This window comes from Bythopirellula goksoeyrii (assembly GCF_008065115.1).
Taxonomy (GTDB): domain Bacteria; phylum Planctomycetota; class Planctomycetia; order Pirellulales; family Lacipirellulaceae; genus Bythopirellula; species Bythopirellula goksoeyrii.
This window is the reverse complement of sequence record NZ_CP042913.1, coordinates 355,240-412,910: the sequence shown is the minus strand read 5'-3', so window position 1 is coordinate 412,910 and position 57,671 is coordinate 355,240. Positions and strand designations below refer to the sequence as shown.

Here is a 57,671-nt window from a genome sequence, read left to right as displayed (position 1 = left end):
GGCAAAAAATGGAAGAACAATATGAATCGCTCACCGCCAAAACCGACTTGACCGAAGAAGAGAAAAAACAACTAGCGAATTTCAAGAATCATCAAATGAAAGGAAATCAACGCCCTGGCAATCTCTACAATGGAATTCTCAAGTCCCATCTGGGCTACGGAATTCAGGGCGTCATTTGGTATCAAGGTGAATCGAATGCGGGCCGCGCGTACCAGTATCGCGATTTGTTTCCCTTGATGATCACTAATTGGCGCAACGAATGGAAAGAGGGTGATTTCCCATTTTATTGGGTCCAATTGGCGGATTTCGGAGCGGAAAAACCAGAGCCAAGTGAGAGCGGCTGGGCAGAGCTGCGTGAGGCCCAGACGATGACGATGGATAAACTGCCGAACACGGGCGAAGCCGTCATCATCGACGTGGGCGAAGGCAAAGACATTCATCCTCGTAACAAGGTTACCGTCGGACAACGGTTGGCCCGCTGGGCGTTGGCCAATCAGTACGGCAAGAAGATCGCCACGCACAGCCCAAGGTTCAGTTCCATGGAAAAGCAAGATGGCAAGATAATCTTGAGTTTCGACCATGTCGACGGCGGCTGGCGACCTTTTGACGTGAACGAGCCCATCGGCTTTACGATTGCCGGAGCGGACAAGCAGTTCGTCAAGGCCGACGCGAAAATCCTGGACGATGGGCGCATCGAAGTCTCCAGCAGCAAAGTCACTGACCCTGTAGCAGTACGCTATGCATGGGCAGATAACCCAGTTTGCAACATGTACGATATGGTCGGTCTGCCACTGACTCCATTTCGTACGGACGATTGGCCGGGAGTGACGGTTGATAATCACTGAGATCAAGTGAGACAAATAGATTTCTTCCGATGGATTAGGAATAATCCAATCGTCAAAGCTCCTAGTAGCAGCGAACTCGGTTCGGGAACTGCCGAACTGCTGGCCAAGAGTGGGGTGATGAAGCCGTAGTTGCTTTGCCAATCATTCAAGTTGCCAACGCTAGGATTTCGTTGCCAAATTAGAAAGTCGCGGCCATCGACGTCGCCATCGAAATCAAAATCACCGTCCAGGATGGCCGCCAGCGATACCGAGTTGCTTTGGTAGTTGAGGCTCCATGCCAGCGGACTGGCGAGTTGTGGTAGCACGACATTTGCGAATGTACCCTGGATGGAGGTGGCCGTGATGATCTCAAACGTATCACCTAGGGATGGTGTAAACCCTTTGAAGAGCGATACGTCGAGCGTACCGCCTAGATTGGCAATTCCAGCGCCGATAATGTGTTGCAGTCGATCAAAGCTGCCGAGTGACGTTCCTCCGATTTCAATCTCCAACACACCATCGTAAGCCACGCTACCACGGTTGACCGTTGCAGGAGAGAAACCGGGAGCGTCGGTGCCGGTGATCACGACGTTGTCGAGAGTGCCGACACCTTTGACATAACCGGTTAGATAGATGGGTTCTGATGGTTGCAAACCGACAACATGGCCATTATTGATGAAAGGCTTGGCTGGATCGTTGGGCGTATCCACATTTCCAACACCGGTGATGTTTCCGCCATAATTGAGCGTTAAGCCATTGGCGGCTGCAAGGGTTGTGTTGGTGGGAGATGGCCCTCCCCCGATCCCTGAATCCAAAAACACCCACGCTCCCGAGTCTAGGACAGCGTCGTTGAGGTCTTCCAACAAGAGCGTAGTGGAGTCCTCGAGTTGTATATTGCCGTTGGTGTAGAAACCGTTGGGAGCAGTGCCATTGCCAACGACCAGCGTCAGCAGCTCTCCTTCTGAGTGGATCGTAGATCCAATATCGCCAAGAAAAATAATTCCGGATAGGTCGCCGTGGCCTTTAATTTTGCCATTGTTGCCGACAAGTATACTGTTCGTCGGCGTGACGAGTGTACCCCCCTCGAAATGAAGAGTGCCATTAATTATCGGACGCCCTTGCGAATAAATATTAGCCGTATTGCTACCGACATCGAGCGTGCCACGAAAGTCGACCGTGCCGAGAGGTATCGAGGCGATTTGATTGTTGCCGGGGCCGGTGACATCACCCACGACAATGCCGTAGCCGCTGAGTGTGTCGCCGACGCCGAGAGTCATGCCGTTGCGACCAACCAATGCACCGCCGTTGAGCACAGTCAGGGTTCCCATCTCGGCTGAGTCGGCATCGAGGATTTCGAGCGTGCCGGAGGTGGTGATGATCGTATTGCCGGAATAGTTAAATCCACTTGTGCTCGACTCGTTGCCAACAGAGAGCACGCCGCCAGCGGCGGTGATGGTGGAGCCGCCGGAGATGTTGGCGTTGACGGTTCCGAATCCACTGAGCGTTCCGCCGGCGAGTTCGAAGTCGATGGCGTTAATCGTGCCGGTGGACAGGTTAACTTGTCCCGTTTCCCACACGGTCAGCGAATTCGTAACATCAACTAGTCCACCATTGTGAACGGAAAGGTTTCCGAAGGCACCGGCAGTACTTGAGTATCCGCCGACGTAGACATCGCCTGCATTCGTCCAGGTGGAACCGATGCCGCTGACAGTAACAATGCCCCGAGCGGCGCTGCCCGCATGGCCGACATAGGAGCTGGCGCTACTCGATACGCTGCCGCCGTTTCGGATCGTTAATGTGCCGTGGCCACCCGATACACCGATAAATATCGGCTGTTCTAACGACCAGTTGGAATTCACGCCCTCGACGACTACTCCGCCGGTTGCACCGGTCTGATAGCCAACGTACCCGTAGCGGCTGGAGACGCTGCCGCCATCTAGGATCTCGAGCGTTCCATCGCCGGCAAAGCCGATAATCGGATAGTACCCGTCCATATTCCAGGTCGACTCGAGGCCGCTGACGGTTACGGTCCCGGTTGAACCAGCATTGCGGCCAATGTAGGCATGTAGGCTTATCACCATTGCACCGTCGGAAATTTCAATTGTTGCGTTTCCGTTATACCCGACGTTTAATTCACTGACATTGTTCCAAACGGAACCTGCCCCGTCGACGACAACGGAACCCGTTGATTCGGAGAGGTAACCGACATAACCGATCTGATTCGATACAACGCCGCCATCTTGAATACGTAGTCCTCCGACCCCAGCATAGCTAACGTGAAGGTCTTCCGCAGTGTTCCAATTCGACCCGCTCCCGGACACAAGTACGGAGCCGGATTGACTTCCCGCAGCAATATATGAGGTTGATCCGACCGAGAGGCTTCCGCCATTTGTGATTTCGAGAGCTCCGTTGCCGGAACTCCCCACTTGGATAAGTTGCGTAGGTATTGTCCATTGCGATCCGGGGCCGTCCACAATAGCCGTTCCCATCGAATCGGGAAAATAGCCTATCAAACTTTGACCGCTAGTGATCGAACTTCCGTCCAAGATGTTGAGCGAGCCTCGATGGGATTCGCCTACCCACAGCGATGTCGACTGGAGGTTGACTGAGGACGCACCGTTTTGGAGCGTCAGCGTGGGATGGTCATCCAGGTTGTTTCCGTCGACGGATAGCAGCGAGGACTGTATTTCCAGGGCGCCGCCATCAACAAAGATTTCACCATCGTGGAAGTTGAAGGTGCTGCCATTGCCGCGAGTGAGGCTGCCGGTGTGCAGCGTGCCGCCGTCGACGGTAAGTGAGTCGCCGCCGCCCCAGAGTTTCGTGGTATTAGCCACGGTGACGAGTCCGCCATCGGTGATACTCAGTGTGCCCGTGCCCCCCGCTGTCGTGGCATTGCCGCCCAGGTAAAGCGAGTCGGTGTTGGTCCACGTCGAAGCGGTACCGTCAACCGTGACAGTGCCAGTGGAAATGCTGCTACTTCCAAGGCGAGCGCTCGCATTAGTGACTTCACCGCCTGCGGAGATGTTGAGAATGCCAGCCCCGCTACCAGTGTTTCCCACTGTGAGCAAGCCGGAGATATTCCAGGCAGAGCCACTTCCATCGACTATCACAGTGCCGCTTGAGCCGGTCACCTCTCCGAGTTCTCCGGTGGAACTGGAGACTGTACCGCCGTTTTGGACAGCCACGGTACCGGTACCATTATTGCCAACAATGAGTTTGCTCGTGTTTGTCCACATCGATCCTGTGCCATTGACGGTGACAGATCCTGTGGCACTGCCTCCATTGCTGATACGTGCTTCCACATTTGAAACACTGCCGCCATTCTGGATTATCAATTCGCCATCACCACTGTTTCCGACTATCAGGTTTCCCGTACTTACCCACATCGAACCCATGCCGCTGACAGTGACATCGCCAACGGCACCAAGCGAATGACCAATCGATCCCGCTGTGTTTGACACAGTGGCGCCAGATTGAATCGACAATGTTCCTTCGCCGGAATTACCGACTCTCAGGTCTGTAGTATTAATCCATGAAGTGCCAAGACCGGTTACGGTGGTTGAACCGGTCGAGCCAGCGAGATTGCCAATTCGCCCGGTGGTATTGGACACGCTGCCGCCGTCCGTGACATCAAGTGTGCCGTCGCCTCCATTACCGACGATAATCCCGCCCGAATTCGTCCAGCTCGAAGCCGTACCATCGACTGTGACCGTTCCGGTAGAACCAGCCAAATTTCCAATATAGGTGTTTCCTGTCCCCAGGACCGATACACTACCGCTGTTTTGAATGGTAAGGGTCCCATTGCCGCCGTGACCGACGCTGAAATCACTTGTACTAGTCCAAGTCGAGCCAACTCCGTCGACAGTAGCACTACTTGTGGAAGCACTGCCGGCCGCGATGTAGCCCCAACCGTTGGAAACATTACCGCCGTCAGTGATACTAAGTGTTCCATTGCTACCAGCGCCAATAAACAACTCATGGTTGGTCCAGTTGGAACCAGTGCCATCAACATTAACTGTCCCCCCGTCGCCTCCGGTATCCCAACCGACGTAACCGAACCCATTGTATACGCTGCCTCCATCTAAAATATTGAGTGTCCCTTCGCCTAGGCCACCGACAACAATATTGTTGGATTGAGTAGTCCAAGAAGAGCCAGCACCGGTAATCGTGGCGGTGCCAGTGGATCCACTGAGAGAGCCTATATAGGCATGTCCGGAACCGGAGACAGAACCTCCATTCTGAATGTTGAGGGTACCATCGCTATTGTTACCGATCAAGAGATTGCCGGTATTGGTCAGGGTTGAGCCCGTTCCATCGACAGTGACAAGGCCTGAGGACCCTGTCTTGTCTCCAATGTGAATGAAACTATTGGATACTGCTCCACCATTGGAGATCGTCAGTGTGCCGTCGCCACTGTTGCCTACGTACAGTCCCTGATTTCCGGCTGGCGTGTTGAGTGTCCATGTTGAACCCGTGCCGTCAATGGTCACTGCGCCTGTGGTTCCTACTTGGCGGCCAATCGACGAGACACTGCTGGTGAGTGTGCTACCCGACAGGACATTCAGAGTGCCGCTGTCGGTTTCACCTAGATAGACGGACCCCACGTTGGCAGTCGAGGCACCATTGATGAGCGTGAGTGTGGGGTTGTCAGTTAGCATAGCGCCATCGAGTGTAAGGTTGGCTGTGCCTTGATTGAAAGTACCCCCATCGACGATCAATTCGCCGTCATCGAAATCCAGTGTGCCGCCACTTGTATTTGTGAATGAACCTGTGGTGAGAGTACCACCATTCATCGTGAGTGTCCCGCCGGACCATAGTCTGGTCGTCCCGACCACAGTGGCCATCCCCGAATTGTTGAGATTGAGTGTGCCTATGCCACCGGAAGCTACTTCAGAACCGCCTATCGACAACGAGAAATTGGTGGACAAGATCGATCCAGCGCCGTCGACTGTGGCGCTGCCTGTGGAACCGGGAAGATCTGCCACTCTGATGTAGGATCCTGCGGCCGATCCGCCGTTCTCAATGCTGAGAGTGCCATTTCCACCTTGCCCGACGATGAGACCCCCCGAACTTGTCCACGATGAATCCACGCCTATAACGTTGATGAAACCCACCCCTCCTGATCCGATTCGCCCAGTAAATGCATTCGTGACGGTTCCACCGTTCTCAATGTTGAGTGTGCCCGTGCCACTGGCACCTACGAACAGATTTCCCGCCACCGTCCAAGTCGAGTTCAAACCCTGCACGTTCACGATCCCGTCAGAAGCTCCTTGAATGGCAACAGCACCGGTGGTGCCCGTGGTCACTTCTGCCCCATCCAAGATATTCAGTGTAGCGCTCCCGAAATATCCAATACTCAAGCTGCCTGTATTGGTCCAGACTGAGTTCGCGCCCTCTACAGTCACGGTTCCGACGGACGTACTCTGATAGCCAACGTAACCTATTGAATTTGATATGCTGCTGCCGGCATCAATCGATAATTCCCCGTTGCCCGTATTGCCGATCGCAAGGTTGTCAGCGCCCAGTGACAACGGGTCTAGCAATGGATTAGAGAGCGTGACCGGCGTGCCGTCCGGATCCTGCACCACGTCGGTTGACCCAAGACTGTCTGGGTCGACCGTGTTGGCGGCATGAGCGAGATGGCATGTAAACAGTAAGACGGCCGAGTAACGAAGGCATTTGAAGAGTTTCATGTAGTAGCTTTCTGCTGATTAGTGGTTCCAACCTGTGGTCACCCGGACGAATATGCCATGAGTCCCGTTCCTTGCTATTCCAATCCAGTAAGCAATGGCAAGCGTCAGGGGTAGCAGCGAGCTTGGCTCGGGAACTGCCGCATTAGCGGCTTTTAACGGCGTGCCTCCGGCACCGTATTGATATTCCCAGATCGCAAGATCAACTTCGTCGTTGAAGCTGTCTTCGTTGGCGTCGCCGGTTATTTGCGATGAACCACTTTCGAAGTGGCGCTGCCAGACGAGAAAGTCATGTCCGTCGACATCGCCATCGATATCGAAGTCGGCCGTGAAGATTGGCAATAGGCCCTGAGAAGTGAACAGTGCTGGATCGCCACCCGTGCCGGCATTGCCGAACACGTCCAGATCGACGACACCCTTTACGGTGCCGTCGGAGAGTTCGAACAAGGTGTCGAAGATAGTTGTGTCGACGCCGAGCGAGTCGTCGAGTTCATATTCGGCGTAGCCGGTAGACTGCAGGTCGAGGACAAAGAAACCTGGTGAACTGGGAATGGGCTTGGGGGGGCCCGCAATGATGGTTTCGATGACCACCCTCGTGACTCGCCCTTGGGCGACTGTTGTGCCGGCGTTTTTGACGAAGAGCGTGTTGTCGAAGTTTGGCATGGCTCCAGGCAGATAGATTTGCACAGCGGTCCCCGTGGCGTCACCATCTTCGTAACTGCCTTCGTCAAGCGGCATGGCTGTTGTATTAGGGCCTGGCAAAGGGAGCGTGAAATTACCGAATTCGAAAGTCAGATTGCTGGGATTTCCTCTCACCGAAGCCAATACGGTTGGCAGGCCGAAAATATTGTTGGACGTACCAAGGGCTCCCTGGAGGAATTCAAATGGCCCGAAGCCAAATACATTGGCTGAGGTCGCCGAAGGAAAGTATTTTAACGTAGGGTGCACGTCACTTGCGACAAGATCCCAATCGAACCCGACTGATGCTGCCTGGCTCGAAGTAGACGCAGCCTCGAAATACCCACCCCACCATACGACAAAGAGTATTGCCGAGGGCAGCAGGCGATAAGTTGTAGTTCTCATTTAGTGGTCCTGGGGATAAGTTGTGAGTCAATGATTCGCTCTGCGGCGCAGGAAACACATTGAACAGGCGAGTGTGGCTAACAGAAGTGAGTTTGGTTCAGGAATCGCACTAGTACTTGCCCAGAGAGGTGCGACGTCCCCGAAATTCGCATGCCAATCATCAAGACCCCCAAGAGTTGGATTTCGTTGCCAAATTAGAAAGTCGCGGCCATCGACGTCGCCGTCGGCGTCGAAGTCTGCCGCAAGTCCCGCAGCGACGGCGACGGCCGTTAGTGAGTTCGCGGTGTAGTGCAGATCGAAGTCGATGCCGAGAGCCTGAAAATAAGGATCGACCATGACTTCGTCGAACGTACCGAGCAGGTTCTGATCGGAAAGTAAGAGTTTGAAGCTGTCGCCCACTTGCGGCTGAAAGCCGTGCCAGGGCTTGAGTTCCAGGTCCACACCGGAGAGCAGTTCCATCGTTGCCGCGTCGATGATCTGATCGTGATTGTTGGAGCCCGAACCGGGAGTGGTTCCACCTAGTTCCATTTCGACCATGCCGGCAAAGCTGAAGTTTTCTCCTGCGACAATGGCCGGACTCAAGCCGGGGGCGAAGGTGCCCAGCACCAACGTGTTCTCAAAGGTGCCGATGCCGCTCACGGTCCAGTCGGAACCAAAGGCAATCCGCTCACCCGTGGCGGTGCCATCGCCGATTACGTGGCCGTTGTTCTTGAAGTTGCCTTCAATGGTGCCGCGGCCGGTGACGTTTTTGCCTTGTTCGACCAGGAAGTGCGGGGCGGTATCACCGACCGTCGCCGCACCGGCTACAAGTGTGCCGCCGCTCGCGCCATCGCCCAGCGTAGTGAGCGAGCCGAGGACTGCCTCATTGGCGTCGTTGATCGTGACGGTATGTTGTCTGGTCCGCAGTTCACCATCGCTATAGAACCCGGCGACTGCGGTGCTGTCTCCCAAGGTCAAGTTGCCCGTAGTGGCGGCGATCACCGAGCCAATCTGTGCGGCCACGGGTCCGGAGACCGTGCCGTTGCCGACGATGTTTTCACTGGCTCCCAACGAAACACCATTGACCGTTGCCAACGTGCCACCGGCCAGCGGTGTGAGTGCTCCCAAGTCGACGTATCCCGCAGAACGCAGGGTCAGGGTCGCGCCGCTGTCGATGAGCAGCGTGCCGAGCGATTGGAACCCGAGGAAGCTGTTAGGATTGCCCAAGACGAAATTGCCTGCCGAGGCATGAATCACAGACCCCAGTGGGGCAGAAATTGCCGCATCGATAGTTGTGGTGGCCGAGTTGGTAGATATCAACTGATGGTCGAACTGGAGGGAAATAGGCGTCGTATCGATAAACGTCAGGTCTTCGCTGCCACCAAACGTATGTGGCGAGCCACCGAAAGAGATGTCCAATGGGCTAGCCAGTGTTCGAGTCGCTCCCTCCGCGCGAATCGTCGCACCAGGATACATGACCAGCGTCGATCCTCCATCGATGGCTGAGTTGCTGCCGATAGCCAGTCCCCCTTGTGTTAGATAAGTGACTCCTGAAAAAGTGTTGTTGCCCGAGAGGGTCACTTCGCCGGTGCCTTGCAAGTAGACCACACCCGTGCCTGTGATGGCATTGGCAAAGGCGCCCGCGCCGCTGTCGTTAAAATATAGCGTACCGTTGCTCATTGCCACGTCGCCCGGTACGTAGCTTGAATCCGTATACAGGTAGCCCGAAGTGATTGTTGTGCCTCCGGTATAGGTGTTCACTGCCGAGTAGGCAACACCTGTATTGATTTCCACATTGCCGGTACCTGAGATGACGCCGTTGAAAGTACCAGAGCTGCTTTCGAAACGCACCGTGGCATTGTTAACGATCGTCCCCTGGAGAGCGGAAGTGTAACCGGCCAAAATCCCTGCGTTGACGGTCGTTCCACCCGAATAGTTGTTGCTAAATCCGCGTAAGGTTACCGTATCGGACGTTGACTTGGTCAGTGCCGCCGTGCCGGTAAGCCTGCTGGTGATGATGCCTTTGCGAACATCGAGACTGGTGGCATTTAACGTGCCGCTGCTGACGTTCCCGTCGATGAGTGTGAGTGCCCCAATCGATTCGCTACCAGACACAATCAAATTGCCGCCATTGATTTCCACGGCCCCGGCGTCGGGAAGGCGTTCAGATCCGGAAAGTTGCAAAGTGCCTGCGTTGACGAACGTACCGCCGGAATAGGTCGCTGAATTAGAGACAATAAAGCTCCCTGTGCCGGTTTTGGTCAAAGCCCCTGAGCCACTCAGCTCAACTTGAGCCGAGCCTGATTGGACCGCAAAAGAGGACGCGATCAACTTTCCATTGCCATTGATCGTGCCGCTATTGAAGGTCACAGCTCCGACAGTCTCTGTGCCTGTTACTTGCAGGGTGCCGCTGCTAACCTCTACCGAACCCGTGTCGGCGAGCCGCTCGTCACCACTTAAAACGAGCGTCCCTTGATTGACGAAGGTCCCACCTTGGTAGGTGTTGTTGCCCGAGAGCGTCGACGTCGCGTTCGTGGTCTTGGTAAGAGTACCGGTGCCAGCCAGGGCTACAGAGACCGTCCCACCCTGGGCGTCGTAGGAGCTGCCGTTCAGTACGCCGCTGCCGATTATGCTCCCACTCGAGATGGTTACCGTTCCCACAGTTTCGTTGAACGTTGCTACATCAAACGTGCCACTGTTCGACACGATCAAGTCGGAGGAGTCGGCAATGAATTCATTACCACCGATGGCGAGGCTTCCTTGCGATACCGTGGTGGAACCGGTGTAAGTCTGCGCGGCCCCGAGGGTGAGCGTGCCGCCGTTTGTCTTTTCGAAGGAGCCCGTTCCCGATATTACGCCCGAATAGGTATCTGAAGAGCTCTGCGCAAATTCTATAACACCGCTGTTGGGAATATTTCCGATCAATGCATTCGTGTTTCCCCGCAGTCTCCCTGCCGTGACAGTCGTTCCACCTGTGTAAGTGTTCGTATTTGAGAGGCTAAGCGTGCCGGACCCCTGCTTGTCGATGCCACCATTCTGCACGATGGCAGCAATCGTAAGCGTTCCCCCGTCGATATCGAAGACTTTCGTACCGCCGTTGAGATCTAGCTTGCCGTTGAGATTGCCGGTGGATGAGCCCAAATAACCAAAGCCGGGACCTGTTTGAGTAATCGAGCCAGTAACTACCAGTGGTTCAAACGCATTGTATAAGTAGATCGCAGACGACGCCACGCTCGTGTCGATGACAATCGAGTTGAGAGTTTGCGCTTGATTCTGCTGGAAAGTGCCACCCAGCAGCATAAGGTTTGCCGTGGCAGCGATTAGGTTGTCACCAGCCAGACGGAGAGATCCCCCATGGCTGATTTCTATATCTCCCGGGACGGCGATCACGTTGTTCGACTTGTTGAGATACAGATCCATTCCTTGAACCTGGGTAATTCCTGCATACGTATTTGCTGAGGAACCAGAGAGATTCAACCAATCTAAGGTACTATTCCCAACGGCAAGGATTCCGCCACTACCACTGATTGCCCCAGATAGGTAGATGTCTTGCTCTATGGCAACAGTCAAATTGGCGTCAAGAACTAGATCGTTAGCAACAGCTCTCGAGCTCGGGCCGTCCTCTACATTGATCGTGGGCGCGGTGCCCGTGAACCGTAGCGGACTGCCAGTTATCTGATGCGAAGCATCGGTAGGCATCTGGAAGGAAAGCACGTTGAGATCCAGTGGCGTACCAATACCCTGATTTGAGCTACCCACAAACGCCACGTTGTCGAGAATGTGAATCTCAGTGGTTGCTCCCCCGGTCGGTGCCACGTTGCCCACCCAATTGGTGGCTGTGGACCACAGGTTGTCTGTTGTGCTATGGCCGTCGTATTGAAAGACCTGAGCATCGCTCTGCAGGTTCAGGGCCAGGACCAATATGCCGATCGTTGTTAGTCTCAGAGACAAAGTTTTCATAAGGTATTACCTCGTGTAGGTTGGTTTCGAAGTCATAAGTTCAAATAAGAAACTAGGTTTACTGATTTTTGCTATCGTTCAGGCCACTTCGCAATAACGCCCCCAAAGTGAGCAGAGACCAAACCAGCACCGCGCTGGCCTCCGGCACGGCGGTGACGTTCAACGTTGGGGTGAATCTAGGAGTGGCCGAGTAGAAGAACCCGAGTGAGCCTGTGTCGACTCGGCTGGTGATTCCTATGTGCGAGGCACCCATTGTGTATGCCTGCTGCACGAAGCTCGTGAGGTCGATCGAGTTGAGGGCGGCATTGTTGGCTACGCTGTCGAGAGAAGTTTGCACTTGGGCTACTAGCGGTTTGCTGCCGACTTCGAAGTTTGACAAACTCAGCGTTCCGTCACCCTGATAGCCGTAGAAGCTGACCAATGGCAGTCCTCCTCGTCCATTCTCGAAAAGAGTCAAAATGGCTGAAGAAATGGTTCCTGAGATCGAACTCAAGGAGAATTGCAGTGTCGTGCGATCTTCGAACGAGGGCATGTTCGATGGCCTGTATTCATTGTTGAGTACCGTGCCGGCTGGACCTGAGAACGAATCAAAGACGCCGTCGCTAGGTGAATCGTGACCGACTGCCACCACCGTGGGATCGATGACGAACAGGTCAGCTTGCACAAAACTGTTGTTGAGAAGCAACGAACAAGCAAGTGAGAAACACAAAGTCGAAATAGAACGAAGACGACGTGGCACGAGAAAAGAGTAGAACTTGGTAATCAGAACCACACCCGCCAGCGCAGACCAGATAAGAACGGCGTTCGCCTCTGGGACAGCGGTCAATACGAGGCTGCCAGAGCTGCTGGGATTGATCACGTCAATTTGAAAAGTCAACCCATTGGTGGCGAAGAAGGGGTCGATCACGACCGAGCCAAACGAACCGATGAGCTCTGTTTGCCAAGTGAAGAGGGTGAACATGTCCCCCGCCGTTGGTACGAATCCGTTGTAGGGCAGGATGCTCAAGGTTGAAGAGGACAGCAAATCAAGGGTAGCTGTGTCATTAATTTGATCGTGATTGTTTGGCCCAAAACCGGGTAGCGCACCTCCCAGTTCGATCTGGACCGTGCCGCCGAATTGCTGATTGGTGCCGGTGACGACGGCTGGGCTGTTCCCTGGCGAGTAGGTTCCCAGTGAAAGCGTGTATTCCAACGAGCCGGCACCTGTGAGGGTGTAGCCCTCGCCGAAAACCAACCGTTGGTCAGGACCTAACCCCATCACCGCGCCATGGTTAATGACATCTTCCTGGATTACCGAGCTGCCACTCAATTGCTCGCCTTCATTGACAACGAGCACTGCGCTTGCCGGAGTTGAGCCAACAACCAGTGCCAGCCAGCAGCCCCATCCCAAGAGGGCAAGGTGTTGAATGGCAACCGATGGGATCAGCTTTCTTTTTTCAAATTGCAAGTGAGAGTGCCTTAGGCAAGCCACGCAAGCCAGGGTCAGACAGACCATCGTGCCCAGCGAGGAAGGTTCGGGAACTGCCACGCTGAGTGCCGATTGAGTAGCACTGCGACCGTAGTTGGCCTGCCAGTTAGCGAGGTATCCAATAGCAGGGTTTCGTTGCCAGGTGAGGAAGTCGCGGCCATCCACGTCGCCATCTTGGTCGAAGTCGCCAGTGCTGAGATTCGGCAGACCATTGGCAGAAAAAACCACGTTTAGGGCGTGGCCGGAATCACCGAGCGATAGAAAGAGTGCGCCGCTGCCCAGGTCGTTTAGAAAGGCACTCTCGTCAAACACATAAGTGCCAGCGGAAAATCCGCTGATTGTGCCGATGGCTGTGGCAATGGTCCAGGAATAGTCTTGGGAGTTATCGAAGTTGGTCGCCTGACCTGGTTCATCGAGCAGATCGAGCGTATTGAGAGAAATGATCATCGGTTCAATCGTGGTGCCGATGTTGATAATATCGCTTTCGACAGCCAGAAGATCGTAGTCGGTGCCGGAGATTCCTTGGGCGTCGCGGATTTCGAGTTCGAAGATCGATCCCCCTTCAAATGTCATGTTGCCGCCGACCGTCAACATGCCGGGACTGCTTCCGGGGGCGATAACAGCGTTTGACTTAGACTTGACATTCCCAGCAAACTTGCCCAGGCCTTTGGCTTTGGCAAACTCGGCCAATGTCACATCGGAAACGTCGGTCTCTCCGCCGTCACTCACTATTATTGTGCCAGTAACCGTAACGGGATTGGGCGATTTTAATCTGCCTTTAACATTTACTAGGCTGTTCCCAACAAAATTCCAATTTGTGGCCTGGGCCGTGGCGCCAGCTTCGACGGCCAACGATCCGGTGATGGTCGCATTGCCGGTAGATGCCAGATTGCCAAAGACAACCGCAGACGCCAACGCTTTGACATCGATCGCCCCTGGCCCGAAAATACTCGCTCCAGCACCCAGTGTCAGTGTGCCATCGTTAACAAGCAACTGCCCATCGATATTCACGACGCCCGATTCGATAGTGTTCTCGCCAAAGCAATTTACCAGTCCGAATCCACCTCCACTCGGAGGGGTCGTGACAACGGCACTGTCCAGAGTGGCGTCGGAGATTGTCCCCCCTACTACTACGGGACCGACTATTCGCACTTGCTTGTCGAGCGTTCCATCGATGGTGACCAAGCCATCTTGCAATTCTAAGATGCCCGTTCCTCCTAGAGTTGCCCCGTCGGCGATAACAAAGTGGCCTCCGTTGTTAACATACATGGGAACGTTGACCGCCAACGTGCCGGCAGTCAAGTTGCTCACCGAGGTCGATATCGATAGGGATCCCTGATTAATCGATAGTGACCCGTTGCTCGAGAACGTCGTTCCGTGTGCTGAAACGCTTCCCTCGATCACGCCTTCACCTTCCACGCGAGATCCACTTCCGTTTGAGATGCCTTCCTGGCCAAGTGACAGCGTGCTTCCTACTCCTAGGTGAATAATGCCCGAGTTCACAAAGGGCGATGCGAAAGATCCAGGAGATGCGTCTGGTGGCCGACCCGTCAAAAGTAGATCGCGCCCGCCGCGCAGTTCCAGTGTCCCTGCATTCGTCCATAGTCCGTCAATCGCAGGCATAGCGGAGCTAGGACCATCCAGAATTACCATGGCATCGGTATGCCGAAGCTCAAAGGGCGTTCCACCGGAGATTTGGGGAAGCACAATCGAACTGTTTCCCCTGGCGATCCAGGTACCCTCCGTAAGTGTTGCCTCAGCGATTAACTGGAGTGGCGCCAGTGGATGGACCGCAATACTGTTCGACTTAGGAATCGCGACAGTACCTTCGTGAACCTCCAGCGTCCCTGGATTGTCAAACGGCTGATTCGAGTCGAGATTTAATTGCCCTCCAGAGTCCACGAGTATTGCGCCATCGTTTGCAAACGCACCATCAATCGCCAATGAAGAATCCGTCAGAATACTTATCGCTCCGCTGTTGCTTCCGCCCGCTTCGAATCGAGCTGTCGAAGTATTGTTGATATTTAGCGTTCCACCAATCGCGGCGTTTCCTTCGACGGTGAACTGGGAATCATCGATTTCGATGTTGCCTGTGCCTGAATAGGCTCCACCTACATTCAGGTTCGACAGGGCTGCAACATCGATGGTTCCGGCGTTGATTAAATTTGCAGCTAGAGTAGCAGCAGAGACATTCTCAATGATTAATGCACCGTCATTCGTGGCCAGTGAAGCCATGGTAAGGTGGCCGTTGTCAACAGTGACAATTCCTGCTCCGTGATTGATGAACCCTGCGTCTAGAGTTAGAGTCTTACTAGGTTGAATATTCATCGATCCCGCGTTAGAGACAAATCCTCCGAGCTTTAGCGTCCCGCTGTTGACGTTAACGTTACCGGTGTTGCTGAAGGCGAGACCGAAATAAGTCGTTCCTGCCCCGCCGCTTTTGGTGAAGGTACCGGCGTTGTTGATTTGCGATGGAGCACCACCGAAGCCGTTTAAGATTTCTCCGTCGAAGTTAGTATCGAATGTCGCCCCGAGCTGGTTGTTGAACACCGCTCCATTTCCGGTCAAAACTTGTCCGGCCGTCCAGGTCGCAGCGCCAGCGTTATTGAGGACGCGACCATTGAGGGTCTTGGAGTTGCTGCCACTCAGGTCCAGGCCGCCGTTGGCATTGGTTATGCCTGCGCCAGTCATCGTGCCCCTCGTCCAAGTCAGCATGCCCGAAGCGATGATTGTCGATGTACCATCGATAGTGGCTGAGGAGTTCGTGAGAGCTAGATTCGTAAGTTCGAGATCACTTAATGCAGTCAAAGTACCATTGCTGATGTCCAGCGTTCCAGCGCCAGTCACACTTGCACCAGCTACGAAGCTTACGCCGCTCGATATCTGCAATGTGCTGCCGGCTGACACGTCGAAGCTACCGCTGCTTGTTCCGCCTCCCGATAGACTGAGCGTACCTGACTGAACGTTAACAGCACCGGTATTGTTGAATGCGATATGGATTCTGGTCGCGCCCGCTCCGCTACTTTTGGTGAAAGTACCGGAGTTGTTAATTTGCGATGGAGCACCACCGAAGCCGTTTAAGATTTCTCCGTCGAAGTTAGTATCGAATGTCGCCCCGAGCTGGTTGTTGAACACCGCTCCATTTCCGGTCAAAACTTGTCCGGCCGTCCAGGTCGCAGCGCCAGCGTTATTGAGGACGCGACCATTGAGGGTCTTGGAGTTGCTGCCACTCAGGTCCAGGCCGCCGTTGGCATTGGTTATGCCTGCGCCAGTCATCGTGCCCCTCGTCCAAGTCAGCATGCCCGAAGCGATGATTGTCGATGTACCATCGATAGTGGCTGAGGAGTTCGTGAGAGCTAGATTCGTAAGTTCGAGATCACTTAATGCAGTCAAAGTACCATTGCTGATGTCCAGCGTTCCAGCGCCAGTCACACTTGCACCAGCTACGAAGCTTACGCCGCTCGATATCTGCAATGTGCTGCCGGCTGACACGTCGAAGCTACCGCTGCTTGTTCCGCCTCCCGATAGACTGAGCGTACCTGACTGAACGTTAACAGCACCGGTATTGTTGAATGCGATATGGAATCTGGTCGCGCCTGCCCCGCCGCTTTTGGTGAAGGTACCGGCGTTGTTGATTTGCGATGGAGCACCGATGAAGCCGTCGAAGATTTCGCCGTCGAAGTTGGTATCGAATATCGCTCCGAGCTGGTTGTTGAGCACCGCTCCATTGCCGGTAATGAATTGGCCGGCCGCCCAGGTGGCAGCGCCGGCATTGTTGAGGACGCGGCCATCAAGGTTCTTGGGTAGGCTGCCACTCAGGTCCAGGCCGCCGTTGGCGCGCGTGGTCCCCGTACCGCTCATCGTGCCCCTCGTCCATGTCGTGAAACCTGAGATGGTCAGATCAGAACTTCCTGTAATAGTTCCATTCGTCTGTTGCAGATTTTCAATGCTAATATCCTGATCCAATGTGACCGTTCCGCCTGAAATCAGTGCCTCGTAAGTCAGTCCTCCATTTCCATTATTGGGAAACAGCAGACTGTCCCAGTGAGAATCATCCGACCAGGTGTTGGTCGAACCATCCCAGGTGCTGGTGACATCGGCAGCCGTTGCGACTGAACAAGCAAAGCCTAAGCAAAGCAGCGAGGCAGTGACGAGATACGATTTCATCTTGAGTGGTCCAATCAAGGAATAAGTAAATGGCGCCCAGAAAATGGGCTCAAAATAGTACGTATATTTAAGAAAACGCGTCCCCTGTACCCTTGAGGCCCAGCTGGATTTGGGCGCAATTCCCCTATCCATAGTCCTGCAGTCGAAGGGGGGAATCTGTCGAATATTCCTAAGAATTGGGCATAACGGCTGAGAATTTGCCCTAATTCGCTACGGGGCGAGAGCGGCGGTGACTTCGTCACGTAAACCGCCGAGATTCACGCGGTCACGCCAATTCCATTGGAGATCGCCAGCCTGGGAGGCATGTTCGTTTGCCTCGGCAAGCAGTCGCCGAGCTTGCGAGGTGTGCCCTAGGTGATGTCGGGCCAGAGCGAGAAAATAGAGTGTATATGCCTGATCGATGTAATTCCTTGCATTTCCACCGGGGAGATACGATTGCGACTTTTTCGTCAGAATGAGCGCCCCCTTCTCATCCTGTCCAGCTCGCATTAGGCATGCACCAATTAAGATACTATTATGTTTATCAATTTCAGGTTTTGGAATCTCGTAACTTGCCATCATTAAAAGTCTAGCAGGGTCCACCGAGGAATAAGGAGTGGCCGTACAGAGCATTGCAACAGTCTCTCTGCTATTTGGCTCGGGGTCTGCTGCATACTTGGACGCTAGAACTCGACACTCCCTCTGAAACGCTGGAATATTTCCGGCTGCACGGAGACACAATGCTCGACTAACGGCTGCTAGAATCGATTGACTATTCTTAGCCGTGTTAAGTTTTGCAAACTCGTCTGCAGCCTGCTCGAACTCATCTAGCATCGCATTGGCGTTCCCTCGCATAGCCCAAAACGCCATAGTGTCTGGTGCATGGCGCAACACCTCCCTTAAGGCTGCCCGTGACCCATCACCTGTTGTTGAGCGGGCTAATTCGTAGTAGTCCCAGGCTAATTCTCCTTGTCTGTTCCCCGAGGCAATGTCGTATCCTCGTGAGGCGTCGAACATACTTACGTTGCCTCTGTTGGTTGCCGCAGCTAATAGCTGACCGTTTGGATTCCACGCTAGGCAAGAGGTAGTTTTGTCGCGAAGTGAAAAGGTCAAGAGTGATTGACCTGAAGTTGCCGAGATTATCTTCATGATGCCAACTGAGGACGAACATGCCAATCGGTTCTCAATGGGATGCCACGCTAGAGAGTGAACAGAGTTCCTGTGAATCTTCTTGGTAAACACTGGTTGCTGTGTGCCTATCTTCACAATTTCAACACATCCCTCGTCAGTTCCGATTCCCACGAGTTTTGATGAGGGGCTCCAAACCGTCGAACTGATTGAGAGCTTATTGCCGCCTATTGGAAGCCGTTTTAACACCCTCTTGCCACTTGCTACCTCGATGATGTGTAAGTGGTCGTCCCAGTATAAGCGTCCGTTGTCGCCAAAGTCGCCTTGTCCAACCACACTTACGTAATCCCCCTCCGGTGACCAAGTCATTTGCTCGACTTTACCTCCCTCTGGGTGGCACTCCCATAACCATGTCGATATGCAACGTTCTTGGTCGATCTCCCAGAAACTAAGTGAGATTTGGTCGCCGAAATTGGTTGCGATGACAAGTCGTGAACCGTCCAAGGAGAACTGACACGGCTGTCTACCTAGATTCCAGAGCTGGTGGTCTTGCGTTAACCGCAACAATGCCTGTACCTGATTGGTCGAGGTATCAACTATGGAAACCGCATGATGATTCTCTGAGTACACAGCCGCAAGACTTCGGTCGGAGCTGTAGCACAACGCTTCGTTAATAGTCGGAAGTTCACTTCGAGTCGGACTTTTTTTTAGCTCTTGCCAGGAGAATAGAACATTCTCCCTCTCACTGACAGCAACTAGGGTTTGATCCGACTTCCAGTAGATCAAGTTGATGGGCGAATTGACTGAAGCAGCTTCCGAATCTGCAGTTGCATTTACGTCCCACACTTTGATTTCACAATCATCCGAGGAACTGATTAGGTTGCAGCTATCAGCACTCCAAGACAAGGAAATCACATCCCGCAAGTGACCGTTCAGCTCGATGATGGACCGACCGACCTCTAGATCCCAGACAGATATCGTTTCGCCATGTGATACGGCGACACGCTTGCCGTCGGGACTGCACGCAATGACACCCCCACGTAAAAGTTGGTGCTCTTCAGAGATATTCCAGTTCGTAGAATTAAGTAAGAACCAGCGGTGACTTTCTATAACAGCCAAATGTTCGCCTACGGGATGCCAAGAGACTCCCGTGTGTTGAGCCTCTGAGGGTAATTGAAACAGAAGTGTACCAGTTGACGTGTTCCACGCGAAAACACCCCCACCATCTACCCCAGCTACCAGCAGCTTGCCATTGGCACTCCAGGCCACTGTTGAAACGTTATCAGTAACCTCCAGGGAGTGAACTACCGAACGTGTGGCGACATCCCAGATTTTTACCGAGTGGTCGATTGAGCCAGTAGCTAGCTGCTTTCCATCGGGGCGCCAAGCAAGACACCATACACTTGCCTCATGAATAGATGGCAGATCAACTTCATTTGTTTCTCGGTCCCAGATATGAACATTACTAAGCTTACTAGCTTCACCCCAAGCCAGCTTTCGGCTGTCGGGGCTCCACGCAGCACAACGCCGCAAGATAAATGTGGTATCACAAGTGCCGATGAGACCGTAGGTGCCGCTATCCCAAATTTTCCCTGGCGTGCCAATAAGGGCTCCGTCTGGACTCCAGGCAGCATGCTGAAATTGATAGAAATCCCGCAAGCTTACTTGTTCGGGATGACAAAGTGTCTTCAAATAATACCACTCCCACCCACGACGATCCGGCGCTCCATCGAGTGGTAAGTGTCCTGCAAGAGTGGTACGCAAGCCGCCGATGTTCTTCTGTTGTGCATCCACCTGACCCGCAACAATTTCGGCACAATATTGATGGAGTAGGGCTTTGTTTCGCTCATCCATGGCACGATTACGTTCCGCTATTGCAACGTTCTTTTCGCCGATAGCGAGCCGGCGTTGTTGGTTGGCCTCATTACGAGATTGGGCGACGAAAACTGTGCCGAGACTCAGCACAACGAGCACCAGTAGAAGTATTCCGAGTGCCGTCCATGCGAGTCCCGAGTGCCGCCGAGACCATTTGAAGATCTTGTCACTCAACGAAGGAGCTCGGGCATGGATTGGCTTGCTCTCTGAAAATCGTCGTAAATCATCGGCAAGGTGCTTTGCGCTTCGATATCGATCAACGGGGTCTCGTTCCGTTGCCTTGCAGACGATAGTTTCGAGATCGACAGGGATGTGGCTATTGAGTTGCCGAAGAGGACGCGGGTCGATTGTCGCGATCTCTTGGAGAAGCTGTCTGCGGTCGTTTCCTCCGTATGCGGGTTGAAGCGTTAACAGTTCATAAAGGGTAACTCCGAGTGAATAGATATCGGAACGAGAATCTACAACAGCTTGCCCAAGAGCCTGTTCTGGGCTCATGTAACGCAGTGTCCCGAGTGCGTCGCCCGATATCGTAAGGCCTGCGTCGGCTTCTATCCGAGCAAGGCCAAAATCGGTGATCCAGATTTTGCCTGCTCGATCAATAATCAAGTTGCCAGGCTTAATGTCGCGGTGAATGATGCCTAAGTCATGAGCATGCTGGAGTGCGTCGGCTGCCTCTGCTCCAAGTAATGCGAGGGTGCGAAAGCGTCCTGGCGAATTGGCATCATCTTTTGTAGAGAGCGCGGCAGCAACAGTTTCAGCCGAGGCACTACTACTATCTTCGATTTGCCCGCCACTCTGTACTCTTTGGCAATTGTGAATCACCCGATCAAGACTCTCACCATCGACCAATTCCATAGCATAGTAGTGGACACCTCGATCACAGCCTACAGAATAGACACTGACGATGTGAGGATGCTTGAGCGTGGCGGCTGCACGGGCTTCGTTCTTGAAACGTTTTAACTGCTGCTCATCCAGCATTGCGGCGAACGGCAGGACCTTGAGCGCTACCCGCCGAGCGAGTGATAACTGCTCGGCCTCGTAGACGATTCCCATTCCCCCCCGGCCTAGCTCTCGCAGAATCCGGAAGTCTCCCAATACTCCCCGCGGCATTCCGTCACCGTCTGAAGAGGATAATCTGTCTGAGCCGCGAGAATTGACTGCCGATTCATTGCCCATCATCTCGGTGGCGGGACGTAGATGTGCCACCGCCTCCAAGGCAGGCAGGAGCTGTTGAAGCCGTGGAGCTAATTGAGGCCAAGTTGCACAAAGCTCGGTTACATTGATCGAGTCGCCGTTTTCTAGCTGGGTTACGGCTTGGCACACAAGAACATCAAAAGCCGCTTCCAGATCAGGCGGAGTCTGAATCTCGGATAGTTCTGTGTGTGCCATGGATAGGAAACTGGAAAAGGAATCTCTGGGGCAGATAGGGTCGCTTCAGGAACCACAAAACACAAAAGTTGCTAGTCGTCATGTTTAGCCAAGCTGCGACTTAATTTCTCAATTGCACGTCGATAGCGTGAATAGATCGCATCTTCGCTCATTTTCAGAACGTCGGTAATCTCATTAAACGACATCTCTTCCAAGTGACGTAGTATGATTATTTCACGAGAGATTTCAGGTAATTGCTGAATAGCTGCATGAACTCGAGCTTGTATTTCCTTGCGAATAGCATGACCACTAGCATGCGTCGCGGGCATTGGCAATCTCTCGGCGAGCAACTCTGCCGATTTATCGGCGAGCTGGTGAGAGTGCTCTTCCCGACTGACTGAGCGACGTTTTGCATATAAGTGCTGACGTTGGAGCTGGATAAGCCGCTGCCAGGCAATTCCGCGTAGCCAAGGATAGAAAGGAATAGGTTGTGATCGTGCATAGTTAGTCAACTTACCGTGAGCCTCAGTGAGTGAGTCTTGAACCACATCAGAAGGATCGAATCTCGCAGTCAGCCGGCCATCCATGCGCAATTTAATCATTGCAACCAGACGGCCACGGTGGCGATCCAATAGTTGATCGGTCGCCAGGGAATCACCTTTAGCCACACGAGCCAAGAGCTGAGAAGTATCGTCTGGGCAACGGGCTGCCATATAGTATCCTTGCAGAAGAAGGCGAGAATCCGTCGCTATTTCTTGGCCAAATATGGAATGAGTTCATCTTAGCTTGTAAGGAAAAGGACGTCAAAGAATCCTAATTTCGTAGCGAATGCGAGATTTTCAGCTAAATCAATAGGATAAGTTGTCAGATACTTGGGCAAGACTTGGGGGGCAAGACGCTGCCGATCGTGAAAACCTGCTACACTTTGTCAGGGATTTGCAACTCGCGGAGAAAAGGAGGTTATTCATAACCTTGTTTCCAGAAAGCGGCCGGGTAAGTGCTTGAAGCGTCGAAAGACCACTACTGGTACGCAGACTTCCAGCCGAATTAAACCACGCACTGTTCAAGCGTAGTTTGATCGAGGAGTACCTTATCCTAACAGAAAAACCGCGAGGCAACTTCCCAGCGAGATTTCTCGCCCGGCTGTCGCCTCGCGGCTTAAGGTTGGTTGGAGTGGGACCGGAAGCTTGCGCATCCGGCTCGCCACAGGTTTGGCTTGCCGTTAGGTGCCGAATTCCGGTCGGCGTCTTCCTAACTGGTTTTGCAACCGCTGCACGATCGCGCTGTGCATTTGGCTCACCCGACTTTCACTCAGGTCGAGAGTTGAGCCGATTTCCTTCATCGTCATTTCTTCGTAGTAGTAGAGAATGATGATGAGGCGCTCGTTGCGATTAAGTCCCTTGGTGACTAGCCGCATGAGGTCGGATTTCTGAATTCGACGTGTGGGATCTTCGCCCTTTTTGTCTTCCAGGATGTCGATTTCGCGGACATCCTTGTAGCTGTCGGTCTCGTACCATTTTTTGTTGAGACTGATGAGGCCGACGGCGTTGGCCTCGGACATCATCTTTTCGAGCTCCTGAACGGAGATTTCCATCTTCTCGGCGAGTTCGATCTCTGTCGGCTGCCGGCCGTGCTGCGCTTCGAGTGCTTTGACGGCCGCGCTGAGTTTGCTCGCCTTAGAACGGACCAAGCGAGGAACCCAGTCCATGCTTCGCAGTTCGTCGAGCATGGCACCACGGATGCGAGGAACACAGTAGGTTTCGAACTTAACACCGCGACTCATGTCAAAGGCCTTGATGGCGTCCATCAAACCGAAGACACCGGCCGAGATGAGATCATCGAGTTCCACCCCATCCGGGAGCCGCGACCAGATGCGTTCTCCATTGTATTTCACCAACGGCAGATAACGCTCAACGAGTCGATTGCGTAAGTCACGACTGCTGGGATCATTCTTATACTGATGCCAAACTTCGGCGATTTCATCTACAGGTGCGACAGTCGCTGTTGTCATGCAATCCTCCATGCTGCTTTGAACTGATTGCCCCCAGCGAGGCAATCAGATGGAAGCGAGATTCCGTTCTCGTTTGTTTATTCGCGGTGCCACAACAGGCACCGATGTCTTAGTTGGTTGGCTTGGCTTGGGCGTTCTCGAATGCATCCAACTCTGCCTGCACGCGAGTTCTCGTTGACTCATCGACTGTCGTCTGAGCGATTGCTCCTACGACTGTCCCCACCACTGCCAGAAGCGCCATCATAGCAACTGACTGGAGGAGCGTGCCGTCGACGCCAGCTCCATCCTTGATGGCGCGTAGGAGCACCACGATTAATCCCAGTAGTGCTAAGATGCCGGCATAAGTGCGAGCCACGCGACGAGTCTCCTTGGGCCTCAAACTTTTCGCATTCGCGCCAGTTTAACGGGCGAGTGCAGCCGATCCGACTTCCATTAGTTATCGTCATAATGCGTGGTTGTATTGAGTGAAGTTGAAAATAAAACAAGCGGTCTGCTAGCGACTCGCGGCAATGGAGACTCTTTGTTCGGTTTCTGTGAAAAGCGAAGCTGCTTGCGACTCGCTCGGAAGGGACTTACTTCGTGGTTGCGTGTTGCGCCCTTGGATCAAATAAGCTTGTGAGAGCAGGTCGGCGGCGAGCAAGCGCACGGATCGACGCAACGGAGAGCGATGACTGAGTGTTTCTGCCCCAGCGTGGAGTTGTTTGTCAGAAGCTAGCACTGCCGCGTCGCCAAGCAAACGCATTCCCAAGAATCGCCGGCAAGTTGACGCAAAGCTATCGCTTGCGCGCATGCCCAAATCTACATCGTTACATTGGTTGACCACCAGGCGAAGTTTGCCGTCCACGTCTCCCCAAGGGGCAAGTTTTACGGCAGCGTAACTGTCCATTACCGAAGAGGACTGCACCGTGGTTACCAGCAATATCTGCAAGGCAGCGGTCCAGAATTTTTCAATCCAGGGAGTCATCCCCTCACCAGTGTCAATCAAGATGATATCGGCATCATTTCTTAGTGATCGCAGGTCCGTCAAAAGGCGCTTCAGTGCGCGAAGATTCATTTCGGGGACTTCTCCATCAACATCGATGCCAGACAAGAGCTGGATCCCTTCACCAATTTGTTCGAGTACTTCAGCCACTGAGCGGTGGCCGTTTAGGACTTCGGAAAGAGAACCACTGCGAGATGGCTTCATGCTGGCGGTCAATCTCGGAGCAAGCAGATTGGCATCGACCAAGACGACACGTTTGCCGAGTTGAGCAAGTTCCTGCGCAAGATATTGGGCGACAGTGGTCGCACCAACTCCGCGTTGTGCGCCGCTCACAGCTACCAGAGGAATCCCCGGTTGAAGGATAGCATGCTCCTTGACGGTTTCACGAACGAGCATTCTCAGTTTGTCGGCTTGATCAAGCATGGGGAATTGTCAGTTGTCAGTGGACATTTGTCAGTTAATGGTGAGCCCGGTCGTCTCGAATCCGATTGAGTCTCAATTCTGATTAATTCTTGATTCCTAAGATCAACTCCGCCAACTTGCGTGAATTGGCGACCTGGATGTCGTCGGGGACGTTCTGGCCGTCGGTCACGTAGCTTATGGGGAGGCGACTAACCTGGCCTATGGAGAGTAGATTTCCCAAGGCCATGGCCTCGTCGAGTTTTGTAACAACGATACCTGTGGTACCAACAGAAGCAAATTTCTCAGCCGTTGTCGTCAGACTTTTGGCTCCACTGACAGCGCTGAGAACCACAAAAACTTCGTCGGGGTTGGCCTCCGAGAGGATGGATTTCAGTTCTTGAATCCTGACTTGATCACGAGGGCTACGTCCCGCAGTATCCATCAGAATCAAATCCATGGATTTCATTCTCGCGACCGCCTCGCGCATTTCCCGTGGTGTGCTCACCACTTCCATAGGCAAGTCGATGATGTCGGCGTAGGTACGAAGCTGTTCGACTGCGGCGATCCTATAAGTATCGACGGTGATCAAGCCGACCGACTTGTTCTCACGTAGGCGAAAATTGGCCGCCAACTTCGCGATTGTCGTGGTCTTGCCCACTCCCGTGGGGCCAACTAATGCGATTACTTTGCCTGCACCGGATGTTACTTGCAGAGGTCCCGTTACTTCGATCTCGCTTTCGATCTTGCGCATGAGCTCAGCCCGCAACGCAAACGCATCGTGCAAGTCGACAGTCTCATTGGCGCGCAAATGGTGGAGCAGCTGCTGGGCAACACGTTCTTCCACGTCGGATTCGATCAGGTCGGTGTAAACCTCGAACAATGCCTCAGGAAGTTTATGAATGGCCGAGTCAGCAGACTGCTGCCTGAGATGTTGCGACATGAACTGCAGCTCATCTATTTCCGTGCCGGAATCCGCAAGAAAGTCGTTGCGGTAGCGATTTCGGTAATCGAAGTCATCTCCCGCTAAAATATTTGAAGCAGGTTTCGACGTAGAAGCTGCCGCGGCTTCTTCGGTGACCACCATCCTAGCCGGGACATTAGCATCCTTAGACGCCGCGACCTCAAAATGTCTGCCAAGAAAGATTCGACCCAACAGGCTGGCATGACACTCTCTCGTGTGCAGGACCGTAGCGTCTGGCCCCAACTCACGACGGATCATGTCTAGGGCTTGTTGCATCGATTTCGCGCGAAATGTGGAGATGTTCATAGAGGTTAGATGCTAGTGGTTAGAGATTTGGCGAGCCGGGTCGTCCCGACCCCGGTCATCCATAGTAGTCAGTAGTCAGTAGTCAGTAGTCATTTGGTTTTTCAATCCGCAATCCGAATTCCCCACTCCGCATTTAATTGTCGCTTGCTAATCCCAGTGTCACTATCTGTGTGTCTCTGGTAATTTCGTTAAAGCTGAGAACCACGAGTTGGCTCAGGTGGTTTTCGGTGATTTGCTTGAGTGCAGCCCGGATTTGTGGGCTGACTAGCACAATAGGAGTATGATTGGCTGTGATTAGTTTGGTGATCTGCTCGGCAATCGAGTTGCATGTCGCTTCGATTGCTTGCGGCGACATGCGGATGAACAATCCCCGCTCATTATGTTCGAACCCAGCACGAATACGGTCTTCCATGGCCGGATCGAGGGCGATCACATAGAGTTCTCCTTGCTCGTTGCGATAGCGCGTACATATCTGGCGCGCCAAGCGATGGCGGACATACTCAGTGAGCAACACGGGATCCTTGGTCCTCGGAGCGTAGTCCCCCAAGGTTTCCAAAATGAGTGCGAGTTGTCGAATGGGGACTTGCTCACGCAGCAGCAGTTGCAACACACTTTGCACTTCGGCCAGCGACATCGTATTGGGAATCAATTCTTCGACGACAGCCGGTTGGGTTTGCTTGAGTTCGTCAACTAGGTGCTTGGCCGAATCGCGAGTGAGAATCTCGTCGGCATGACGCCGGCAGACTTCAGTCAGATGGGTGGCTAAGACGGCCCCCGGTTCCACGACGGTGTAGCCCAGTAACTCGGCATTTTCTTGCATGGATGTTTGAATCCACTTGGCTTCGGTGCCGAAGGCGGGGTCCTTGGTGTCGATGCCGTCGATCTTCCCGGTGGTCATTCCTGAGTCGATGGCCAATAGGTAGCCCGGTTCCAGCCGATCGTGCGCGACGGGCATATCGGCAATCTTGATGCGATACTCGTTTGGCTCGAGCCGCATATTATCGCGAATCCGTATCTTGGGCATGATGACGCCAATCTCCGCGGCGATACTTTGCCGCACGCGTTGGATGCGTTCGAGCAAATCACCACCTCGTTTGGGATCGGCTAGACGGATCAATCCCACGCCCACCTCGACTTCCATTGGGTCGACGGCGAGATAGTCTTCAATCCGATCTTCGACAGGCGGCTTCTGTTGTCTTGCTTCCGTGGCCTCGTCGGTTTTCTTACGTGTTTCTGCCTGGGTCAATACGCGGGCCATCCCCAGACAAGCTGCACACATCACCATCAGCGGCGTACGGGGAAGATCAGTCATAACCAACACAGCAAGAAACCCGGCCGCCACGGCCAAGGCTTGCGGACGCGAAAATATCTGCTGGATAAACTCTTGAGGCAGATTGCTGCTGCGAGTGCTGCGAGTGATGAGCAATGCAGCAGCCAAAGAGATGAGAAATGCAGGGACCTGGCTTACGAGACCATCGCCAATGGTAAGACGAGTAAAGAGGGAACCTGCCTCCATCAACGGCATCCCATGCTCGGCCACACCGATAATCAACCCGCCCAGAACGTTGATCACGGTGATGATGATGCCAGCGATCGCATCGCCACGGACGAATTTACTGGCACCATCCATGGCTCCATAAAAGTCGGCCTGCTGGGTGATTTCTGTGCGTCGGCGCTGAGCTTCGTGTTCGTCGATAATTCCCGCATTCAAGTCGGCATCAATTGCCATCTGTTTGCCTGGCATGCCATCCAATGAGAATCGAGCGGCGACTTCGCTGATTCGGGTAGCACCTTTGGTGATTACGACAAACTGGATCACCACAATAATGATGAAAATGATCAACCCGACGACTATGTTTCCCTCACCGGCCACAAAATTCGCAAATGCGGTAATCACCCCTCCCGCCGCGTTCTCCCCATCGACGGCCGCTCGAGTGAGAATCAGCCTAGTCGTGGCTACATTCAAGACGAGTCGCGCCAGCGTGGTGGCCAACAGCAGGGAAGGAAAGATGCTGAATTCCAGTGGCGACTTCACATAGACTGTCGTAAGCAGCACAATCACCGAGACGGTGATATTGCCAGCTAGAAGCACATCCAACAGCGCGGGAGGCAACGGCACCAGGATCACCAGCACGCTGGTAATCATGGCAATCGGCAAAACGAGATCTTGGCAACGACGGGCAATACCCGCAGCGCCAGACGCGCCATCAGCCATCGACGAGCTCCGCAATGAGAATCGAAATGTGAAAAGATTTGGTAGAAAAGAGGGCCGGATGGTAGGAAGTGAGGTGCTCAGTGTCCAGATCGCTGTTTCTCGGGGTTTACGGGGCTAGCACGTTGACGCACTGGAGTTCAGTTTTCTCATGTCTTACCACTCAACCGGACCGCCACGCGGTCCGGGAGTTGGGAACCTAACGTCGCCAATCTTTCCCGGTCCACGTGGCGGGTCCGGCTACGGAAGCTGGAAATACCGGCGCAGGCAGTACTTTGTGCAAGTTATTGGCCCCTCGATTTGTTTGAATCACTTTCACACGTTTTTTTAGAAGCGAAGTACTCCGTCATCCCGAAGTACTCCGAGGGATCTGGCAAGATTTGTCATGCAAAACTGTTCGACGATCATCCCAAAACCGCTTAAAAACTGGATTCTACTGATGGTTTTTGTGTTGTGAGAGGGAATTTTTACCTAACGGCCACTTCCATACTCCCCCTACAATCGCAGCATCAAACAAAGCGTGTTAGGGCACTTGCAACAACTTGTCTGTCGCGCGATACTCACTCTCTTGCAGTCAATTTTTCAAACAAGATAAGCAAGGGAGCGTTGTGATGCGGCGTGCGAAGATCAGCATAATCGGGGCGGGGAATGTTGGGGCCACCACGGCCCATTGGTGTGCGGCGGCAGAGCTGGGGGACATCGTCCTGGTGGACATCCCGCAAACCGAGGACATGCCCAAAGGAAAGGCCCTCGATTTAATGCAGGCATCGCCAGTCATGGGGTTCGACTCCAATATCGTTGGCACGACGAGCTATGAAGATACTGCTGGCAGCGACGTGGTGGTGATCACTGCTGGCATTCCTCGCAAGCCGGGGATGAGCCGCGACGACCTGCTAGCGACCAACGCCAAAATCATGGCTAGCGTCTGCGAGCAGATTAAGAAGTCTAGCCCAGACTGCATTGTGATCGTGGTGAGCAACCCGCTCGATGCAATGGTCCAGCGAGCCTTGCAGGTTACCGGCTTTGAGCCTTGTCGTGTACTTGGACAAGCAGGAGTCTTGGACACGGCCCGCTATCGCACATTCCTGGCTATGGAGTTGGGAGTGAGTGTCGAAGACGTTTCGGCACTCTTGATGGGGGGCCATGGTGACACGATGGTACCGATTCCAAGTTGTACTTCCGTGGGTGGGATCCCCGTATTGCAGTTGATCGATCCAGCACGACTCGAAGAGATAGTTGATCGCACTCGAAAAGGTGGAGCAGAAATCGTGAGTCTCTTGAAGACGGGCAGTGCCTATTACGCCCCTGCTGCTGCTACTACGCAAATGGTCGAAGCCGTGGTGCGCGACAAGAAGCGATTGATTCCATGTGCGGCCTACTGTGAAGAAGAATACGGCGTGGGAGGATTCTACGTCGGAGTGCCTGTGATTCTCGGATCCAACGGTGTTGAGAAGATTGTTGAACTGACGCTAACTGTCGAGGAAAAAGCAGCCTTCCAGAAAAGTGTGGACGCTGTGAAAGAGCTAGTGGAGACGATGGCCAAACTCGGCTGAGTGAGCAAAGCGGAAACGGAAGTCACACTTAGGAATTGTGCCGCTGACATAAGCGAGTTTGTGGGTTCTCGCGGGCTGTAGAAAACATATTTACGCAGAGACGGTAGAGAAGAATTGAAACTTTTTTCTGCGCCTGCGAGTCTCTGTGAGAGATAAATTGCGTTGCGGCCAGTGGCCGAGTTTGGAATCTTTGTACCGTATCTTGTGCCGAATTCCGACTTTCGTCCGGGTTTTTGTATTAGGTATATAGAGTGCTAGCACTTGACGTTAGTGGGTTTTTAAGGCGTGACGTTGACATTTTCCAACGACTGGATTACAACCCCCATCGTTACGTCGTTCGACTGATTTTGTCGCGTCGGAACGTCTTGATGGGGCTAGCTAGCAAAGCTGAATGAGCTGCATGTGCCGTGAATTTGAATGCAAGATAGCAGAATTGGCATTGAGACAGATCTGGCGTGTTTGAGATAGTGTGTTTGCTGATCCACTGCGACCGGCGCAAAGTTGTGCTTGTGGAATCGGAAAGCACCGGTGTTGGTCAAGGAGCGATATCGAGGGCGTAGCACATGTCTCTGACCACTTCCGCACAACACCTCTAATGCGAACCAACTATGATCCGAACGCTGTTACCTCCCCAGCCTTCTCTTCTCCCTGCTACCCACACTAGCTTCACTGCATGGCCTAAAAAAAGAAAACGTTCTACTCCCCTCAGGCGACGAGCCACTTCAATTCCGCATTGCCTCTATGCACCTATCAACTATGAGGCTGGCTACGCGTATCCTCTGATTGTGTGGTTGCATGGCCCCAACAGCAGTGAAGGCGAACTTCGCCAGGTCATGCCCCTACTGAATTCAAGAAATTACGTCGGGGTATCGCCGCGAGGCACGCTTCGAACCTGCAAGGAAGAACGGCGATTTGGGTGGGAACAGTCAGCTTCTGCTATAGCTGAATCTTGCCATCGTACGCGGCAGTGCATTGAGATCGCGCAAAATCAGTTTAATGTTCATGACAATCGCATCTTTGTTGCCGGCTATGGTGTCGGAGGCTCGATGGCCCTGCGAGTTGGTTTGGAGCATCCAGAACTATTCGCCGGAGCAATTTCTTTGGGAGGTCGTGTACCTCGAGGTGGTCATGCGTTTCGCCGTCTCAATGCAGCACGGAGCTTACCTCTGATGATGTCGGTTTCGCCGAAGGAAGGCGAATTCACCAGAGAGCAAGTAATGGACGACCTCCGCTTGCTGCACAGTGGGGGCTTCTCCGTCTCGCTAAACCTCTATCCAGATGGGGATAGCTTGACAGATGTAATGCTCGCAGATGTCAACAATTGGGTGATGGGGCTCGCCTGTCCTAGCACGGTTGTTGCTTGAGGTAGAGTGAAGTGCTGACATTTCGCGGTACTCCGAGAAACCTGGGTAAATCCCTCGCAGTTCTATTTTCTGAATGTCCGAAGGCATCCACCTACTAGCTCCTGATTCGCTAGCACCTTTTCCAACTCGCCATGCGAACTCGAGCGTTCTACTCACTGCTATCACGCTCGCGAGTCAATTTGGATTGACACCTGCGCAGGCATTTCGGTACAAGCCTCCCCGTCTAGATCTCACAGGACTGTCGTTTGGTCCTGCGCCCAATGACGATTCGGAGAGCGAAGTAACTTGTCCGACACGACACCTACAACCAAGGAAAAGTCATCGCCAGATGAAGCTGCTGCGCCCACTCTCCGCGCCAAGATATCTAGTCTCGTGAATTGGTCAGGCGCTGGCAGACTCCATAAGTTGCTGCTTGGCACGGCTGCAGCAATCGGGCTCGTAGGACTATTTGCTTTTTGGAGCTATCTGGGACATGTAACAGTTGTCGATGTGCCGGTCATCACCCTCGACATGGCTTGGGAAGCACTTGACCAGCAAAAATACGAAGAGGCACGCAATATCATCGTTGAGATCCAGAGGAACCCAAAGGATCTCGAAGACTTTGGAAGCTATCTGTACATACTGGGGGCAGTAAAATCCTACCAGGCAGACAAGGAATGGTCAGATGATCGTAAGCGGGCAACGCACCTCATTGCGGCTCGCTATCTACAAAAGGCGCGTGACCTAGGAGTGCCGGAGGACCGCGAGGGGCAACTGATCTATCTACTTGGACAAAGTCTTGTCTATGGAAACCAATCTCGGGAGGGAATCGCGATCCTCCAAGAAGCCCTCAAGGAACTCTCGGATCCACCTATTCAATTGCGCCGCCTGCTGGTTGAGGCGTACTTGAACCTGCCTAATCCAAAATTACACGAAGCACTGGAACACAATCGATTTTTGATTTCTGAACCCTCGCTGGCAACCTCTGAGCGAGCAGAAGCTCTACTTACTCAATCGCATATTCTCATAAATCTTGGCAATCTTGAAAAAGCCAAACTGCTGCTGGAGACTCTTAATAGTGATGAAGGACTGCAGGCAGCCAAAAGGACGCTATCGGGTCGCCTTGCACTGGCACAAGCGAGGATATCTGAACCAAACTCAGCCGAGCGTAGTTCTCTTTTAGAAAACGCTCTTCAGGATTTCCGTGAAGCACTAAGGCAAGATAAGGTCCACGGCAAAGTCAGACGGCAGGCTATGGTATTCGTTGGAGAATGTTACGAATTGAAAAACGATCTTGCTGCTGCAATCGTCGAGTACGAAAACATTGGGAACAGTTACGGGGATACGGCAGAGAGCATTGTAGCGACTTTGGAAAAAGCACGTTTGCTGCAGCAAACAGAACGCCCCGATAAGGCACTCGTCGCCTACCGTGCTGTACTTGAGTCTGTCGGAGAACCGGTTACCTATGTGAATTCGCTTTTGCCTTTGGCACAGCTTCGAAGAAACCTCCTCCAAGCCCACTCTCGTTTTGTGGAGGATCGGAATTTCGAGCAGGCGCTTGCACTAGTGGATCACTTAACATCACTTTTTGAACCAACTACGGTGACCGAGTTACGTGGGATAACCCACGTTGTCTGGGGGGAAGCCAGTCTAGACGAGGCTTCCAAAGCACAACGTCGTCGCTCCACTGAATCGCTGGAAACTGAAGGTCGCTACCACTTTCGAGCTGCAGGCAGAGCTTTCCAGTCACTTGCTGAAATGCGTTTCGCAACCAGTCACTATACCAACGATCTTTGGAAGGCGGCAGAGAACTACTATCGAGGACATAGCTATACTCAGACAGCCCTTGTGCTTGATGAGTATCTGCATCACGAGGCTCGTACACGTCGTGCACTGGCGTTGCTGCGTTATGGCCAATCACAACTAGCGGCAGGTGAAACTGCAAAAGCCATCACAGCCCTTGAAGAATGTATCGAGATGCACCCTCGAGACGCCAGTGTTTATGCTGCCCGTGTGGCATGTGCTCAGGCATTTCTCTCGGTGGATCAACCCGACAAGGCAGAGGCCCTCTTAGTAACCAATATCACTGGGGATACTCTACGTCCGGAAAGTCCTGAATGGCGAGAGTCTTTATTTCTTTTGGGAACCCATTTGCATGATTCTGGGAAATACGACGAATCGATCAAAGTCTTGGAGGAGGCAGTGGCCCGCTATCCGATGGCTCCGCAAGCCTTAGTAGCTCGGTATACGATCGCTCGTTCGTTTCACAGTGCGTCAGAAGAACCGGCAAAAAAAGCTCGTGAAGCCAAAACGGAGAACGAGCGACAAAAGAACCGCAAGTCACGAGATCAGAATCTTGAATCGGCGTTGGAGAACTATCTCGACGTGCAACGAAAGATCACCCTGGGAGGGCATGCAGATGATTCCCCCATGAACAAGGCGCTGCTGCGTAATTGCTACATGATGCAAGGCTCGGTCCTTTTCGAATTGCGTCGTTATGAAGAGGCTCGGAAAGCGTATGCGAATGTCTCGACTCTCTATCAGCATGAGCCCTTTGTGCTGGAGAGCTTCGTTCACATTGCCAATTGCTGGCATCGATTGAACCAACCACTCAATGCCCGCCAGACGATTGCTCAAGCCAAATTAGTTCTGGAGCGTTTGCAGACAGGGATTGATTTCAAGCAAACAACCAACTTCAGTAGACAGCAATGGGAACTCTTGTTGAACGAGATGGCTCAATGGTAACTAGCAGCAACAGCCAATTGTAAGAAAGCACAATTGTGACGGATTTATCAACGGTCAAATTGGCAGAACTTGTCAGCAAGCGACACGCTTGTCTGATGCAACTGTGCAAGTTAGGCGTTAAGCAGTCCGAGTTTATTGTCTCGGGTGAAATAAGTTCCATGTTGCGACTGTTGTCAGTGAAGAACCAGTTGATCGTTGCGTTGCAAAGTATTGAACAACAGTTGTCTCCATTTCACGAACAAGATCCCGAACAACGGTCGTGGGGGTCTGCCGAGGCACATCAGAAGTGCGCCGAGCAAGCCGCTGACTGCAAGCAATTGCTAGATAGAGTAATGCATTTGGAGAGTGAAAATGAGTTGAAAATGACTCACCGCCGTGACCAGATTGCTCAGCAACTACAGGCAGCTCAGTCATCTGCGTCGGCTCGGCGGGCTTATCAGGTACATCACGCTAGGCCACAGAGGCTAGGAGTATCCTTCGATGATGCTCTAAGTTGTCCAACAGAACAGCCTCATTTAGATCTGCAAACAGGACCCTAATCAACTATGCAAACAAAGAGCGATCAGCCTGACGGCGCCCCCTATTTGCGTCTCTTCAATGGGGTGGACGAATTGCAGGGAGAACTTGCCGTTCCCGAATTGGAATCTCCTTGCAGCCTTGAATCGGTGCTAACCGCTTGGCATGAAGCGACCGTGAGGTTGGAACAAACGCATGAAATATTGCAATCCGAAGTACGACGACTCAACGATGAGTTGGAACTGAAGAACAAAGAGTTGGCATTGAATGCACGCCTGGCTGATCTAGGCCGAATGGCGTCTCATGTCGCTCACGAAGTGCGAAATAGTCTGGTCCCTGTGACTTTGTATGTCGAACTGCTCAAACGTCGGTTGCTAGAAGACTCTGGCAGCCTGGATATCTTAACCAAGATCGAGGCAGGGTTCACCGCCCTGGACATTACCGTGAACGATCTACTCAATTTTACATCGCATCGGGAGCCTCGATGGGAGAGTTTTCCTGCCTCAGTTTTGATCCAAGAGGTTTGCGAGGCATTGAAGCCGCAGCTAGACGCTCAGTCTATCCATGTAGAGACAGAAGTAGAGCATTCTTCGCTGATCTGCGCAGATCGAGAGATGCTTCGTCGAGCGCTCCTGAACTTGGCCCTCAATGCGCTGGATGCAATGGCATCTGGCGGTGAGTTGGTAATTACTGCTTTTGAGGGCCCGAAGGGGTTTCTGCTAGAAGTCGCCGACAGTGGCAAGGGATTAAGTCAGAACCAATTGAACAGGGTATTTGAGCCATTCTTCACGACCAAAAGCAACGGCACTGGATTAGGTTTGGCGATTGTGCATCGAATTGCTGAAGCCCATGGTGGTCGAATTACCGCTGCGAATTGTCCCGAAGGGGGAGCCGCCTTCACAATCGAACTTCCAGCTGTGCAAATGCAATCGAAAAGGATGGCCGCATGAGAGAGCAGGGAAAGCCGTTGAAGTTCGGTCGTGTATTAGTAGTCGATGATCACGCCGCAGCGCGTGAATCGGTTGCCGACGTGCTGCGCCACGCCGGTTACCTGGTAACCGGCGCGTCAAGTGCGCGCGAAGGTCTGGGACTCCTAGCCAAGAGCGAATATCAGGTAATCATCACTGATCTTCAGATGCCTGGCATGGATGGACTTGAGTTTATTCGCCAAATTCAACAGCAGCGTTTACTTGCTCAGATAATCATGGTCACGGCCCATGCCACGATTGGGTCAGCTGTCGAGGCGATGCGCCATGGAGCTTTTGACTACCTGGAGAAACCATTCAATGCAACTCGTTTGGAAGAGTTGGTGGGGAGGGCACTTGAGCGGGGCCGATTGCTCGCCCCAGAAGAGAACAATCGACACTCGGGTAGCCTTCACGAAGATGAAGTCTTTGGCTTGGTTGGTAATAGCCAGGCAATGCAGGAGTTGCGCGCTAGTATTCGTCAAGTGGCCCCCACGGATGAGACAGTACTCATCGTCGGTGAAAGCGGTACAGGTAAGGAGTTAGTTGCTCGTGCTTTGCATCGTCTGAGCAAACGCAGTTCCGGCCCTCTGGTGAGTCTCAATTGCCCTGCCCTTTCTCCCCAATTGACCGAAAGCGAATTATTCGGACATCGTCGTGGTGCTTTCACTGGGGCGGAAGATGATCGCCAGGGACGTTTTGAAATGGCCGACAAGGGGACTATTCTGCTTGATGAAATCACTGAGATAGATCTTGGGTTACAGGCAAAACTCTTGCGAGTTCTCCAGGAGCGCACGTTCGAACGAGTTGGATGCAGCCAACCACGGTCTGCCAATGTCCGAGTGCTTGCTAGCACCAATCGAGATCTGCAACAGGAAGTTGCTAGCGCACGATTCCGCCAAGACTTGTACTATCGCCTGGCCGTAGTGCCGTTGGTCTTACCGCCGCTGCGTGAGCGCGAGGCTGACGTCCATATGCTGACAGATTATTTCCTAGATCGTGCCGCTATCCGGCTCGGGCGACAACGCTGCCAAATGGAGCAAGAAGCCCGTCGGTTATTTGGCAATTATCATTGGCCTGGCAACGTGCGGGAACTAGAAAACATCGTGACACGTGCTTGTGTGCTCAATGAAGGACAGCCCATTTCGGCGGTTGAACTGCAGCCTTGGCTCGAGCAACCCGAGTGTGTCACAGAAGCCCACATTTCTGCCTTGCCTGTTGGAGTCACGCTCGAAGAAATGGAACGACAGATGATCGTCGCCACATTGGAGCACTTCGACGGACATCGAGCACGCACAGCCGAAGCCTTGGGCATTGGCGTACGAACACTAAGTGGCAAATTGCGCGGTTACGGCTACGCTCCGCATACCAAGGAGTTTGGCGAAGCGAGTGATGTTCGGCAGAATCTGCCGAGTGGGTCGGCAAGTTCTGCCAATTTGATCGCAAAGCTAACCGCGTAAATTGAAGAATTTAACGAAATTAGACAAGTCAGCCAAGTAGCTATTACTGCGAGCAAACGCATTGCGCGAAACGGATCGTAGTTGTGAATCTCGATTGGGAGAGTGAGATGGCACAGCAGTTGCTTGCAAAACTATAAGTAGGACAACGTGTCGCGAGGAAACCATGCTTTCGTCCATGTTCGAATCATCGACCGTACCATTGCTCGAGCAAGTGGTAAACTTCACCCAGTCTCGACACGGTGTGCTCGCAGGGAATATTGCCAATATCGATACTCCGGGCTACAAGTCGCGCGACCTGTCGGTGGAGAGTTTTCAAACACGTTTGCAAGAAGCTGTCGATGCGAAGCATCAAGCTGCGGAGTCGCCGACCTATGCGTTGAACGCCAGATTGGCAGGGCGAGCTACTGGAAGCGGGTCTGAAAACTGGGACCGAGTGCGAGAGACCGCAGAAGATATTCTATACCACGACAACCATGATGTGAGTCTAGAAACGCAAGTTACCGAGATCAGTAAAAACCAGGTGCAACACAATATGGCACTCACGATTATGAATTCCCAATTTCGGTTGCTGAGGGCGGCAGTTACAGAACGAGTCTAGAGTAAGTGTGTATTATCGCGTTGCGAGGGGGAAACAAGGAGTCGATGGATCATGTTTAACGCATTGGATGTGAGTACCAGTGGCCTAGTTGCCCAGCGTACACGGCTGAACGCGATTTCGTCCAATCTGGCGAATATGTCGACCACCCGCAATGAGGCGGGCGAAGCAGTACCCTACACGCCGCGGTTTGTCGTTTTCAAAACAGACGAAGAAATCACCACCAGCGGCGGAGGGCAAGGAGTGAGTATCGACCGCGTGGAATATGCTGATGTGGAGCCCAACATGAAGTACGAACCCGGACACCCCGATGCGGATGCCAATGGATACGTGGCCTATCCGAATATCGACATGACCACCGAGTTTGTGGATGCATTGGGAGCCTCACGTGCCTACGAGGCCAACATCGGTGTAATCGAGGTCACCAAAGACATGGGCGAACGTACCTTGCAGATTCTGGCATAAATCTCAATTGCAGCAATCAGACCCGCTACCAACCAAGAAAGGACTCGTTGTTAGACAAGTTGACGTATGAGCGGACGTTGGGGGGCCAACGCCGACAACAATTAATCCCGCGCTATGAGTTCGATTACCCCCTCCCAGCTGTTTACTCAGCAAACTCTGTCCCAGCAAGCCTTACCACAAAACACCAAACTACCCACGCAAGGTGAAGGAACTGGTTCGTTTAAAGACTTCCTGATTGATTCGATTCGTGATGTGAATTCGATGCAGCAGCAGGCAGACCATGCGGTCGAAACGATGATGACCGGCGGTGATGCCGATCCTGCCGAGGTGCTGTCCGCAGTTCAAAAGGCGGATCTGGCATTTCGCATGATGATGCAGATGCGAAACAAAATGATGCAAGTATATCAGGAAGTAAAAGATATTCGTGTATAGGAGGAAGAGTGAGTAGGTGAGTAGGGAGGAGAAGACCTACACTCACAGACAAACCTACTTACTTAACTTACTTACCACTCACAACTCACTCTCCCTCGGAGTCCATGGATGGATTTCTTGAATCAGGCAATCGGTCAAGTCCGCGAATTGTTTCTCTCGATGACCCCTGCAGCGCGGGTTACGGCAGTGCTGCTGGTAGGAGTCATTGGGGTGAGCCTCGGATTCCTCGTTCAGCAGCACAGCGCCGGTCCAGATGAATACCTGTTCAATGGTGATTTTCTTCCTTCGGCAGATGTCAACCGAATCGAGCTAGCCATCGCCAAGGCGGGACTCGAAGGCTCAGAGCGGGTGGGAAACCGAATCAAAGTACCACGTGGCCAAAAGACAGCTTATCTGGCAGCCGTGGCGGATGCCGGGGCGTTGCCCCCAAATTTTCATGATCTGTTGGATGGCGCTCTTGATTTGGGTCCCTTTGTCGATAACAAGACACGACAAGAGAAACTCAAGGCGGCACGGGAACAACAACTCTCGATGATCGTCCGCAATATGTACGGCATCGAAGACGCAAAGGTGATATTCGATATTGCACAGCCTCGGGGCATGGCGCGTGAAAGTATCGCGACGGCTTCAGTCAGTGTTCAACCTGCACCGGGTGAGGCACTTTCTGGCCAGCGTATGAAGAATATCCGCAACGCGGTTGCCGGAGCTATTGCCAACCTCAAGCCGGAAAATGTCGTAGTTGTCAACCTAGGTGATGGAAGCCTCTTCAGTGAGGATTCCTCTTCCGAGTCATTCGATAGCCCCTATTTTCAGCATCGAGTTTCTTTTGAACGCCACATGAAAGGGAATATTGACTCCTTGCTTTCTTACATTCCCGGAGTTCGGGTGCAAGTTACTGCCGAGTTGAGTCCAGACCTGACGCGTGAGACTCAAACTGTAGCAACTGATGGCGAGCCAACAGCACTGCATGAAACAACGCAAAATAAAGTAAGAGAAACACAACACGTCAATAATGGCGGACGCCCAGGATTGGTCTCGCAAGGTCCAGGCAGAGGTAGTGAAGTGGTTAATGAAGTCATAGTAAAAGACTCAGATACGGATGATTCTACTCAACTCAACTACTTCGTGCCTACCAAGAATGAAATCGTGACTTCAGCTGGTCTCGTTCCTGAACAGGTTCGTGTGGCCATTGCAGTGCCAATGAATTACCTGGTACAGATGTATCGCGAGCAGCAACGTCGTGAGGGAGGAGATCCCAATCAGCCACTTCCAGACAACATCAAAGAGATCCTTAACCGGGAAGAAGGTCCCTTAGAAGACAAGATTAAAGAAGTCGTTGTTCCACTGTTGCCAAAGAAATTTGCGGTAAACAACTATGAGGACGAGATTGTCAAAGTGTCTTTCTTCGAAACGTTGACCCCTGATCCGATTGAGCCGACGCCTGCCAGCAGTCAGGCACTTGCCTGGGCCAGCCAGCATTTCAACACGTTGACTATGGCTGGAGTCGCTCTGGTGGGACTGGTGATGTTGCGATCATTGGTGAAAGGAATTCCACCAGCCGATCCAATTGGTTCCGCTTCAGCTCCACTGCTCTCGCTAAAGATGCCCAACATTCAAGGAGACGATGGCGCTGCAGGTGGTGTTGCAACTGACGAAGAGGGTTCGGAGCGCCCACGATTGAAGCTCAAAAAGGGTAAGAATCTTCGTGATGAGTTGACTGAAATCGTGCGAGAAGATCCTGACTCGGCAGCTTCTATTCTGCGAAGTTGGATTTCCAATGCTGGCTGAAAGTAGACTATGATGAACGAAACAATCCAGGACAATCCACTTCGCAAAGTTGCCATACTTGTTGCGAGCCTCGACTCTGAGTGGAGCGAACGAGTACTAGGAAGCTTGCCGGCCGATCAGGCGGCTATCGTGCGTCAGCGTGTTGAGTTGCTCACTGATATCGATCCCGAAGAAGAACGAACAATTCTGGCAGAATTTCGCCACAGTCTGGCTCAATCTGCTCAACCACAGAACGAAGGGGTTGAACTAGATATCTCTTTGCAGGATCGGATTCGCAAGAGCGACTATGCACCCAGTGCCGTTCCGAACCGTCGTCCCTTGGAGACTCTCTCCGAAGCAGACACTTCGTTCATTGTGGATATGCTCGTCGGAGAACATCCTCAAACCATTGCATTGGTCCTGTCGCGGCTTGAGACAGAACATGCCGTCGATGTCCTTAGTGAGTTTTCGCCGTCCGACCAAGCCGATGTGATGCAGCGGTTGGCCGAACTCGACACCATTGACGAAGAGAGCGTCGAGGTCGTTGAGTCGCAAGTCGCTCGTTGGATCGCTGAAGAGCGTCAGCGCAAACTGCGGATGAATGCGGGAATGGATCTGGTAGAGAGGATCATGAGCAAGACCCCGTCAGATCAGCGGGAGAGAATGGTCACCGAGTTTAGTAAGAAAAACTCTGTTTTTGCTCTTAGATTGTCAAGAGAACAAGTTCAATCACCAACACAGGTGACTGATGGCAAAGTAACACTCCCTGTTGACCATTCGGAACCAAGATTCGAGCCGACTGTAGTAGAGCCTCTTCCACCCACGAAAGACGAGCCAAAGAATCCCTTTGCCAATCACACGACAGAGCAATGTCTGATTGAATTGGAATCTCTAGACAAAGGCCGTTTACTTCGAGCGCTTTCCCAATGCGAGTCCCATGTCGTGTGCCTAGCGCTAGTTGGGGCAAGTGAAAAGCTGATGAAGCGAGTTCTTGCTGGACGGTCGCGTCGAGAGGCGAAGCAATTCCGCAAATCCCTGCGAGAAATTGGCCCCACTCGACTGAGCGACATCCTGGCAGCTCAGCAAGAAATTTTGTTTGCAGAGAGCCTACTTCACAACTAGCGGATGACCCTATCTATGGCCACCATTATCAAGAACAAGACACAGGCTCGCACCACTGGTGTACCGCTGCGCGAGGTGGCCTATGACCTGACCGACTTCTCAGGGCAGGCGGAAAATTATCTCGATCAAGTGCGCGCCGAGGCAATGAAGATCGTCCAGAAGGCAAAACAAGAAGCAATCGCTATCCGTTCGCAAGCAGAAGAAGCGGGACGCAAAGCCGCCCACGCGGCTGTCGAGAAGATTTTAGATGAGAAAGTTGCCCAGCAAATGCGCACCCTCTCCCCTGCCCTCGCGGCTGCGGTAGGCCAAATTGTTGATTCGCGATCAAGTTGGGAGCGGCATTGGGAGGGAGCCATCGTCGATCTGGCATGTGCGATCTCCGCTCGTATCGTACGACGTGAAATAAGTGCTACACCTGAGATATCGCTGGACTGGATTCGCGAATCACTCGAATTGGCAGGTGGAGCTGCCGAGATATCACTTCACTTGAATCCCACGGACTTGACCACGCTGCGAGACCAAATTCAGCGGCTGACAGAAATCCTGAGCCCCGCCGCACCAGCACGACTCGTGCCCGATGAAACGATTACCTCAGGCGGCTGCAGAGTTGAAACCGAATTTGGCACTGTTGACATGCAATTGGAAACCCAACTGAAACGACTCGCCGAGGAGATGAGCTGAACTTCTCGTTTGCTGACCAAACATATGACAAACATTGATTCGCCCCATCTCGATTCTGCCTTGCTTGCCGGTATCACCGGCAGCGTGGCCCAGACCATCGGCCTAACCGCCGCTGTGGCTGACTTGCCTGTGCCTGTAGGTGCCGTGGTGAACATTGAAAAACAATCAGGCGAATCGATTGAAGCCGAGGTGATTGGCTTTCGAGACAAGCACACGCTAGTCATGCCACTGAGCCGAATGGAGGGTATCCGACGAGGCAGCCCTGTAAGACTCATACGGACGACCCGCACATTGAGAGTTGGGGAAAACCTGCTTGGACGCGTGGTGGATGCTCGGGGGCGTTGTATCGACGGTCGCCCTCAGCCTATGTTACCAGAACGGCGATCCTTGGAAAGCGATCCTCTGCCAGCCACCGAGAGACCGCGTATTGATACTCCCCTCGCCTCGGGGGTTCGCGCGATTGATGGATTACTTACTTGTGGTCGCGGCCAACGGTTGGGAATCTTCGCGGGTTCGGGTGTCGGCAAGAGCGTGTTGATGGGCATGATGGGCCGCTACACCGATGCTGAGGTTGCGGTAATTGGACTCATTGGTGAACGTGGTCGTGAAGTAAATGAATTCGTTCAGCGCGAGTTGGGGCCTAAGGGTTTAGCACGGAGCGTGGTCGTCGTGGCCACGAGCAACGATCCAGCGTTGCTTCGCGTGCAGGCAGCCTTCACGGCCACCTCGATTGCTGAGTACTTCCGTGACGCCGGCAAGAATGTGCTGTTGATCATGGATTCCGTGACACGCTTTGCACTTGCCCAAAGGGAAATTGGTCTTTCAGCGGGCGAACCTCCTACTACTCGTGGGTTTCCTCCGTCGGTATTCAGTATGTTGCCCCGACTAGTGGAACGTGCTGGCCGTACCAAGCGTGGAAGCATCACAGCATTCTATTCAGTATTGGTCGAAGGTGACGATGAGAACGAACCCATTGCCGATACAATGCGAGGACTGCTGGACGGGCATGTGTGGTTGTCGCGGCGATTAGCAGAGCGAGGCCATTTCCCTGCCATTGACGTGCTGCGGAGTATCAGCCGGTTGATGACCGATATCACTCCTCGCGATTATCAACAATCGGTGCGAACTCTGCGGCAACTTCTGTCGTTGCTGCACGACAACGAAGATCTGTTGTCGATTGGTGCCTACCGCAAAGGAACGAACCGTGAGTTGGACGTCGCTGTTGCCATGAAAGAAGCGATTCATGAGTTGTTGCGTCAAACGGTTGACACACACCAATCACTTGCTGAGGTCCAAGGGGCCGTAACCGCGTTGGCCCAAACTTGTACAAACCACCTACAAACCACACCGGCGGTTGCCGTTCCAGCTTAATGCGATAAACCTCCATGACTCGATTTCACTTTCGACTAGCGACACTGCAAAAACTCCGCGAGATACATCGCGACGAGTTACGCATGAAATTAGCCGAAGCGATACAGGCGCAGCAGATTTTGGAGCAACAAATTGGGCAGGTGGATGGAGAATTAGCAGAACTAGAGGCGTCACGCCGTAAGGCCGTTGCAGGCGGCGCGGTGGATGTCAATGGGCTCTTGACTGCCCAACGGTATCACGCGGTATTGCTCGCACAGAGAAAAACCATGTGCGATCAGTCGCGGTTGTTGGCCGAAGAATCTGAAACTCGTCGCCAAGCTGTCGTCGAAGCGGATCGACAGGTCCGAGTTTTGGAGAAGCTCTGTGACCGGCAGCGAGATGAGCATGAGCGGAAACAGCAACTTGCAGAGGCCAAGCTAATGGATGAAGTGGCCTCGCGCTGCCAACAGGAGGGTAGTGTATGTCCACTTTGATTCGATTTATCTTTCCGCTGGTAGGTTTCCTTTCGACAGCTACCGTCCTGACGGCAGTTGGCGGTTATGGGTATCTTCGCAACACAGGGAAACTTGATGACGAGAAAATGTTCCACATCGTGGCAGTGTTGCATGATGTGAATCTCGACAAGATCGCGGAGTCCCACTCTGAGGATCAATTGGATGTTCCTCCCGAGGAAGCTTCTTTTGAGCGCCGCCAGGAAGATGCGCAAATAGCCACCCTGCAACTTCAGGCGAAACGAGACGATCTACTCCGATTGATGGAAGACTTTAACGCCCAGTTGAAGCAGCTTAGTACGGCAAACGCTCGATACCAAACTTACAGTTCGGAGGTAGAGCAATTTCTGAACAAAATCAAAGAGGAAGCACTCGACGACGGGCTCAGATCAGTTCGTGAACAGATTCAAAACATGCATCCCAAAAAACAGGCAAAGCCATTGTTAATCAAGATGCTGCGGGACGAACATCGTATGCAGCAGGTCATATTGATCCTTAACGGTATGAGTCCCAAGAAACGGAGCGACATCATCAAGACATTTGAGCCAGAAGACCTCGATATCCTGGCAGATCTGCATAAGCACATGCTGGACGGAGATCCTGTGAGACCTTATGTGGAAAACCAGCTAAACGAACTCAACAAACTCAAAACGCAAGACAACCTGTAATTGAGAAACAGACTCGAAATCACGAGTCTCCACGGAATCCCATGAAATCCTCTCCCATCAACAATCTGTTGTCAATCGCCGCTCCGGCGCCCACGGCACGAGGGGGAGCATCGGGCAGTTCTAAAGAGTTCGATCTCTATATGCACAAGGCAGCAGCGCCTATTGCGACTACCGAAAAATCTGCTCCCAAGCGAGAGCCAGAAGTTTCCCCGTCTGAACCCGCTCCTGAGAGCGAGACGATTGAACAAGCTGATCAAGAGCAAGCCTCGAGTACTCCTGATCAAGATGATAAGAAAGATACGACAAACGAACAGCCTCTTACGAGTGAGAAGAACCCGACTAACGATGACACGCAGGACAAGCAGGATGAGGTAGTTCTCTCCGACGCTGCCGTCGCATTGCAGTTTGAAAAGACCATACCGAAGGAGGCAAGTGCTGAGAATGAAGAATTGGAGAGTGACACCGTCAGTAGCGAACAGAAACCTAAGCAGTCCGAGTTAAAGTCATCTCTCAATACAACCGCCGTCGAAACAAATACCGACGGGGTGCAGGAAGAAGGGACTGATTTCGAAGAGGCCCAGGAGGCTAAGGGTGAATCGCGAGTATCGACGGTGCAGATTCCCGAATCACATGACGCAGAGAAGCCCAATCAGCCGGGAAGAAATCCTACCAATCATGCACGCGAGAGTGATGCATCAACCGGAGCGGGAGAAGATTCACATTTGCAGGGAGAATCCAAGGAGCAGTCTGGGGCCTTGCAAGAGATTCTTCTGCCTGGAGAAAAGAGCAAAATTGACTCCGGTGTGACAATACAAAAACTGACGCCCCTTGTTGGAGAAGCGACCGACTCCTCAACGATACCTTCGAATAACAATTCCTCAGCAGTTACTTCAGGACAGAATTCTTCCAATGCATCGGTCGTACAGCTGGTGCCAACGGCAGATCAACATCGGACCGAAGCTTCCAGTCCTCCCGCGGGAAGTGAGACGGCTGTTCCGACGGTCGACCGGGGTCGGTTTGTACAACGAGTGGCGAACGCCTTTCGTTCAGCGCAGCAAAATGATGGTGAAATCCAGTTGCGGCTAAGTCCGCCGGAATTGGGCTCGCTGAAGATTGAAATTTCCGTTCGTCATGGTGTACTCACCGCCAAGTTGGAAGCCGAAACAGTTGAAGCTAGAAACACCTTGCTCGACAACTTGCCCGCATTGCGTCAGCGGTTGGCAGATCAAGACATCCGTATCGAGAAATTTGAAGTCGATATTCGCCGCGAGGGCGGACAAGGCCAGTCGGGTGCGGAAGATCGTCAGCCCAGCGACGAATCTAACCGGGGCAGTATGACTCAACGCAAACGTATGAAGGATGATTCAGAAGTCATCACCCCACGAACAACTCGCGCTGTTACTAGTCATTCGTCAGATAGTCTTGACGTTAGAATTTGACACATCACGAGGGTTTTCCCTTTCCCAAAAGAGACTGAACCTATGTCCCAAGTCACGAACCTTAATAATTCGACCGGCGGCAGCGGTGCCTCTGCGGCCAGTGCGATCAACGACGTGAATCTAGATGATTTCCTAAAGCTCATGATTACCGAGTTGCAGAATCAGGATCCACTCAATCCGTTGGAGAACGACCAATTGCTGGCGCAAATCAGCCAAATACGTGAGGTGGGAGCTACGGAGAAACTGACGTCGACGCTCGATGCGGTTCTGTTGGGACAAAACATTACGAGTGCCACCAGCTTGATCGGGGCTGAAATCGAAGCGATCTCCGACGACAACCAACGTGTCACGGGATTGGTAAATCGCATCACGATAACGAACGGCCAGCCGAAATTGCATCTTGAGGAAGGCTCGAAAGTCGCTGTTTCAGATGAGCCGGGAGAACTTGAAGCTGGCAAATACAGCTATCGAATTGTTTGGGAGGATCAGAATGGTGTGCTGTTAGGAGTAGAAACCGATGAACCCGTGGATGTTCCTGAGGATGAACAATCAATCCTAGTTAGCAATTTGCCGATTACGGATCGCCCCAAGCAAATCTATCGCAGCAAGGCAGATGGCAGTGGTCCCTACTTCTATGTTGGCTCGCTCAATGATGGCAAGACTTCGAGTTACCTGGACACCACACGCGATGATGCACTTTCTGGGGCAACCCTCACACGAACTCCACAACTGATTGATCAACCGAACCGCAGCTTTGAAGTAAGCCTGAACAATGTAGGTGAGATTCGTCCACCAAGGTAAAGGGATTGCGAAACTTGGAGTGGAATCCACTAGCCATTAACTACTGATGACAGAGAAACAATACCGGAAGCTTGAGCATCCGGAACACCATTCAAATTACGAACTCCAAATACAGGAGAAATCAATATGGGACTTCAATCCGCACTTAGTACGGCATTAACGGGGTTGACCGCTGCCGAGACTTCCATCGATGTCACGGGCAACAACGTTGCCAACTCGCAGACGGTGGGTTTCAAAGAATCAAGCGTTAATTTTGCAACACAGTTCTTGCAGACTCAGAGCATAGGCTCTGCTCCTACTACTGGCCGGGGAGGGACCAATCCACGGCAGGTCGGTCTGGGTGTTAAGGTGGCCGAGATTTCGCCAAAGTTTACGCAGGGTACTGTAGAAATCAGTTCCAATCCCTTGGATCTGGCGATCCAAGGAGATGGCTTCTACATCGTCGAAGGGGCTGGTGGAAAGCAACTCTACACGCGCAATGGCCAGTTCAAGACTAATGCGAACAACGAGATCGTCACCAGCACAGGCCAACGTGTCCTTGGTTTTGGTGTGGATTCTAACTTTGAAATCCAGCCAACCGGTCTCAGGCCGATTAGCATTCCCCTGGGAGCAGCAGCGGTCGCGCAGCCCACTGAGAATGTGTATCTAGAAGGGGCGCTCGATCCCAACGGTGAAGTTGGTTCGGAACCAGGTGTCATCCAGTCCGATGTTCTCAGCGATGGCACGAAAGAGATTCCCTCGAATACTTCAACTGCCAGTGCACTGACCAAACCGAATGAAACGACGTCTGTTTCAGCAACACTCGGTGGGAGCATTGCCAATGGCAACTATCGTTATCGAGTGACATTTGTTGATGGAGATGGCAATGAAGGGCCTGCTTCCAACGTTACCAGTACAATCAATCTATCCGCTGGTGGGTCTGGGCAGATCAACCTCAGCTCGATCCCTCAACCAGCGGGGACGAGTGAGTTTACAAACATCCGTATCTATCGAGATCTCAATGGTGACGATGACTTCAGGTTCGTTGATTCAATTTCCTCAGGAACGACTTCTTACAGTGACACGTTAGACACAGGCTCACTCGGAGCATCGCTTGCTTCAGGGGGGCTCGACAATGGCAGCTATAGCTATTACGTCACCTACTACAACTCCACCAGCGGCCTCGAAACGCGACCCTCGGCTCGCTTTGGACCGGTATCTGCGGACGGCACGACTAGTCCACGTATCCGCCTGGATGATATTCCCTCGCCTAGCAATGATCCGAACTCAGGGAGCTTCGATGGGGTACGAATCTATCGCAATCAGGCAAACAGTCAAAATGAATTCCGCATGGTAGGAGAGCTCACTCCTACTCAAGTGGCTGCATTTGGTGCAGGCGACATTTCCTTTATCGACAATACCCCCGATTCAGCAATCGCATCTGCGCCGGAGATTAATCTCGATGGTCCTGAGATTTCTTTTGCTCTGCCTTTGGTGGATGTTGTCACACGCGATGGCTCAAACTACACCAATCTCTTCAAAGAAGGTGTATTGGACTTCACCGGCAACAAAGGAGGTCGCGATCTGGCCACCAAAGAATTCACAATCACCAGTACAACGACCGTAGGAGACTTGATTTCCTTCATGGAACAATCGATGGGTGTCCTTAAGACTGCCAACGAGGATTCCTTCCCAGGTTCGGTCAACTATGGTGGCACGATTCAGGATAGTCGACTGCAGTTCACCTCAAATATGGGTGTGCAGAATGAACTTGATATCAATCTGTCCGGGTTCCAGTTGACGGATCTATCAGGCTCGATATCATCGCTCCCCTTTGATTTCACTTCGATCAATCCCGATTCCGCGCCAGTCAATGGTGAAGGAGGTTCCGCCGAGTTCGTGGTTTATGACAGCCTCGGTATCCCCCTGAGTGTTCGGGTCACCACGGTCTTGGAGCGCAAGACGAATAATGGTGCCGAGTTCCGCTACATTGCCACCTCACCTGATAATGAACCCGAAACAGGTGACAGCACGATCGTCGGGACTGGTGTGATTAAGACCGATGGCAACGGCGCGATTATCTCAGTCACAGAAGATACGGTCGCAATCGATCGGCGGGAGTCCCCCTCAGCCTCTCCCCTGCTCTTCCAGTTAGATTTCTCACAAGTGACGGGTCTGAGTACGGGGCTCAACGAATTAAGTGCGAGTCGCCAGGATGGTTTCGCGGCCGGCACATTATCGAGCTTTATCATCACCGAGACGGGCCTTATACAGGGAGTGTTCAGTAACGGTAGCTCGCGTGACTTGGGACAGCTACGTATGGCGAGATTCGCAAACAATGGTGGTCTGGAGCAAGTGGGCGACAACATGTTTTCCGCTGGCGTGAACTCGGGGTTGCCGATTCAGGGCGACCCAGGTGCAAACGGATTAGGAAACATCACCGCGGGGGCAGTCGAGCTCTCCAATACAGACATTGGGCAGAACCTGATAGAATTGATCCTGGCTTCCACCCAATATCGAGGGGGTGCCCGAGTGATCACGGCGGTGCAGCAACTGCTCGACGAGTTGCTTGCCTTACGCCGGTAAGAGGGGTTACGAGGATAAGTCGAGCTAAATGTGTGAAAATCGCAACCTACAATTGAGAAGCATTTACCGCTAGCTAACCCGAGGTGCGACCTATGATAAAGCTCACACGACTCGACGGAGAGGCCTTTATCCTCAACGCCGAGTTGATCAAGTACATCGAACAGCGTCCCGATACGTTTGTCACCCTCACGTCCAACGATCGCATCGTGGTCGCTGAGTCGCCCGAAGAAGTGATGCGACTAACTCTTGAGTATCATCGCAACAAACGTGTTATGCCTGCCGATTGTGTCGGCTAATCGGTCGCCCGCCAGGAATGTATTGTGCGGGTAGCACGAGTGTTAGGGGGCACCCACTGTGAAAACCTACGGGTTCGCAAGCACTTCCGACACGAATGAAAAGCTATGTTTTCCCATGCTCTCAGCCGGGAATGGCTCACCACCAGACTAACAAACGACCGAATTTAGCCTCTCCGACTCATGGACATCGCCACCGTACTAGGAATTATCATCGCTTTCACTTTGATCCTGGGATCAATTGTGGTCGGAGGTGGTTCGTTTCAAGCTTTTTATGACTTGCCGTCGGTATGTGTTGTCATTGGTGGATCGATTGCCGCAGCGTTGATTTCTTTCCCAATTAAAAACTTCTTTGGGGTATTCAAGGTCACGCTTAAATCGGTGTTCTACAAGCTTGATTCCATCCCGAAATTGATTGAAGAAATCGTGAGTTTGGCAGAAACAGCCCGTCGCGATGGGCTGTTGGCGCTAGAAGGTCGAATTTCCGACATAAGTAATCCGTTTGTGGTGCTCGGCATTCAAATGGCAGTTGACGGCACTCGGCCAGAAGTAATGGAAGACATTCTGCGGACTGAACTTGATGCGGTGGCAACCCGTCATCGCGACGGGAAGTCCGTGCTGGACTGTATGGGTCGATTTGCTCCGGCTTTTGGAATGATCGGTACGCTTATGGGATTGGTCATCATGCTGGGTGACATGAGTGACCCTTCGAAAATCGGTGCAGGTATGGCCGTGGCTCTCTTAACGACCCTTTATGGGGCGATTATGGCGAATGTGGTGTTTCTTCCCATTGCAGAAAAGCTTGGGTTTACCAACAAACAGGAACTCTTGGCGATGGAAATCATTGTGCGAGGCATCATGGCAATCCAGTCCGGTGAGAATCCACGCGTGATCGAGCAGAAGCTCAATACCTTCATTCCTCCGAAATTGCGAGCTAAAGAGAGCCAAGCGGCTTAGACAATTTGGAAGTACGATGGCAGTTGAAGAAGAACCAGCAGCAGGAATCCCAGAATGGGTCGTTACCTTTGGCGACATGATGTCGCTATTGCTGACGTTCTTTATCATGCTCGTTTCGATGAGTGAAATGAAAGAGGACGAGAAATTCCAGGCAATGGTCGAGTCGTTTCGCCAACAGTTTGGTGCCCACGAATTTGGCAAGGAAATGGTACCCGGAGAGAGTCGCTCCCGTGGAGCTCAGATGCCTCATCCGATTTACTCGATGGGCCGCTCGTCAAAGAAAGACATGAAGAATGGCGGGCAAGAAGTAAAAGCAGTCGTGGGAGACAATGAGAAAGTACAGATTGTCCGCCCAGGCGATGATTCATCGATCGGAGGAGTCATCTACTTTGATGAGGATGCCACGGAGTTAACCGATGACAACAAGCGAGATCTAGTAAGAATCATCGAACAGTTGGCTGGCAAACCACAAAAAATAGAAATTCGAGGCCACACCTCGCGGAGGCCAATCGACCCCAAGAGTGGGATACAAGACCTATGGGATCTCGCTGAGCGTCGTTGTCACAACACGATGAACTTCCTGATTGAGCAAGGTATCGAACCCAATCGAATTCGCTTGGGAAATGCCGAGGCCCATGAACCTCTTTACAATGGAGTCGATCCAGACCGTCTAAAGAAGAATTCGCGAGTTCAGATATTGATGTGGGACGAACGTGTCTCGGATCTCGATGGCTCGTTGAAACCGATTGTCGTTGATTCTTCGTCCTATTGATAAATTGATTTAATCCTCAAGATACTCTTTGTTTCGTCGGAGTCCAAATTATGTCCGAAACTCCAATCGTAGATGAATCGGTGAACGTTGAACCCAGCGGTAGCAAGAAGACCGGGATTATGACCTTGGTAAAGGCGTTTGCCGTATTGTCAGTCCTTGTGCTTTTGCAAGTGATAGGCGTATCAATGTTGTTGCCCACTTCGGCGGAGACCTCGCAGATTGCCGAGCAACTGGTAGCGGCCGAAAACTCTGCAGAATCAGAGGATGGATCTTCGGCTGCGTCCTCCAATGAACCTGTTCTTGGCGCTACGTATAACATGCGCGAAGTGAGTTTGGGCACCTTTCATGTAGTGACTTACGATGCTGACACTGGTAGCAGTCTCAACGTGGATTTCGACCTATTTGGCACAGTGCTAGCAACGGAAGAAGGCGAATTCCTGCAACTTTATACAGATAATGAGCGACGCCTTCGGGAGCAAATTCTGGTGACGGTACGCGGAGCGAATGTCACTGACTTGAGTGACCCCGACTTGGACTTGATTAAACGGAAGATTTTGGAGAAAACCAATCGCACACTTGGGAAGCCTCTTATCCAAGAAGCGATTTTTAGTAAGTTCTCGTTCATCGAACGATGATTAGATCGATAGGAATAGAGGCAGACCAGCCGGAGGCACGCTTTCTTCCGGAATTGCCGGACCTTGTACGGACGTGCTGAGTTCACGATTCCTCATAGCGCTTACCATCCGTTAGCCGCATTTGAAAGGGATTTTCATGGCGGACGATTCAGAACAAACTGGCCAAGACAAGGTCGAAGAACTTGCATCACAAACAGACAGTAGTGCCAAAGAGCCCCTACCTACCGATACGGGGGAGGCCGAATCGTCGCATGACGACATAGAACTCTTGCTCAGTAAAGCTGAGCAAGCCCTTGCTTCGATCGACGATCCCACTAGCGACCCAATGCAAGCACTGCCAGAAGGCATGCGGTCCTTCGAGTTCGAGAAATTCCGTGGTTCGGTGGCAAATTCTGAGGTCGCTACGCTCGAACTCATGCGCGATGTCCAACTCGATATGACCATCGAATTGGGACGAACCCATATGCATCTTGAGGACGTCCTCCAGCTCCGCAAGGGAGCCGTGGTGCCGCTCGACAAGCTCGCTGGCGATCCCGCTGACATCTTTGTCAACGGCCGGTTGGTGGCACGTGGCGAAGTCCTTGTGCTGAATGATAATTTCTGTATTCGAGTAGCCGAACTGATCGTCGGTGAAGCTGCGTGAAAACTTGCTAGCAGCACCTGTCCTTGTGCTGTCATCAATTGCTCTGGCCCTATTTCTGGCCGAATTCTATAAGCGCCTCTGCGCCGAGAGGCAGGAGGTCTCCTGCTGAGAATCGCCGGCGCTCTCCTTCCTAGAGGCTGGTCGATGGTTCTGCGTTATCTATTTTTTATGCAACTTGCCTTGGGGTTCACCGAGGTTTCGATCGGCTTTGGGCCAGCTTTAGCGCAGCAGCCAGGATCAGCCGATGCTACTTCCCAGGTCTTGTTTTCCTACGATCGCCAAGCCGCAGCAGATTCTGTTCAGCCTGCCAGCGGATCAGAGCAACCGATAGATTCCCCGCCAGATTTCAACGTTCAGACCAGTGGGTCAACTCCTCAGACTCTGCCGCCGGCGCCCTTACCTGGCCCCGTGATGCACTTCGACGCTGAAATTGCTCAAGCGTCACATGAAGCGAACCAGCAGGTAACTGCTCCCTCTGAAAGTCGTCGGTTGGCTCCTCCTTCAAGAAGCTTAGCAACTCCGACTGAACCTGATGATGGAATTGTGCGCCCCACCGCACTCCCATTCAAAGTGCCGAATATGGATTCACTAGGCACGGCAGGGGCGGGTTTGGCATTAGTCGTGGGCTTGTTTCTGCTGTGCGTCTCGTTGGTGCGAAAAACCAAACCGAATGCTTCAAGTCTATTGCCATCGGATGTTGTCGCAGTCCTGGGGCGAGTTCCACTAGCCGACCGACACTTCGCGCATTTGATCCAGGTGGGAACCAAATTGATACTCGTCGCGGTGACCCCTGACAGTATCCAAACGATTACCGAAGTAACTGAACCAGCCGAAGTGGAACGTCTCTTGACTCTCTGCATGAAGTCGAGTTCGCGGAGTACATCGGCCGAGTTTCAGAAAATGTTGCAGCAAATGAGTAAAGACCCCGCACGCGGATTCCTCGGTACCTAGTCGCAGCCAGCAAATTTTGCTCTGCCCAACACCAACAACGACTTGTCCACCAATTATGGATTCACGTTTACCAACTCGCCTGCTGCTCGTTTGCGGGATTCTCTTAGGGATCTTCACGGGCTCGGAGGCCGTTGCTCAGACGACGGCGGGACCGGCTGGCTTGCTCCCCAATGTTCTCGGTGGTGGTCCACAAGAATGGACGAGCCCTGAAGGGTTGACATCCTCAATCCAGATCATGTTGCTGTTGACGGTGGTCAGTCTGGCACCAGCCGTGCTGTTGATGACCACGAGCTTCGTGCGGATTCTAGTTGTTTTGGGACTATTGCGCCAAGCCATCGGCACGCAGCAATTGCCGCCCAGTCAGGTCATTACATCAATCGCGCTTTTTATGACCTTGCTGTTGATGACTCCTGTGTGGACCGCAGTCTACGACGATGGGATCAAACCCTATACGAATAAAGAGATCGGCCTTGAGACTGCTTGGCAGCGTGGCGCTGAACCTGTTCGCCGATTCATGGCTGCCCAGATCGAACGGACCGGAAACGATGATGATGTCTATCTCTTCTTGAAATACATGCCGGGTGAGATCGATCCGAAGACTGGTGAGTATCCCAATTACGTCTACTACGGTGCGACGATTGGAGAGCAGGATGTCCCGCTACAAGCGCTGTTGCCAGCCTACATGTTGAGCGAACTGAAGACAGCCTTCCTGATTGGCTTTCAGGTTTATCTTCCTTTTGTGATTCTCGACATCGTGGTGGCGAGCGTAACGATCTCGATGGGTATGCTGATGCTGCCGCCGGTGTTGATTTCACTTCCGTTCAAACTGCTCCTGTTCGTCCTTGTCGATGGTTGGACGCTGGTCGTACAAATGCTTCTCGATAGTTTTCAAGTTCTTAGCTAGAAGTGGAAGAAACACTCTGTGGATCCCCAAGAAGCCATTGACCTTGCTCGCCAAGCACTCTTGATCGCCACACTGGTTGCCGCGCCGATCTTGCTTTCCGGCATGATCGTAGGACTGGTTATCGGTCTGCTGCAGGCCTTGACTCAGATTCAGGAACAAACGGTCGCGTTCGTGCCAAAGTTGGTCGCTATGGTTGTTGCCCTGGCACTAGCGTTACCCTGGATCTTGAGCCAGCTATTGAACTACTCAACTGAGTTGATCTCGAATATTCCCAACACCCTGTAGCAACAAGAGTCGGCAAATCGATGACTGTGCTGGAAAACTTGCTACTCGTACATTTGGGGACCTTTACGCTGGTTCTAGGACGTGTGGGGGCTCTGGTAATGTCGGCTCCTATCTTCGGCAGTAAGGCGATTCCGCTGGTTGGGCGGGCTTTGATAACCGTGATGATCTCGCTCTTGGTAACTCCTCTTTTGGCAAGAAACTCACCGGCAGATATGACCCAATTGCTCGTTTTTTCCAAGCTGCTCTTGAGTGAAGTTCTGATTGGCCTGCTGCTGGGATTCGGCATCACGATTCTTTTGAGTGGAATTCAACTTACCGGACAGATCATTAGCCAACTGGGAGGAACTGCACTGGCCGATGTGTTTGACCCCAATGTGGATGAGAACGTCTCGGTGTTCTCCCAGTTCTTTTACTTTCTTACGCTGGCCATGTTTGTCTTGTTGGATGGCCACCGTGTTACTATGGATGCCTTGCTCGACACCTTTACACATCTTCCTCCGGGAGAAGCTTCGTTGGGGGCAACCTATGTCGAAGCACTCACCACGCTATTGGGACAAAGTTTTGTGCTGGGAATTCGCGCGGCGGCACCGGCAATGACAGCCCTTTTGCTATCGACGTTGGTCCTGGGTTTGATTGGTAGAACGCTACCACAGATCAACATCCTGGCAGTCGGATTTAGTGTGAATGCCCTCTTGTCACTCGGTTGTTTGTTTACATCGATAGGCGTGGTCGCATGGGCCTTTCCTCAGCAAACAGGATCGGCGCTGGATCTATTGACCGATGCTCTTCAATCGCCGACTGGCAATCCATAACGGATGACTTGAGAATATGGCAGAACAAGCCGGCGAAAAAACACAAGATGCAACTCCGCATCGCCGCGACGAAGCCCGCAAACAGGGACAAGTGGCCTACAGCCAGGACTTGGGTTCGGCAGCGCTATTGATCGTGGGGGTGCTGTTGATTCGCTATTGGGGAGAGGCCATGGCCGAAATGGCTGGCAATTTCATGCGGCATCAACTGGGTAGTGTGGGGCCTCTGACGATGCATCCTGCGGATGCAATTGCCCATTCACAACAAGTCTTTGAATCCTGGACTGGCAGCCTGCTCCCCATATTGGGCCTTTTGGCAGTGGCAGGTGTTCTTTCGAGTATCTTTCAAACGGGACTGCTGTTCGTGCCCGACCGTCTTGCGCCAGACATCAACCGTTTGAATCCACTCAGCGGACTCAAGCGGATACTTTCTCTCACCGGTGCGGTGAAACTTGGCTTCGGTATGTTCAAAATCACGGTTGTGTCAGTGGTTGCCGCCACAGTCGTGTATCTGCGCCATGCCCAGGTGCTATTCAGCAGTGGATTTGATACGGGTGAGTTGGCGCTTTTTATGATCGATATTGTGCTCTCGACTGCGCTGTGGGTTGGTGTGGCCTTGTTAGTGCTGGCCTTGTTCGACTTTGCGTATCAGAAATGGAAACACGAGCAAGACTTGAAAATGACACACCGCGAGGTTCTGGATGAAATGAAAAACCTGCAAGGTGATCCACAGATCATCGCCCGTCGCCGAGCCGTCCAACGTCAAATGGCACTCAATCGAATCGGCGACAGCGTCCCCAAGGCGGACGTAATTGTTACCAATCCCACAGAACTTGCTATCGCGATCCAATATGCCCCCGAAGAAATGCATGCCCCAATCGTAGTTGCCAAGGGCGCCGGCGTGATTGCTCAGCGGATTCGCAGACTTGCCTTGGAGAACAATATTCCCGTGGTCGAGCGGAAACCGCTGGCGCGACTCTTGTACAAAGAAGTCGAGATCAACCACCCCATCCCCGACCAGAGCTACGCCGCCGTGGCCGAAGTGTTGGCCTATGTTTACCAACTCAAAGGCAAGAAAATGCCAAGACTGCCATTGGCAGGGTAATCAGCGTGACGCAATTCGGCATATGGCGTCATGTCATTCACTCCCCAAACGCATCTTTTAGTTCCCTTTGCAATCGGGCATTCGCTGGTTCGTTCACCAGCTTGGTGAGTCGAGACTTGACGGAAGCCGAATCGCGACTGTGGGCCAAGGCCTGGATGGCGGCCGTTGCTCTGGCGTAGTTTCCTTCATTGACCATAGCCAGCAGGAACTCAACCGACTCCGGAAGCGACAACATCCCCATCGCCATCAGCAATGCCCGCTCCAATTCGCCGTCTTGGGTGCGATTCAACTGCTGCTGCAAGGGAGGAAATGCAGCTGGAATTCGAGTTTCCCCCAGTGCCAAGGCCGCTTCGCAGGCCAGATCCTTATTCGAATGGTTCAAGTATTTTGCGATGCGCGGTATGCCCTCGTTTGGATTCAATCGCAATAGGCCCAAAAAGCATTCCCCCATCACCTCGGGAGAGGGATCGCCGCAGGATATTTTCAGCCGCAATAGCCACTCGCTCGCTTCGCCACCCCCATGGGCAATCGCCCGAGCGGCACCTGCGCGGGAAGTCTTCTCAGGATCGGTAAGTAATTCCACGAGCTCACTCATCGCTTGGGAATGGCTCTGCTGGATCAAGGCAAAGCCGCAGATCGCACGCAACTCGGCCGCCGAATCGCTGGAACCGCCATACACCGGTTCATATTGCCGATAGCGGATTCCCGTGAGAAAGAATTCAGAGTCCGGATACTCATATTGCCTGAGTACTTCGGCAAGAGCCGTCTTGGCCAAACAACCTGGATCGAGTTTCCCCTCTTCCGCTAGAAACCCGTCGTAGGCTTGTCGCAATTCATCGGCGAGAGACTTTCGCTTCTGATCGCCAATGAGCCGTGCAGCCCTGGCGACCGTGCGATTGTTTGAACTCAAGAGAGCTTTCCGTAGCCAAGACTCGCATTCGGG

Annotated in this window: 41 protein-coding genes (2 of these 41 only partly in view); 29 read left to right on the top strand and 12 right to left on the bottom strand. The window is 52.8% G+C overall.

Going from position 1 to position 57,671, the window contains the following annotated elements:
* Positions 1–845, top strand: partial view of a sialate O-acetylesterase gene (locus Pr1d_RS01645; protein ID WP_148071887.1) — the 3' portion only. The gene continues 679 nt to the left of window position 1, outside the view; only the last 845 of its 1,524 coding nucleotides appear in the window; its start codon lies beyond the left edge, outside the window; it ends in the stop codon at positions 843–845.
* Between the two features lie 2 nt (positions 846–847).
* Here the strand turns inward: Pr1d_RS01645 and Pr1d_RS01640 are convergent, their stop codons facing one another.
* The 11 genes from Pr1d_RS01640 to flhA all read right to left on the bottom strand — a co-directional run bounded on the left by Pr1d_RS01640 (position 848) and on the right by flhA (position 28,398).
* The gene (locus Pr1d_RS01640; protein WP_148071886.1) at positions 848–6,517 is read right to left on the bottom strand and encodes a beta strand repeat-containing protein; all 5,670 of its coding nucleotides are present in this window, start codon (positions 6,515–6,517) and stop codon (positions 848–850) included.
* Between the two features lie 18 nt (positions 6,518–6,535).
* On the bottom strand, positions 6,536–7,597 hold the full coding sequence (locus Pr1d_RS01635; protein ID WP_148071885.1) for a hypothetical protein: 1,062 nt from the start codon (positions 7,595–7,597) through the stop codon (positions 6,536–6,538).
* Positions 7,598–7,624: 27 nt separating this feature from the next.
* Positions 7,625–11,536 (bottom strand): beta strand repeat-containing protein, encoded by a 3,912-nt coding sequence (locus Pr1d_RS01630; protein ID WP_148071884.1) that lies wholly within the window; start codon positions 11,534–11,536, stop codon positions 7,625–7,627.
* 58 nt (positions 11,537–11,594) lie between these two features.
* Positions 11,595–17,171, bottom strand: a complete 5,577-nt coding sequence (locus Pr1d_RS01625) for a beta strand repeat-containing protein (RefSeq protein WP_148071883.1) — start codon at positions 17,169–17,171, stop codon at positions 11,595–11,597.
* Between the two features lie 210 nt (positions 17,172–17,381).
* The gene (locus tag Pr1d_RS01620; RefSeq protein ID WP_148071882.1) at positions 17,382–21,542 is read right to left on the bottom strand and encodes a protein kinase domain-containing protein; all 4,161 of its coding nucleotides are present in this window, start codon (positions 21,540–21,542) and stop codon (positions 17,382–17,384) included.
* 71 nt (positions 21,543–21,613) lie between these two features.
* A complete protein-coding gene (locus Pr1d_RS01615; RefSeq protein WP_148071881.1) occupies positions 21,614–22,234 on the bottom strand; it encodes a sigma-70 family RNA polymerase sigma factor in 621 nt (206 codons plus the stop codon).
* Between the two features lie 509 nt (positions 22,235–22,743).
* On the bottom strand, positions 22,744–23,532 hold the full coding sequence (locus tag Pr1d_RS01610; protein WP_238476612.1) for a FliA/WhiG family RNA polymerase sigma factor: 789 nt from the start codon (positions 23,530–23,532) through the stop codon (positions 22,744–22,746).
* Between the two features lie 109 nt (positions 23,533–23,641).
* Positions 23,642–23,887 (bottom strand): hypothetical protein, encoded by a 246-nt coding sequence (locus Pr1d_RS01605; RefSeq protein WP_148071879.1) that lies wholly within the window; start codon positions 23,885–23,887, stop codon positions 23,642–23,644.
* Between the two features lie 138 nt (positions 23,888–24,025).
* Positions 24,026–24,937 (bottom strand): AAA family ATPase, encoded by a 912-nt coding sequence (locus Pr1d_RS01600; protein WP_148071878.1) that lies wholly within the window; start codon positions 24,935–24,937, stop codon positions 24,026–24,028.
* 82 nt (positions 24,938–25,019) lie between these two features.
* On the bottom strand, positions 25,020–26,183 hold the full coding sequence (gene flhF / locus Pr1d_RS01595; protein WP_148071877.1) for a flagellar biosynthesis protein FlhF: 1,164 nt from the start codon (positions 26,181–26,183) through the stop codon (positions 25,020–25,022).
* 133 nt (positions 26,184–26,316) lie between these two features.
* Complete coding sequence (gene flhA / locus Pr1d_RS01590) at positions 26,317–28,398, bottom strand: flagellar biosynthesis protein FlhA (RefSeq protein WP_148071876.1); 2,082 nt, start codon at positions 28,396–28,398, stop codon at positions 26,317–26,319.
* Between the two features lie 608 nt (positions 28,399–29,006).
* Between flhA and mdh the strand changes: the two genes are divergently transcribed.
* The 28 genes from mdh (at position 29,007) to flhB (ending at position 56,728) form a co-directional block, all read left to right on the top strand.
* On the top strand, positions 29,007–29,948 hold the full coding sequence (gene mdh, locus Pr1d_RS01585) for a malate dehydrogenase (RefSeq protein ID WP_210417853.1): 942 nt from the start codon (positions 29,007–29,009) through the stop codon (positions 29,946–29,948).
* Positions 29,949–30,556: 608 nt separating this feature from the next.
* Positions 30,557–31,312 (top strand): alpha/beta hydrolase, encoded by a 756-nt coding sequence (locus Pr1d_RS01580; protein WP_148071874.1) that lies wholly within the window; start codon positions 30,557–30,559, stop codon positions 31,310–31,312.
* A 285-nt stretch (positions 31,313–31,597) separates the two neighbouring features.
* Entirely contained in the window at positions 31,598–34,036 is a 2,439-nt protein-coding gene (locus Pr1d_RS01575) for a tetratricopeptide repeat protein (protein WP_148071873.1), read from the top strand.
* Positions 34,037–34,071: 35 nt separating this feature from the next.
* Entirely contained in the window at positions 34,072–34,575 is a 504-nt protein-coding gene (flgN, locus tag Pr1d_RS01570; RefSeq protein ID WP_148071872.1) for a flagellar export chaperone FlgN, read from the top strand.
* Between the two features lie 6 nt (positions 34,576–34,581).
* Complete coding sequence (locus Pr1d_RS01565; protein ID WP_148071871.1) at positions 34,582–35,502, top strand: sensor histidine kinase; 921 nt, start codon at positions 34,582–34,584, stop codon at positions 35,500–35,502.
* The gene (locus Pr1d_RS01560; protein WP_148071870.1) at positions 35,499–36,977 is read left to right on the top strand and encodes a sigma-54-dependent transcriptional regulator; all 1,479 of its coding nucleotides are present in this window, start codon (positions 35,499–35,501) and stop codon (positions 36,975–36,977) included. The genes Pr1d_RS01565 and Pr1d_RS01560 overlap by 4 nt, the downstream gene beginning before the upstream one ends.
* A 175-nt stretch (positions 36,978–37,152) precedes the next feature.
* Complete coding sequence (gene flgB, locus Pr1d_RS01555; protein ID WP_238476611.1) at positions 37,153–37,575, top strand: flagellar basal body rod protein FlgB; 423 nt, start codon at positions 37,153–37,155, stop codon at positions 37,573–37,575.
* Between the two features lie 51 nt (positions 37,576–37,626).
* Positions 37,627–38,037 (top strand): flagellar basal body rod protein FlgC, encoded by a 411-nt coding sequence (gene flgC, locus Pr1d_RS01550; protein ID WP_148071868.1) that lies wholly within the window; start codon positions 37,627–37,629, stop codon positions 38,035–38,037.
* Between the two features lie 114 nt (positions 38,038–38,151).
* The gene (gene fliE, locus Pr1d_RS01545; RefSeq protein WP_148071867.1) at positions 38,152–38,469 is read left to right on the top strand and encodes a flagellar hook-basal body complex protein FliE; all 318 of its coding nucleotides are present in this window, start codon (positions 38,152–38,154) and stop codon (positions 38,467–38,469) included.
* A gap of 108 nt (positions 38,470–38,577) precedes the next feature.
* Complete coding sequence (locus Pr1d_RS01540; RefSeq protein WP_148071866.1) at positions 38,578–40,257, top strand: hypothetical protein; 1,680 nt, start codon at positions 38,578–38,580, stop codon at positions 40,255–40,257.
* A 9-nt stretch (positions 40,258–40,266) separates the two neighbouring features.
* Positions 40,267–41,358: a FliG C-terminal domain-containing protein gene (locus tag Pr1d_RS01535; RefSeq protein WP_148071865.1), complete on the top strand. Its 1,092-nt coding sequence runs from the start codon at positions 40,267–40,269 to the stop codon at positions 41,356–41,358.
* A 15-nt stretch (positions 41,359–41,373) separates the two neighbouring features.
* The gene (locus tag Pr1d_RS01530) at positions 41,374–42,039 is read left to right on the top strand and encodes a FliH/SctL family protein (protein WP_168204998.1); all 666 of its coding nucleotides are present in this window, start codon (positions 41,374–41,376) and stop codon (positions 42,037–42,039) included.
* 24 nt (positions 42,040–42,063) lie between these two features.
* Complete coding sequence (locus tag Pr1d_RS01525) at positions 42,064–43,410, top strand: FliI/YscN family ATPase (protein WP_148071863.1); 1,347 nt, start codon at positions 42,064–42,066, stop codon at positions 43,408–43,410.
* Between the two features lie 14 nt (positions 43,411–43,424).
* Entirely contained in the window at positions 43,425–43,883 is a 459-nt protein-coding gene (gene fliJ / locus Pr1d_RS01520; RefSeq protein WP_148071862.1) for a flagellar export protein FliJ, read from the top strand.
* The gene (locus tag Pr1d_RS01515; RefSeq protein ID WP_148071861.1) at positions 43,871–44,569 is read left to right on the top strand and encodes a MotE family protein; all 699 of its coding nucleotides are present in this window, start codon (positions 43,871–43,873) and stop codon (positions 44,567–44,569) included. Before fliJ ends, Pr1d_RS01515 begins: the two co-directional genes overlap by 13 nt.
* 41 nt (positions 44,570–44,610) lie before the next feature.
* On the top strand, positions 44,611–46,008 hold the full coding sequence (locus tag Pr1d_RS01510) for a flagellar hook-length control protein FliK (protein WP_148071860.1): 1,398 nt from the start codon (positions 44,611–44,613) through the stop codon (positions 46,006–46,008).
* A gap of 42 nt (positions 46,009–46,050) precedes the next feature.
* On the top strand, positions 46,051–46,809 hold the full coding sequence (locus tag Pr1d_RS01505) for a flagellar hook assembly protein FlgD (RefSeq protein WP_148071859.1): 759 nt from the start codon (positions 46,051–46,053) through the stop codon (positions 46,807–46,809).
* A gap of 126 nt (positions 46,810–46,935) precedes the next feature.
* Positions 46,936–49,374 carry a flagellar hook-basal body complex protein gene (locus tag Pr1d_RS01500; RefSeq protein WP_148071858.1) on the top strand — a complete coding sequence of 813 codons (2,439 nt, stop codon included), beginning with the start codon at positions 46,936–46,938 and terminating at the stop codon, positions 49,372–49,374.
* Positions 49,375–49,466: 92 nt separating this feature from the next.
* Complete coding sequence (locus Pr1d_RS01495; RefSeq protein ID WP_148071857.1) at positions 49,467–49,670, top strand: flagellar FlbD family protein; 204 nt, start codon at positions 49,467–49,469, stop codon at positions 49,668–49,670.
* A gap of 180 nt (positions 49,671–49,850) precedes the next feature.
* Positions 49,851–50,624: a motility protein A gene (locus tag Pr1d_RS01490; protein ID WP_148071856.1), complete on the top strand. Its 774-nt coding sequence runs from the start codon at positions 49,851–49,853 to the stop codon at positions 50,622–50,624.
* A 16-nt stretch (positions 50,625–50,640) separates the two neighbouring features.
* Positions 50,641–51,396, top strand: coding sequence for an OmpA/MotB family protein (locus tag Pr1d_RS01485; protein WP_148071855.1), 756 nt, complete (start codon positions 50,641–50,643; stop codon positions 51,394–51,396).
* A 50-nt stretch (positions 51,397–51,446) separates the two neighbouring features.
* Complete coding sequence (locus Pr1d_RS01480; protein WP_148071854.1) at positions 51,447–52,031, top strand: flagellar basal body-associated FliL family protein; 585 nt, start codon at positions 51,447–51,449, stop codon at positions 52,029–52,031.
* A 136-nt stretch (positions 52,032–52,167) separates the two neighbouring features.
* Positions 52,168–52,674, top strand: coding sequence for a flagellar motor switch protein FliN (gene fliN / locus Pr1d_RS01475; RefSeq protein ID WP_148071853.1), 507 nt, complete (start codon positions 52,168–52,170; stop codon positions 52,672–52,674).
* A 144-nt stretch (positions 52,675–52,818) separates the two neighbouring features.
* Positions 52,819–53,625, top strand: coding sequence for a flagellar biosynthetic protein FliO (locus Pr1d_RS01470; protein WP_148071852.1), 807 nt, complete (start codon positions 52,819–52,821; stop codon positions 53,623–53,625).
* Positions 53,626–53,680: 55 nt separating this feature from the next.
* A complete protein-coding gene (gene fliP, locus Pr1d_RS01465) occupies positions 53,681–54,529 on the top strand; it encodes a flagellar type III secretion system pore protein FliP (RefSeq protein WP_148071851.1) in 849 nt (282 codons plus the stop codon).
* An 18-nt stretch (positions 54,530–54,547) separates the two neighbouring features.
* The gene (gene fliQ, locus Pr1d_RS01460; protein ID WP_148071850.1) at positions 54,548–54,814 is read left to right on the top strand and encodes a flagellar biosynthesis protein FliQ; all 267 of its coding nucleotides are present in this window, start codon (positions 54,548–54,550) and stop codon (positions 54,812–54,814) included.
* A 20-nt stretch (positions 54,815–54,834) separates the two neighbouring features.
* Positions 54,835–55,626, top strand: coding sequence for a flagellar biosynthetic protein FliR (locus Pr1d_RS01455; protein WP_148071849.1), 792 nt, complete (start codon positions 54,835–54,837; stop codon positions 55,624–55,626).
* Between the two features lie 16 nt (positions 55,627–55,642).
* On the top strand, positions 55,643–56,728 hold the full coding sequence (gene flhB / locus Pr1d_RS01450; RefSeq protein WP_148071848.1) for a flagellar biosynthesis protein FlhB: 1,086 nt from the start codon (positions 55,643–55,645) through the stop codon (positions 56,726–56,728).
* Positions 56,729–56,765: 37 nt separating this feature from the next.
* Here flhB and Pr1d_RS01445 read toward each other — a convergent pair whose 3' ends face one another.
* A protein-coding gene (locus Pr1d_RS01445) for a HEAT repeat domain-containing protein (RefSeq protein WP_148071847.1) crosses the window boundary here: on the bottom strand, positions 56,766–57,671 show its 3' portion. 63 nt of this gene lie beyond the right edge of the window; only the last 906 of its 969 coding nucleotides appear in the window; the start codon falls outside the window, past its right edge — the gene reads right to left on this strand; its stop codon occupies positions 56,766–56,768.

Coding starts and splice junctions, on each gene's coding strand:
- flhA (WP_148071876.1), bottom strand. CDS start 28,398: ATGGCTGATGGCGCGTCTGGCGCTGCGGGTATTGCCCGTCGTTGCCAA.
- Pr1d_RS01530 (WP_168204998.1), top strand. CDS start 41,374: ATGGCCACCATTATCAAGAACAAGACACAGGCTCGCACCACTGGTGTA.
- Pr1d_RS01485 (WP_148071855.1), top strand. CDS start 50,641: ATGGCAGTTGAAGAAGAACCAGCAGCAGGAATCCCAGAATGGGTCGTT.
- Pr1d_RS01505 (WP_148071859.1), top strand. CDS start 46,051: ATGTCCCAAGTCACGAACCTTAATAATTCGACCGGCGGCAGCGGTGCC.
- flhB (WP_148071848.1), top strand. CDS start 55,643: ATGGCAGAACAAGCCGGCGAAAAAACACAAGATGCAACTCCGCATCGC.
- Pr1d_RS01610 (WP_238476612.1), bottom strand. CDS start 23,532: ATGACAACAGCGACTGTCGCACCTGTAGATGAAATCGCCGAAGTTTGG.
- Pr1d_RS01565 (WP_148071871.1), top strand. CDS start 34,582: ATGCAAACAAAGAGCGATCAGCCTGACGGCGCCCCCTATTTGCGTCTC.
- fliN (WP_148071853.1), top strand. CDS start 52,168: ATGGCGGACGATTCAGAACAAACTGGCCAAGACAAGGTCGAAGAACTT.
- Pr1d_RS01490 (WP_148071856.1), top strand. CDS start 49,851: ATGGACATCGCCACCGTACTAGGAATTATCATCGCTTTCACTTTGATC.
- fliP (WP_148071851.1), top strand. CDS start 53,681: ATGGATTCACGTTTACCAACTCGCCTGCTGCTCGTTTGCGGGATTCTC.
- Pr1d_RS01615 (WP_148071881.1), bottom strand. CDS start 22,234: ATGGCAGCCCGTTGCCCAGACGATACTTCTCAGCTCTTGGCTCGTGTG.
- Pr1d_RS01470 (WP_148071852.1), top strand. CDS start 52,819: ATGGTTCTGCGTTATCTATTTTTTATGCAACTTGCCTTGGGGTTCACC.
- Pr1d_RS01500 (WP_148071858.1), top strand. CDS start 46,936: ATGGGACTTCAATCCGCACTTAGTACGGCATTAACGGGGTTGACCGCT.
- Pr1d_RS01455 (WP_148071849.1), top strand. CDS start 54,835: ATGACTGTGCTGGAAAACTTGCTACTCGTACATTTGGGGACCTTTACG.
- Pr1d_RS01535 (WP_148071865.1), top strand. CDS start 40,267: ATGATGAACGAAACAATCCAGGACAATCCACTTCGCAAAGTTGCCATA.
- fliE (WP_148071867.1), top strand. CDS start 38,152: ATGAGTTCGATTACCCCCTCCCAGCTGTTTACTCAGCAAACTCTGTCC.
- Pr1d_RS01630 (WP_148071884.1), bottom strand. CDS start 11,536: ATGAAAACTTTGTCTCTGAGACTAACAACGATCGGCATATTGGTCCTG.
- Pr1d_RS01525 (WP_148071863.1), top strand. CDS start 42,064: ATGACAAACATTGATTCGCCCCATCTCGATTCTGCCTTGCTTGCCGGT.
- Pr1d_RS01540 (WP_148071866.1), top strand. CDS start 38,578: ATGGATTTCTTGAATCAGGCAATCGGTCAAGTCCGCGAATTGTTTCTC.
- Pr1d_RS01510 (WP_148071860.1), top strand. CDS start 44,611: ATGAAATCCTCTCCCATCAACAATCTGTTGTCAATCGCCGCTCCGGCG.
- flgC (WP_148071868.1), top strand. CDS start 37,627: ATGTTTAACGCATTGGATGTGAGTACCAGTGGCCTAGTTGCCCAGCGT.
- Pr1d_RS01625 (WP_148071883.1), bottom strand. CDS start 17,171: ATGAAATCGTATCTCGTCACTGCCTCGCTGCTTTGCTTAGGCTTTGCT.
- Pr1d_RS01640 (WP_148071886.1), bottom strand. CDS start 6,517: ATGAAACTCTTCAAATGCCTTCGTTACTCGGCCGTCTTACTGTTTACA.
- Pr1d_RS01480 (WP_148071854.1), top strand. CDS start 51,447: ATGTCCGAAACTCCAATCGTAGATGAATCGGTGAACGTTGAACCCAGC.
- Pr1d_RS01635 (WP_148071885.1), bottom strand. CDS start 7,597: ATGAGAACTACAACTTATCGCCTGCTGCCCTCGGCAATACTCTTTGTC.
- Pr1d_RS01620 (WP_148071882.1), bottom strand. CDS start 21,542: ATGGCACACACAGAACTATCCGAGATTCAGACTCCGCCTGATCTGGAA.
- fliJ (WP_148071862.1), top strand. CDS start 43,425: ATGACTCGATTTCACTTTCGACTAGCGACACTGCAAAAACTCCGCGAG.
- flgB (WP_238476611.1), top strand. CDS start 37,153: ATGTTCGAATCATCGACCGTACCATTGCTCGAGCAAGTGGTAAACTTC.
- Pr1d_RS01580 (WP_148071874.1), top strand. CDS start 30,557: ATGATCCGAACGCTGTTACCTCCCCAGCCTTCTCTTCTCCCTGCTACC.
- mdh (WP_210417853.1), top strand. CDS start 29,007: ATGCGGCGTGCGAAGATCAGCATAATCGGGGCGGGGAATGTTGGGGCC.
- flhF (WP_148071877.1), bottom strand. CDS start 26,183: ATGAACATCTCCACATTTCGCGCGAAATCGATGCAACAAGCCCTAGAC.
- Pr1d_RS01600 (WP_148071878.1), bottom strand. CDS start 24,937: ATGCTTGATCAAGCCGACAAACTGAGAATGCTCGTTCGTGAAACCGTC.
- Pr1d_RS01560 (WP_148071870.1), top strand. CDS start 35,499: ATGAGAGAGCAGGGAAAGCCGTTGAAGTTCGGTCGTGTATTAGTAGTC.
- Pr1d_RS01495 (WP_148071857.1), top strand. CDS start 49,467: ATGATAAAGCTCACACGACTCGACGGAGAGGCCTTTATCCTCAACGCC.
- Pr1d_RS01515 (WP_148071861.1), top strand. CDS start 43,871: ATGTCCACTTTGATTCGATTTATCTTTCCGCTGGTAGGTTTCCTTTCG.